Origin of the sequence: Roseibium denhamense, from assembly GCF_009711415.1 — a bacterium.
Classification (GTDB): Bacteria; Pseudomonadota; Alphaproteobacteria; order Rhizobiales; family Stappiaceae; genus Roseibium; species Roseibium denhamense.
The window spans coordinates 127543-184560 of record NZ_SMLZ01000115.1 but is presented as its reverse complement, the minus strand read 5'-3'; the positions used below and the strand labels follow the sequence as shown (position 1 = coordinate 184560).

The following is a 57018-nucleotide window of genomic DNA, read 5'->3' as shown; positions in this document are numbered from 1 at the left end:
GATGCTGGCCGATCCGAAGAAAGAGGCCGTGGTGAACCATCTTGTGCATTTGGCCCGCTCGCTGGACATCAAAATCGTGTGTGAGGGCGTGGAAACCGATGCGCAGTACCAGCGCCTGCGCATGATGGGCGATTTCTCCATCCAGGGCTATCTCATTGCCCGGCCAATGCCGTTCGAGCAAATGAACGACTGGTTCTGCTCAACCACGCAGGATGTCCATTTCGTCGTCTAGTACCAACCTCAATAAATAAGACCCGATCTGACCGTCGGCACGTCACTCTGCCACCGCCAATTGACTTGGCAGGCGCATCAGCCTACCCCACATTTGCCGGGCCGATACGGAGCATCGGGCGCTTTGCCAGAAACACGCAAAGTCGCACGATCACTCGATATTCGATCAGCGAGCGCAAGGACAAGGCGGTGATGACAGTGACAAGCAACGCACCAAGGATCGGATTGGCACTTGGCGGCGGCGGCGCCCGCGGCTTGGCTCATATCCCCGTCCTTGAAGCGCTCGACGATCTCGGCATCAAGCCCGTGAAGATCGCGGGCACTTCGATCGGTGCGATCCTGGGCGCGGCCTATGCCAGTGGCCTGAGCGGGGAAGCCATTCGCGACATCGCCCTGGAGACATTTGCCGACCGCAACAGCGTGCTCTCCAGACTATGGCAGTTGCGGCCGCGGAAATTCGCCGACGTGTTCAAACCCGGTCCGGTCCAATTCGACCCGGAGCGTGTTCTTGAAGTATTCGTCGGAGCACATCTTCCAGACCGGTTTGAAGATCTGGATATTGCCCTTCGTGTGCTGGCCACCGACTTTTATGGCTGCCAAGAGGTCGACTTCGAAGCGGGTCCCCTGCTTCCGGCGGTCGCGGCCTCCGTAGCGATTCCGGCGGTTTTTAAACCCGTGCGCCATGACGGCCGTCTTCTGGTGGATGGCGGCGCGGTCAACCCGCTGCCTTTCGACGGGCTGCAGGACACGTGCGATATCGTGATCGCAGTTGATGTCGTCGGCGCCCCGGTCCCGCGTGCGGACAAGGACGATATCAGCATGCTCGATTCGCTTTTCGGCTCGGCGCAGATCCTGATGCAGACCGTCACGGCGGAAAAACTCAAACGAGTTCAACCAGATATCCTTATCCGGCCGCCCCATGACACGACCCGTGTTCTTGATTTCATGAAAGCGGATAAAATTCTGGCAGCTTCTGAAATCTTGCGTAAAGAGACAAAAGAAAAGCTGTTAGCATTGACAGAAAAGACAATGACACTGTCCTTTTAAACTACGTTTTATTTACCAGACGCCCAATTATTATTCGGCCTATTCATCCAGTTAACAATTGATTCATCTAACTCCGAAATAATTTTAATCAAACCTTTTGGAGTTGGATCATGCAAAAGCGGTCGGGATCTGCTGATTTGGAAATATGTCCTGTGCCGGACATGTTCTTGAAACGGCTGGTGGACGCTGGCGCTGCCGCCGTCAGAGAGATTGGAGACCAATTGCCTGAACGGCAGCGGGCGGCCCTCGCGGTCTACTGTTTCCGCAGGGCGCACTGGCGCACCATCGGATTGTCGATCGCGGCCGATTGCAGCCGGAGCCTTCTTGTCGATGAAGCCGGATATGCCGGCGAACAAATCTATCAGCTATCGCGTCAAGGCGCGACGAACGAGCAGGATATGAAGCAGCGGCCACGGGGCACACGCCCGCCGGTCAGTCTGCACGTCGTTTGAAAAGTCATTCCCGGGGCTGGTCCTTCCTCCCACCTGCCCCCACCTGGCAACCGCCATAGCAGTACGCTGCATATGCCGGTTGCCTTTTCTTTGGCCTGTTCCCCAGTTCTTTAGCCTGTTCCCTAGTCTCCCCCAGCGCATAGATAGCAGGCAACCGGTCTTTAAACCTTGCCCTTGGCGCAGTGCCGCCTACCCTTCAGAAAAGGCGAAGTTCGACCGGGGAAGCGATATGGGAAATTCTGCTGGATGGATAAGGAAAGCGGTCACCTGCTTTCAGAGAAAACGTTTGTGGATCCTGAACGCAGCATTTGCGGCAGGTCTCTTGGTGGCTCAACCGGCTCTGGCCATCTGCCAATTGGTCGCCGAAGCGCCTTTCGCACCGGTTATGCCCGGCGAAGCGCGTGTCTGGCAGGCATCGCTTCAGCCAGATGAAGTTCAGGTCCGCTACATCGGACATTCCACATTTGAATTACAGACGCCGCAGGGTGTGCGGATCGCGACCGACTACAACGACACATACCGGCCGATGCAGACGCCCACGATCGCGACCATGAACGGCGCGCACAGCACGCACTACACGTTCAATCCCGACCCCAACATCGAGCATCTTCTGTATGGCTGGAACCCGCAAGGCGGGCCGATGGACCACGATATCACAGTGGAAGATGTCAGGGTCCGCAACATCCAGACCAACATCCGGGGCTGGGACGGTGAAACCCGGCGGCTGGGCAATTCGATCTTCATTTTTGAGGTTGCAGATCTTTGCATCGCCCATCTCGGGCACTTGCATCACCGGTTGACGCAGGACGACCTGACCCGGCTTGGCCAAATCGATGTTGTGTTCGCCGCCATCGACAATTCGTCGACACTGCGCCTGGACAGCCTGATGCATGTTCTGGACAGCATCGGGCCAGCCTTGATCATCCCGATGCATTTTCACTTTGCCGGGGCGTTGCAGGCGTTTGTCAGCCGCGCCAGCGAGGCCGGATATGTCGTGACACGCGCTGAAGGTCCGCAACGGCTTATCAGCCGGTCCACGCTGCCCACCCAGACAACCGTTTATGTCATGCTGCCAGGCGGGCCTTGACGGTTAAGTCAGGTGCCGGGCTGGTATCTGGCGAAAAGAACCTGACTGTCGCCGGCCTGCCGCCGGTCCAGTTCCGCAAATCCTTCCGGCAAATCAATGCGCGCCGTGGCCCGTTCTTCCAGGACACAGACCGCGTCAGGCTTCAGCCAACCGCCCTGTGCGGCTGAGGCCAATGCCTTCTCGCCCAGCGCCTTGTCATAAGGCGGGTCGGCGAACACCAGATCAAACGGCTCAATGTTTCCGGCCGACCCCAGCCTTGTCGCATCGCGGCGGAAAATCTTCGACACCCCGTTCAGGCCAAAGGCTTCCATGTTGCGACGGATAATGCCGCGCGCTTCCGTGCCCTCTTCGATGAAGGTGGCATGCCTGGCGCCCCGGCTCATGGCCTCAAAACCAAGCGCGCCGGTTCCAGCAAACAGGTCCAGCACCCGCAGCCCTTCCAGATCCACATCTAGACCATGGGCCAGGATGTTGAAGACTGTTTCCCGAAGCCGGTCGCTAGTGGGCCGGGTCGCCTGGGATTTTGGAGCTGCCAGGGCCTGGCCCTTGAACCGCCCGGCGACAATCCTCAAGACCGCCCTCCGCCGCGCGGCCCGCGATCTCCGCGCTGAGGCCCGCGGCCACCGCTGCGGTCACCCCGGTCATCACGCTTGTCACGGCTGGTGCGCCGTTCCTGCTGTTTATCCTCCACCAGGCCGTCATCGCTCCAGATCCGTCTCTGCGGCGGCGTGAATTCGCGCTGCTCGCGGTCACGGCGCGGTTTCGGCTCCGATGTCATGCGGAAACGCGACCTGGGGGAGACGGTTTCCTGGCGCGGCCCTGCGTTCTTGCGTTTGGTCTGCTTTTGCTGGCTCCGGTCGGCCTTGGCCGCCTTGCGCCGGTCCGTCTCGCTCTTGCCTTCGCGCGCGGTCAGCCACTTGCCCTCAGACTGCGGCTCCTGCCGGTTGCCGCCCCGGTCCGGGCCGCTGCGCCCACCGCTGCGTTTGGGGGCGCTTTTGCGCTCGTTTTCTTGTTTGGGCTGATGGAAGATCGGCGCATCGAAATCGGCGCCCGCCTCCTCTGCCAGCTTTTCACCAAGCTGGTCCCGCAAGACTTTGCCGCGGATTTCCCGGACGACGCCATCTGGAAGATCCATCAGCTGGAACGGACCATAGGAAATACGGATCAACCGGTTCACGGCCAGCCCCAGATGCTCCAGAACCCGTTTGACTTCGCGGTTTTTGCCCTCGCGCAGGCCAACGGTAATCCAGACGTTTCCGCCCTGTTCCTTGTCCAGAACCGCCTCGATCGCACCATAAAGAACGCCATCAATGGCAACGCCATCCTTCAGGCCATCCAGATCCGCTTGCGTCACCTTGCCAAAGGCCCGAACGCGGTAGCGCCGCAACCAGCCGGTTGCAGGCAGCTCCAGAACACGGGCCAGACCGCCATCGTTGGTCAACAGCAACAAGCCTTCCGTATTGATATCCAGACGCCCCACGGTCAGAACGCGCGGCAGATCGTCCGGCAGCCGGTCGAAGACGGTCGGACGGCCTTCCGGATCCTTGTTGGTCGTCACAAGGCCCTTTGGCTTATGATAGAGCCAGAGCCGGGTCCGCTCCCGCAGCGGCAACGGTTTGCCATCGACTAGCACTGTGTCCTTGCTGGACACCGTTACGGCTGGCGTTGTCAGCGCCTTGCCGTTCAGCTCCACCCGGCCGTTTTCGATCCAGGTCTCCGCTTCGCGGCGCGAACACAGGCCCGCGCGCGCCATCACCTTGGCAATGCGCTCACCGCGATCCGCAGCCTCGTCCGCAAGGCGTGCGGGCGCTGGCGCTTCGTTTGTCTTTTTCACGCGGTCCGGCTTCCGGTTTTGCGGTTTGGACCGGGCACCGGAAGAGGCAGACCCGCCGCGCCCGCGGCCACCCGACGGGCCGGGACGGTTCTGGGAGAATTTTCTTGTTGTCATGGATGCGTCATAGCAGAGCGGACGGCTTTCGGGAATCGGTTGTTTTCATCATTCAGCGCACGGTGGCTGCGCGGATTGCGCATAGCTGCCAATGGAGAGGCTGACGAAGAGCCAAAATGGCTGACGGCGCGCGCAATTCGCGGTACATGCGGAGAATGAGCGATGACCAATCCCCCTCTTTTGGCCCGGCACCCCAAAGCTTCATGGACCTTGCCCTTGAAGAGGCCGAGAAGGCGGCGCGACGCGGCGAAGTCCCGGTCGGGGCGGTGCTGGTGCAGGACGGTGTGGTTCTGGCAAGGGACGGCAACCGCACATTGGAGCTCAATGACCCGACCGCTCATGCCGAAGTGCTTGTCATCCGGCAGGCCTGTGATCTCTTGAAGTCGCAACGTTTGCCGGGCTGCGACCTTTACGTGACCCTTGAGCCCTGTGCCATGTGTGCCGGTGCGATTTCCTTCGCCCGTATCCGGCGGCTTTACTTTGGCGCTGGCGATGAAAAAGGCGGCGCAGTGGAACACGGAACGCGTTTTTTTTGCGCGCCCACCTGCCATCACAGCCCGGACGTTTATTCCGGTATTGGCGAACACCGGGCAAGCACGATTCTGAGAACCTTCTTCAGCCAGAAGCGCTAAACAGCGCTGCGTTGCACAAAAACCACAGCTCGCCCCAAAAACTCTCGCTAGGTAAGATCAGCTGCTTTCTTCGTGAAGGTGTCACGATTGGAGCGCCACATAGTCTGTATGTTTCTGTTTTCTCGGAGCAATGCCATGAAACACCTATCCGCACTCTGCGCTGCCACATGCGTTGCAACGGCCGCCCTTCCCGCAAACGCGGCCGATCTTCCTATCGCACCAGAACCGGTCGATTACGTCCGCGTGTGCGACGCCTACGGGAAACGCTTTTTCTATATCCCCGGAACCGAGACATGCCTGCGTATTCGCGGACGGGTCCGCACGGAAATTCGGATTCGCAATTTTGGAGAGGCGGAAAACGCCTGGGGCGACCGTGATACGGACGGCTACCAGTGGCGGACCCGCGGTTACATTTATCTGGATGCGCGCACCGAAACCGAATTCGGCACGCTTCGTGCCTACACTGAGCTCTACCAGCAAGCGAACAACGGAACCGAAAGCGACAGCCTCGAAAAAGCCTACATCCAATGGGGTGGTTTGCTGGCCGGCTACAACAGCTCCAACTTCGACTTCTTCACCGGCTACGCCATGGATGCGCAGATCGAGAGCTATTCCGACCAGACAATCAACCAGCTTGCCTACACGCTCACCTTCGGACATGGGCTTAGTGCGACCGTTGCGCTTGAAGACCGCAGTAGCCGCGAAACCAATATCGGTCTTAACGGCGCAACTCTGGCCTATGGGGGCACACGCGCCCCTGATGTTGTTGCCGCCCTGGGAATCAATCAGAGTTGGGGTCAGGCTCAAATCATGGGCGCCCTCCATCAAGTCTACCCGAACGCGCAATTCAATGCCTCGACAGGCTCCGATGAAGACAAACTCGGCTGGGCCGTCGGCGCCGGTGCGGAGTTTGATTTCGATGCGCTGGGCGGCGGCACCAGCGTGGCTGTTCAGGTTGTCTACACGGATGGTGCCAGCGGGTACGGTTCAACAGGCTGGGTAGGTCAGATCACCGACGCGGTTTGGGACGGCAACAGCACGGAAACCACAAAAACGTTCAACATCTTCGGTGGCGTCAGTCAGACCATCAACGATTTCACGCTGGCGGTGGAAGGCGGGTATCACGATGTAGATGCTGGCACTGACGCGTTCGACTTCACACAGTGGAGTATCACAGGTAACGCCATGTGGGAGCCGGTTGACGGCTTTGAAATGGGACCAGAGGTTCAATACCGGGACATTGACTACAACACAGCGTCCGGCCTGGACGATACCTATGAGGTCTACGGCACATTCCGGATCCAGCGCTCCTTCTGACCGCGGTTTTCCGTATTGAATCGCCGTCTCGGCACCCAAATAGACCCTCATTTCCGGGCGCGCCTTTGCCGGCGCGCTTTTTTGTTTGCACCCATCCGGGTTCAAGGGCACATGAACGCAAATTGCTGCGGCTCTGCCTACCGGTCTTGCCGCCGGTTTGTTTACCTGGTTCTGCTAACAGGGTTTACGTCGGCAACAACTAGACCGGTAAAAACGCTTGGGCCGGATGCCGGTACAGAGTTTGATCAACATTTGCGGAAGAGTTTCTGGTGCCTTCAATGCGGCCAAGTGGATTAGCTGGTGGACTTGCCCTTGCGATCGCTGGTTCTACGGCATCAATTGCCGCAGACATTCGGCAATCGCCTGAACCGGTTGATTATGTTCGCGTGTGCGATGCCTACGGATCCAGGTTTTTCTACCTTCCAGGCACAACAACATGCCTGCGCGTCCACGCTAAAGCGCGCTCTGAGGTCCGGTTTTACAATTTCGGCCAGAACGAAAACGCCTGGGGCGACCGCGACTCCGATGGCGCGGAGTGGCGGACAAGTGCCTATCTTCATTTCGATGCCCGGACTGAAACGGAATTCGGGACTTTGCGGACCTATGTGGAACTGTCTCAAAAGATCGCAAACGGCGACGAATCCACTTCGATCGAAAAGAACTACATCCATTGGGGCGGCCTGCTGGCGGGATATCACCGTTCCCGGTTTGATTTTTTCAGAGGCTATGCCTCGGATGCCCAGATCTCCAGCGTTTCGGACCTGACAACCAACATGCTGTCCTATACCGCAAGCTTTGCGGAGGGCTTGAGCGCGACACTGGCAGCGGAGCAACGGACGGAGCGGGAAACCAGTCTCGGTCTGGATGGCGGCACGGAAAGTTTTGGCGGCACCCGGGTGCCGGATGCCGTGGTGCGGTTGCGCTCGACCCAGGATTGGGGCAAGGCCCAAATCATGGGGGCGCTCCATCAGGTTTATCCGGGAACCGACTACACGTCGGCAACCGGTTCCAATGACACGCTTCTGGGCTGGGCTGCCGGGGCCGGCGTAAAACTTGACTTCACCGCCTTTGGTGGCAAGACACTCGCCGCCCTGCAAGTGGTCTATACACACGGGGCCAGCGGCTATGGGTCCACCGACTGGACCGATTTGATAACCGATGCGGTTTGGGACGGGCGCCGGACAAAAGCAACCAAGACCCTGAACCTCACCAGCGGTCTCTGGCACAAATTCGACGATTTCACGCTGGCGCTGGAAGCGGGGTATCACAAGGTCGATGCGGGCACGGATGATTTTGATTTCACGCAGTGGAGCACAACCGCTAATCTTCTCTGGGAGCCGGTCAAGGGCCTGAAAATGGGGCCGGAACTGCAGTACCGCGATCTTAACTATAAGAATGCAGCCGGACTGGATGACACTTACGAAGTGTTTGGAACCTTGAGATTTCAAAGGTCCTTCTGACCACCCGGCCACCTGCTGCAGCCTTGTGCGCGCATACTGAAAACGCCCAAAGCTGATCCTAACGGGCGGTTTCAAGCCCGGCATAGGTCTCGCTGACCTTCTCCCAAAGGCCAAGCGTCCAAAGATCACCATGTTGCCCGCCGTCAAAGATGACGATCTCCTTCGGGTCGGGAGCTGCATCAAACAAGCGCTGGCCATGCGCCACCGGAATGATCCGGTCCTCCGTGCCATGGAAAATCAGGACCGGCGCTGTAACATCCTTGATCCGGTCGCGTGTCGGCATCGGGTCCTTCATCAAGAGGCGCACCGGCAGCCACGGATATTGTTCGGTGGCGATATCCACCAGCGCCGTGTAGGGCGCTTCTAGAACCAGAAGATCAACATCCGGGCGCACTGCCGCAACCGCAGTCGCAAGGCCAGTGCCAAGGCTTTCACCATGGAGGATCACCGGCCCGTCCTGCAGGTCCTTCAAACGGTCGTAATGGGCCAGCGCATCGGCAATTAGGGCCTCTTCCGATGGGCTGCCCTCGCTTCCCGGATAGCCGCGATAGGTTGGAACATAAAGCCCATACCCGCTGTCGAGGATCATCTTGAAGCGTTTCCAACGGGTGGACACTGGTTGGGCATTGCCCTGAAAATACAAAAGTGTCGGCAGACCGGGGCTGGCCGGAGGAGCGGACCAAACCGTAACGTTTGTCCCATCCGCCATCGCAATCCGGTCAACTGCAACGCCCGACAGGCCCTTGGCCTCGGGCGTTTCCAGAACGCCGGACCCGGGAAACACCATGCTCCGCTGCGCGACATACATGTACCCTGCAACAATCGCGTAGGCGATCAGACCTGCAAACAGGATTTTCCGCAGAACGCGCAGCGAACGGGCGCCCAAACTGGCTTTTGGCGCCGTGTCCTCAAGGGATGATCCGCGTGCTTGCCCGGTTTCATGTTTCGTCATTCAGCGTCTCCGTGCCGTTGCAAGAGATTACGGCGCAAAGGCCGGGGCCGATCAAGCCTGATGTGCCAAGCTAGGCAACGGGACGCTGCCCGTCCCAAGAGGCTCTGCTATTTCCGGCCAAACAGTTTCTCGATATCGCCGAGCTTGAGCTCCACCCAGGTCGGGCGGCCATGATTGCATTGGCCGGACAACGGCGTTGCCTCCATGTCGCGCAAAAGGGCGTCCATTTCTTCCGGCCGCATACGCCGTCCGGCCCGCACGGAGCCATGACAAGCCATCGTGGCGGCGACATGGTCCAGCTTCTCCTTCAAGCTGTCGGCCGTATCCCACTCAGCAAGTTCATCGGCGAGGGTCCTCACCATGCCCTGAATGTCCATGTCCCCCAAAATGGCCGGGGTTTCGCGCACGGCAATCGCACCCGGCCCAAAGGCTTCAAGCGCCAAACCGACCTTCTCCAGGTCCTCCGCCCGTTCAGCGAGGCGGGCTGCATCTTCTTCGGGAAGATCAACAACTTCCGGGATCAGCAGGATCTGGCGGGCAACGTCCTTTTTGGCCAGCGCTTCCTTGAGCCGCTCGTAGACCAATCGTTCATGGGCGGCATGCTGGTCCACGATGACGACGCCATCTTCGGTCTGCGCGATAATGTATGTTTCATGCACCTGCGCCCGGGCCGCGCCGAGCGGCAAACCGGTCTTTTCTGGCTCGACCGCAACATCGTGCGCCCTTGCATCGGCGGAGGGAATGGCGAGGCCGCTGAGCCCCGACTGCCCGGCAAAACCCGCCTGTGCGCCTTCGGCAAAGCCCGGCGCGGATCCCGCTCTGCCGCCTGCGGGTTCCAAAGGACGGAACGCGTCCGCTGCCCAGCGCTCAGACGGTGATGCCGGCCCTTGGCCATAGACCGGAGCGGTTTGGCCGGAGGCAGCGGCGCCATTGGCCGGATGACCGGCATCATGCACCGCTGCGCCCGCCGATCCATAACCTGTGCCATTCGCCCGCAAGGCATCCAGCGCCACAGCCGCATTCGAGGTGGAAGCCCGGTGGCCGGACTGAACCAGGGCGTGCTTGATGGCACCGACGAGAAGCCCGCGCACCAACTGCGCATCGCGAAACCGCACATCGGCCTTGGCGGGATGAACATTGACGTCCACCAGCGCCGGATCCAGATCGATGAACAGCACGACTACCGGGTGACGGTCGCGGGCGAGCACATCCGCATAGGCACCGCGCAGACCGGACAAAAGCAGCTTGTCCTTCACCGGGCGGCCATTGACGAAAAAGAACTGGTGCTGCGCATTGCCCCTGTGATGGGTTGGCAACCCGGCAAATCCTGTCAGCCGGACCCCTTCCCGTTCCGCATCGAGTTCCATGGCATTTACAACAAAGTCCGCCCCAAGGATCTGCGCGATCCGGGCAATATGCGGCGTTTCACCTCTTGCTGCCGGCCAGGTCTGGGCCTGCCGGTCCGTGCCGGAGAGCGAAAATCCCGTTTCCGGATAGGCAAGCGCAATGCGTTTGACGATCTCGGTGATGGCGGCCGCCTCGGCCCGGTCGGATTTCAGAAACTTCAACCGCGCCGGCGTTGCAAAGAACAGGTCCCGGACCTCAACCTGCGTGCCCTTGGCGCGGGCCGCAGGAACAGGCGCGCTTTCCTTACCGCCTTCAACGGCAATAGCCCAGGCGTGGTCTTCTTGCGCGTGTCGGGTCTGAATGGCTAGGCGCGTCACCGACCCGATGGACGGCAGCGCCTCGCCGCGGAAGCCCAAAGTGCGGATATCGAAGAGATCGTCCTCGGAAATCTTGGATGTGCAATGCCGCCGGACGGCGAGCTGCAAATCGTCCCGTGTCATGCCCGCACCATCGTCGGTGACCCGCATGAGTGTCTTGCCGCCCGCCGCGGTGACGATATCCACCTGGCGTGCTCCCGCATCAACGGCGTTTTCGACCAGCTCCTTGATCACGCTGGCCGGGCGTTCGATCACTTCTCCGGCGGCGATCTGGTTGATCACGCGCTCGCCGAGCTGTCTGACTGCCATGAAAGTCCCTTTGGCCGGTTTCACACTGTGCCCGGTTCCTATATTGTCCGCGCCGAGTTTGCCTCGATTCTTTTCTAATCCTATCAGATCTCAACCGGCCCGAGTGATCCACCATGACAGTTTCTGCACCGCTTCTTGTTGACGGGCTCAAGGCCCTGGCCCCGTCCTACAAGGGGATCCTCAGCGACGTGTGGGGCGTCTTGCACAATGGTGTCGCCGCCTTTGAAGCAGCTCACCAGGCCCTGCAGACCTATCGCGAGGAGACCGGTGGTCCGGTGGTTCTGATCACAAACGCCCCGCGTCCGGCCAGCGCTGTTGAAGACATGCTGACCGGGCTGGGCGTGCCGCGCGCAGCCTATGACAGCATCATCTCATCAGGCGATGTCACGCGGGGGCTTCTGGTCGCCCAAGGCAGCAACACGCTGCTTCATATCGGCCCCAACCGGGACCAGCCGCTTTATCACGGCCTTGAGGCAACCTTCACCGACAAGGATGACGAGGCGGTCGCGATCAGCTGCACGGGGCTTGCTGATGATGAGACAGAAACCCCCGATGACTACCGAGAGCGCCTGGAAAAGCTCGCCAAACGCGGCCTTCCCATGATCTGCGCCAATCCGGATATCGTGGTGGAACGGGGCGACAAGCTGGTCTGGTGTGCCGGGGCGCTGGCCCGGCTTTATGAGGATCTGGGCGGCGAAGTCGCCATTTTGGGCAAGCCGCACGCGCCAATTTATGAAGCGGCCCTTGCCCGTCTTGGCGAACATGCCGGCCACGCCATTGCCAAGCAGGATGTCCTGGCAATCGGCGACGGGCTACCAACCGATATCCGGGGGGCGGTTTCCCAGGATATCGATGTTCTTTTCATCACCGCGGGCATTCATGCCTCCGATTTCGGCCCGTCGGAAGCGCCGGAAGAACAGCTCATCCGCAAGCGCCTGGTCGAAGAGGGCCTGCGCGCCCGCGCCGCCCTGCCCCGGCTTTGGTGGTAGCTCTCTTAATTGAATGAGCTGCGGCATACAATTGGCCAAACCTGACCGGCAGCCTTCAGCTTTTAATCGACGCTGTGTTAAGCAGGCGGAAGTCGTCCTTCACCGGCAAAACACCCGCACATTGAAGTAATCAAAGCCGAAACCGGTTTGTGAAGGAAGCACTTTTTGTTTTCAAAAAAGGTGCCGTGGGTATCCTGTGCGTGATTGCTTTGGCTGACCGCTCTTTGACGAAATTGATTCCGCTGAGAATGAGCGCCATAGACGTGATGCCCACTTGGGTTGACGTCGTTGGAGCTCGTCAAGCAGGATGGAACCGTCCACATAATTAGTTCAGGGTACCTCAAAAAACGCGGGGCCTTCATGACTGCAATACTGAAGTTTGCATCAGGACTTGTGTTCCTGTTCTTTTTTAGCGCCGTTCACGCTAGCGAACCATGGACTGTCAAGAGCGTCCCGGATCAAGCGGGCCTTTATCCGGGCGAGGAGATGCTTCTAACCAATGGGATCGAGACCTTGAATTATTTCAAGGCTGGAGATCCGGAAAAACCCCTGGTTATCTTCGTACCAGGCGGTTTTCACCTGGCGAGAGTTGCGTACGGATATCCGGGTGGGAACGAGCGGGACTTTTTGGCTCACTGGCTTGGCGAGCGAGGATATTCCTTCCTCGGATCTTCCTATCCAACAGGCAACAAGGTCTATTCAAAGGCCTATCCTGCCTTTTCTATCCGGGATTGGGGCAAACAGGTTGCGGCGGTTGCCAAACACTATATCGACCAGCATAAGTTATCAGGAAAGGTAATTGTTCTGGGCTGGAGTGCCGGTGGCCAGATTGCGCAATCGGTCTACGAGGCGTCGCAAGCCGCAGGTCTTGATATGAGCCTTTATGTCTCGATTGCCTCCACGCCGCCAATCCCTCTTCTCCTGGCGGCGCCAGGTGCGATTTCGAAGGCCTCAAACGGATTGTCGAGAGCGCCGCAATTCTATGACTTGTTTAAGAAATATGTGGTCGCGCAGGATCAATTGAACGGTCATGAAATCATGCCCTGGCCAACGTTCGAAGCGGATGTTTTGGGCGATATTCCAGTGGCACTCAACGCAATCATGATCGCCTCGCGCTATGAGAACGGTGAGTTTGTCGAAGACCTTAATTGGTCATTGGCCGATACGGGCGGTTTGAAGGTCACGGATTTCCCATTTGTAGTCACGATTTCCGGCAACAAGGTGCTGGACAACGATCATGCTTTGACCGACCGCGGCAACTGGGGGCTCTATCAGGTTCAACATCTTTATCGAAACCTGGTTTTACCTGTGCTTTCCAAATCCGAAGACATTAGTCCCGCAGCATGGCAAAGCCTTATGGATCGCATATCTTATGCCACGTCAGGAGCCCTAAACGCACGGGTCCCCGGGAACCATTTTTTCTGGTACGGCGAAGTCGGTGCGCGCGAGACTGTCCAGCAAATGGATATACTCATCCTACGGGCAAACAACCTTCGAAGCGATATTCGGGAATCACTCAGCAGCGTCTCGAAAGACTAGGCAAATTCTTGGTCGCGGGCGCATCTCACAACACACGGTCAGGAAACCGGTTACGCTGGCGGGCCTCTCAGGCGTTCACGGGCCGTCTAAGCACCGCATGACACAGAAACATGAGCCTTTCGACGGTTTTTGTTGAAAGACATCTTTCGTTCACATGCCGATCCCGATTTGAGTGCAAAGTGAAAGGCCTTGGCGGTTTCTTTCACAAACAACCGGTTTGCAAGGCTGCAAATCCAAGTATGCTATCAGTGAAAGTCGTGAAAGTGACGCAGGTGTATTTGTCAGTAAGATCTTGGATGACCTGAATCGGGAGATGAATATGACATCAAAGCGGGCCGCATGGCGCGTCGTGGCGGCGGTGGCTGCCGTATTCATGGCAACACCGGCCGTGGCCGCGACATGCATCACCAGCAAGGGGCAGTTCAACGCCTATAAACAGCAGCTGGCGCAGCAGGCGGCCTCCTATGGCGTGGGGCAGCGCGGCATGCAGGCGCTGCAGCAAGCGCGGCTCTCCGGCATTACCTGGCGGTTTGAATCCAACCCGGCCTCCCAGTCCAGCATGCGCTACCGCAGTCCCGAACAGTTCTTGAAGAGCCGGTTTTCGAGTGTCAATTCCTTTGTCTCCAGCGCTAAACGCCGGCTTCAGCAAAACGCCAGGCTGTTCCAAGCAATCGAACAGCGCTATGGCGTGCCGGGCTCCCTTCTGGTAGCGATCTGGGGCTATGAGACGAGCTGGGGCGGCTATACAGGCGATACCCCGATCGTGAACGGCGCCGTGACCCTTGCGTCCTACTGCCGCCGCCATCCGCGCTTTGAAGATGACGCGATTGCAGCGCTGCAGCTTGTCGACCGGGGCCTGATCACCAGCAACAGCCGGGGCGGCCCCTCCGGCGAACTGGGACACATGCAGTTTCTTGCGGGCAACTGGGTCCGGTTTGCCCAGGATGGCAATGGCGATGGCCGCGCGGATCCCAATAATGCAGCCGACGCGCTGGCAACGGCTGCCAACATGCTGCGCCAGAATGGCTGGCGCGGCGGACGGCCCTTCGCGGACGGGTCCGCCAATTTCCGGGTCTTGTCGTCCTGGAATGACAGCGGCAACTATCAGCGCGCCATTGCCTATGCCGCCGGTCTGATTGATCAATAGGCGGCGCGGCGGCGAAGCCGGGTCACCAAGCCAAAACAGAAATGGCCGCCTGACAAGGCAGCCATTTTTGTTGCCAAATTGTTCGGATGGTTAGTCGAATAACTTGTCGATGTCGGCCTGTCCGCCACCCATCATCGCATCGATATCATCTTGCGATACACCTTCGCCGGCCATTTGCGGTCCATGCAGGATCAGTTCGCGGGCCCGCTTTTCCTTCTCGCTCTCCTCCAGGACAGCGTCCAGATCTTCGGGAATGCGCAACCGTTCGATGAAAGACGCCACACGCTCATCAATGAAGCGCAAGGTCTCAACAACCTTTGAAATCCGCTGGCCGGTAATGTCCTGGAACGTGCAGGCCTCAAAAATGCCGATCATCTTGTTGGAGACCAGCTCCTGATAGGCTTCCGGGTCGCTTGTGTCAGCGCCCATGATCTCCTCGGCCGCTTCCATGATCGTGTTGGTGGCATCTTCCGTTGCCTCGACGATTGCATCGAGCTCCCGGCCGGCATCCGGAATCTTGTGCCCCGTCATGTCGTTGGCGCGGAGATTGGAAATCTCATCTTTCATGCGCGTGATTTCCCGCGCAATCATGGTCAGTTCTTCCGTCACAGCCGGCTGAACCGTGGACAGGAAGTCGAACATCGACCCCGACATGACCTCAGCGAGATGCATGACGTCGGTCAGGGAGACTTCGCCATCCTTGCTTTTGTTCTCTTCGAGAAAATCGATGACCCGAGCGACATTTTCTTGTTTCATATGGGCCATCAGATCTAGCCTTTCCATGCGTTCCGCATCCTCCGAAGGGCGGAACACCACAAGCATTCCGCTAAAACTCTCCGGACAGCCCCGCGCGCGCCCGGCTGCCTGCCTTGCCCGCCAAAAACGCTTCGGTTCGTCCTACCGGTGCCGGCGGAAGCGCTCAAAATGTGCCCCCGCCTGGTACGCGTTCTTAATCGGAGAAGACGGCTTCGATCTTGCCTTTCAACGTCTGGGCGTTGAACGGCTTCACGATGTAGTTGTTCACCCCGGCCTTCTTGGCCGCGATCACGTTTTCAGTCTTGGATTCTGCCGTCACCATGATGAATGGTGTCTTGCTCAGGGAGCCGTCCGCACGAACCTGCTTCAGCAGCTCGTAGCCGGTCATCGGTTCCATGTTCCAGTCGGAAATCACAAGGCCGTAGCGGCGCTGCTTCATTTTTTCCAAAGCTTCGGTGCCGTCCGCAGCATCGTCAATATCTTCGAAACCGAGCTGTTTCAGCAGATTGCGAATGATGCGAATCATCGTCTTGTAGTCATCGACCACGAGGACCGGCATCTGAAGATCAAGGGCCATTGTCTACTCCATACTGTCAATTTGCGCGGCCCCTGGCCGTGGGCCGTTGGAACGCGTTATGACTTTGAAGGAGAGCGACACATAACTTGTGTCCTCACCTCCCCACACTCAAACCACTTTACCGTCAGGCCCTGAAAAGACCGTTAATTTCAGACGCTTTTTTCTTGGTCCAAAGCCCAATTGCCTGAAGAGCGCGGGCCGCCTAGCGTCTGCGCTGCTTTTGCAGCACCGGACGGGGTAGAAATTTCAATGCTTGAGTTACAGACACTTTATTTCGAAGATCTTAAAGTCGGGATGAGCGAAGTCTTGACGAAACATGTCAGCTCTTCGGATGTCGTAGGTTTTGCGGAAGTCTCCGGAGATCGCAATCCGATCCACTTGTCCGAACACTTCGCAGCCCGCACGCCGTTCAAGACGCGAATCGCCCACGGCCTCTACACGGCCAGCCTCATTTCGGCAGTCCTGGGGACCCGCCTTCCCGGCCCTGGCGCGATTTATCTCTCGCAGACGCTGAATTTCAAGGCACCGGTCAAGATTGGCGATGATGTCATCGTAAGGGTTACCGTGGAGGAACTCATGGAACGCGGGAAACGCGCCCGTCTGTCCTGTGCCTGCGAAGTGGACGGCACAATCGTTCTGGACGGTGAAGCCCTGGTCAAGGTCCCGGGCCGGGCTGATGGGCCGCCCACCGAACGGCTTTGAGTGAACCGGCCCTGTTGAAGCCGGGCACGGTGCGGCACAAACGCATCCTTGACCTTTTCAGCGCATGACGGCAGGGTCCACGCCAATTGGACGGCCCCCCCGTGTGGTCCGCCCCCTTTTTTGTGTGTCCTGCTGCCGGGTGATCATTCCCGCCCGGCGTCTTGCGCAAAGGTTCCATTATATGCTCCCGGCTGATTCGACTGATTTTCTGATCGCAGAAACACTCGAAACATTTCCAAGTTCCCTCAAAGGCGGTGTTGTTGCCATCGGCAATTTCGATGGTGTCCATCGCGGCCATCGCGCCGTTCTGGATGCTGCCTTGGGGCTGGGCCACGGAACGCATCACCCGGTTTTTGCCATGACGTTTGAGCCGCATCCGCGCACTGTTTTTAATCCATCCCGCCCGGTGTTCCGTCTGACGCCGCCGGTTCAAAAGACTGACATGCTGAAAGCGTGCGGGCTGGACGGCGCGCTGGTGCTGCCGTTCAACAAGGATTTCGCCGGCATGGAAGCGGACGCTTTCGTGCAAGACATTCTCATCGGGACGCTCGGCATTTCCCATGCAGTCACCGGATATGATTTTCATTTTGGCCGCGCCCGGCAAGGCACCCCGGATTATTTGCGGGCGGCCGGTGCCAGCAACGGTTTCGGGGTGACCATCGTCCAGCGCGCGGAAGACGAAGGCGCGGAGGTCATTTCCTCCACCCGTATCCGGGACAGCCTCGGCGCAGGTGATATTGCGCAGGCGAATGCGCTTTTGGGCTACCGTTGGTTTTTTGATGCCAAGGTCCAGCATGGTGACAAGAGAGGCCGGGATCTCGGATACCCGACAGCCAACCTTCCCATGGCCCCGGACAGCCCGCTGCTTCACGGGATATATGCGGTCAAGGTGAAGACTGAGGACGGCTGGCATGACGGTGTTGCAAGCTATGGACGCCGCCCGACGTTTGACAACGGGGCTGTTCTGTTTGAAGTGCACCTCTTCGATTATTCCGGCGACCTTTACGGTCAGACGTTGCGGGTGCACCTGATTTCCTATCTCAGGGGCGAAGCAAAATTCGAAAGTGCCGAGGCCCTCGTGGCGCAGATGGATCTGGACAGCGCGGAAGCGAAAGCCGCGATCGCATCCATCACTCCCCTGTCCGGACTTGATCTGAAGCTTTTGGAACTGGACCGGTGAGCAGCGCTCCGCGCAAGGAGTTTGCCGCCGAGGAACCCATGCTGGCCATAGCCTTGATGAGCAGCGCGATGCTGATCGTGCCAGTGATGGATATCATCGCAAAATATCTGTCAGCGTATTTGCCGCCGCCTCAAATCACATTCGGCCGGTTTTTCTTCCAATTTCTGATCTGCCTGGTCCTAGCAGTTGGAACCGGGCGCCTCCTGAAGATGCGCGGACATCAGCCACTGCTCAATTACGCGCGCGGCCTGCTTTTGGCCACCGCGTCGCTCAGCTTTTTCATTGCGGTCAAATACATGTCGGTCGCGACGGCGATTTCCATCTTTTTTGTCGAACCGATGATCCTGACGATCATGGCCGCGGTGATCCTGAAGGAACCGGTAGGAGTGCGCCGGATCAGCGCGATTGTTGTCGGGCTGGCAGGGGCATTGATCATCCTGCGTCCGAACCTTGCCGAGCTGGGCCTTGTCAGCCTGTTGCCCGTGTTCACGGCCTTTGTCTTCGCCTGCTACCTGATCATCAACCGGATCGTGCCGGCCCAGGACGATCTGCTGACGATCCAGTTCAGCGCGGGTCTTGCCGGCACTGTCTATCTGGGTACGGGGCTTTTGATCGGCACTCTTGCCGGATTTGGCGAAGCAGCGTTCGTCATGCCGACGCTTTCTCAAACCGGATTGCTTTTGATCATCGGTGCAATTTCGTTCCTGGCGCACGGCCTGGTGGTGGCCGCATTCCAGCGCGGCAGTGCAAGTCTACTGGCTCCGCTTCAATATCTTGAAATCGTGAGCGCCACGCTGTTTGGGTATCTGGTGTTTGCCGACTTTCCGGATGCGATGACCTGGCTCGGAATCGCGCTTATCATCGGTAGCGGACTTTACATCACCCACCGGGAACGCCTGCGTAGGCAGGAGATTTGACGGATGCACCGCCCAAACCGCGGCGCATGCCCATCCAGACCATCAGCGCCGGCAGAAGCGGAGCAATAGGAACGCCCGACAGGATCGCGATCGAGGCGGTGGATGCGGCAAGTCCGATGACGATGGCCAATCCGGCCTTTTCATAGTCCAAGAACCCTTTGGCCGTTCCGGTCACGATCAGAAAGGCGCAAGGGACAACCAGAACCAGGACGTCGTAAGAATGGGCATAAGGCGTGGAGAGCAATGTGCCCGCTGCCAAGACGGCGGTCCGCGCGAAGGTGTCGGCGGACCTGGACCAGACGAGCCAGACGCAGACAAGCATCGCAATGCCCGTTAAGGCCTGCACCCCCATGGCGGCGGAATGGCCGACACCGAGTTGCCGGACACTGCTATAAACCGAAACCATCTTGGCCCAGTCTATATTGCCAGCATTCATGATATCCGTTGCCAGCGGCGCCTGGGTCCAGAACAAGACCCAGACATTGCTGCCCAGCACCAGTACACTCAGCCCGGCCAGCACGAGCGCGGTCGCCGAAGCGCCTGCAAATGCCCGCCAGTTCCAGCATGCGATCAGTGCAAAGGGCGCCAGAATTCCGAGTTGCGGCTTGATCGTCAAAAGCCCAAGCGCGATCCCCGCCCACCAGTATTTGCCTCGATCAATTCCAAGGGCAAAAAGCCCGAACAGCGCTGCCGTTAGGGCTGCATTCTGGCCATGAAACACATTGTTGAAGCTTGCCGGAATAAGGATGAGGCAAATGGCCCAAACCCAGTTTCCGGTTATCAGGCGGCACACAAAGGCCAGAAAAACGGTTGTCGTTGCAGCAAATACCACGAAGGCGGCCTTGTAAGGCAACAGCGCAAACGGCATCAGCATCATCTGGAAGGGCGGCGGATAAAAGAAGGTCAGGAAATCCTCAGTCCCGGACATTGTCCGTTGCATCTCCAGAAACACGAAAGTGTCGTAGACAACGCCCGGAGTGCCGTTCAGGGCTTGCTGGCCCGCCAGCCAGTAAGCCAGGTAATCCATGATCAGGAGGCCGGTCGGCGACGTTTGTGCGTTCGGCAACAGCAGCAGATAAGCAAGGCCAAGCACCATGCCGATGGCCGAGAAGACGCAAGCAATGCGGATCCGGTCCCAGGTCAGCCATTCGGCCCTGCGAACGGCACGGTCCCACAGACCGGAACGGCCGTGCGATGGCTCAATTTGTCCCGTTTCCTGAATGTCGGTGTTCAAGCAATCCCCCGTCCGCTTTGCATGAACCCTTGCCCGTTAGTCGTCACTATTTGGTTACCCAACCGCAAGTTCCCGCTCTTTTAGGCGGCCAGACCCGGCAATTCGGGAGAATTCAAGGGAAGTGCTTTATTCACGCGAAAAGTGCTGCTATGTCCCTGCCATGCGAAACTGGATCTCAATATCCATCCGCCCGGCAGTCATTGCTGTGACGCGAATTAGTTGCCCGGCCCTCGGCTGACGCAAAATGTGCGGCGCCAGGGACCGGGATATCACTCGTTTTTACCGCCGCCTGAAAACCGGGCAGCGGCCTTTTCTGACAATTTGACAGCGGGACCGCCCGCACGACCGGATCGACCAGAACGATGACCGAGACAACCAAACGCGACTATTCCGAAACGCTCAACCTGCCGCAAACAGATTTTCCAATGCGCGCCGGGCTCCCAAAGAAAGAGCCGGAAATCCTGGCACGCTGGGAAAAGCTCGATATCTACAAAAAGCTTCGTGCGCAGAGCGTGGGGCGGGACAAATTCACCCTTCACGACGGCCCCCCTTACGCCAATGGCAACATCCATATCGGCCACGCGCTCAACAAGACGCTGAAGGACATCGTGACACGCTCCATGCAGATGTCAGGGTTCGACAGCAACTACGTTCCGGGCTGGGATTGTCACGGCCTGCCGATCGAATGGAAGATCGAGGAACAGTACCGGGCCAAGGGCAAGAACAAGGACGAAGTTCCGGTCAACGAATTCCGGAAGGAATGCCGGGATTTCGCTGAGCACTGGATCGATGTTCAGCGCAAGGAATTCAAACGCCTCGGCATTGAGGGCGATTGGGACAATCCTTACCTGACCATGCGCTTTGAGAGCGAGGCGATCATTGCCAAGGAACTCATGAAGTTTGCAATGAGCGGCCAGCTTTACCGCGGCTCCAAACCCGTCATGTGGTCTGTTGTCGAAAAGACAGCCCTTGCGGAAGCGGAAATCGAATATCACGACTATCAGTCCGACCAGATCTGGGTCCGGTTCCCTGTTGTTGAGGCCGGAAGCACCGATGAGGCTGCCGCAGAACAGCTTCTGGACGCGTCTGTCGTCATTTGGACCACGACCCCCTGGACAATCCCGGGCAACCGGGCTGTTTGCTTCTCGTCACGGATCTCCTATGGCCTTTACGAGGTGACTCAGGAAGGCCTACCGGATGACAACTGGGTTCAAAAGGGTGACCTTCTGATCCTCGCCGAGGCTCTTGCAGGCGATGTTTTCAAGAATGCCCGCATCGAGGACTTCAGGCTGGTCCGCGCTGTTTCTGCCGATGAACTCGGCGCCATCACCTTGGCGCACCCCTACCGGGACATGGATCTGGGCGGTTACCAGTTCGACGTTCCGCTTCTGGACGGTGATCACGTGACCGACGACGCCGGCACGGGTTTTGTTCATACCGCGCCCGGGCACGGTGCCGATGACTTTGAGATCTGGATGGCGAGCGCCAAGGATCTGGAACAGCGCGGTATCGACACTGCCATCCCGTTCACCGTGGCAGATGACGGATACTATACCAAGGACGCGCCGGGCCTTGAGGGCAACCAGGTCATCACCCATAAGGGTGAAAAGGGCAAGGCGAACAAGGCAAACATCGAATATCTCAAGGAAGCTGGCGCGCTGATCGGCCTGGGTCGGATGAAACACCAGTATCCGCACTCCTGGCGGTCGAAAAAGCCGATCATCTTCCGCAACACGCCGCAGTGGTTCGTCTATATGGACCGGAATATCGGCGGGGAAGGCGATACCCTGCGGACCCGCGCGCTCAACGCCATCGACGAGACCCGCTTTGTGCCGGGAGCCGGGCAAAACCGTCTGCGCTCCATGATCGAAAACCGCCCGGATTGGGTTCTGTCGCGCCAGCGGGCCTGGGGCGTGCCGATCACGGTGTTCATTCACAAGGACACGTCCGCGGTTCTGAAGGACGAGACGGTCAACGCGCGCATCTATGAGGCGTTTGTTGCCGAAGGCGCCGATGCCTGGTTCGCCGAAGGTGCCAAAGAACGGTTCCTTGGCAACGACTACGACGCCGGCGATTGGCACATGGTGATGGACATCCTTGATGTCTGGTTCGATTCCGGCTCGACCCACGCATTCGTTTTGGACGAACGTGCTGACCTTTCCCCGAAGCGCAAGGCGGATGGCGGCAAGGACTATGTTCTTTATCTTGAAGGTTCGGACCAGCATCGCGGCTGGTTCCACTCCTCGCTTCTGGAAAGCTGCGGCACGCGGGGCCATGCCCCTTATGATGCGGTCCTGACCCACGGCTTCACCATGGCCGAGGACGGACGCAAAATGTCCAAGTCCCTCGGCAACCAGATGTTCCCACAGGACATCATCAAGCAATACGGAGCGGATATCCTGCGGCTGTGGGTGGCTTCCTGCGATTATTGGGAAGACCAGCGGCTCGGCAATGAAATCATCAAGACGTCGGTCGACAGCTACCGCAAACTGCGCAACACCCTGCGCTGGATGCTCGGATCGCTCGCGCATGCCAAAGGCGAGGAGGTCGCCTTTGCCGACATGCCGGAACTGGAACGTCTGATGCTGCACCGGCTTGCCGAACTGGATGAGATGGTCCGCAAGGGCTATTGGGAATTCGACTACAAGAAGATCTTCCATCAGCTCTTCACCTTCATGACGGTCGAGCTGTCTGCGTTCTACTTCGACATCCGTAAGGATGCGCTCTACTGCGATGCCCCTTCTTCCACTCGCCGGAAAGCCTCGCTTTTCGTGATCGGCAAGATATTCGACTGCCTGACCACGTGGCTGGCCCCAATGCTGCCGTTCACGATGGACGAAACCTGGACAGCGCGGTACGGCGAAGACGGGTCGGTGCATCTTCAGCAATTCCCGGAAGTTCCGTCCGAATGGCGTGATGACCAGCTTTCGGCCAAATGGACAAAGATCAAGACGGTCCGCCGTGTCGTGACTGGCGCGCTGGAGATCGAGCGCCGCGAAAAACGGATCGGCTCCTCGCTGGAGGCTCATCCGGTTGTCCACGTGACCGATCCGGATCTGATGGCAGCCCTGGAAGGCCGGGACATGGCCGATATTGCGATCACGAGCCAGCTGACCCTGACGTCAGACCCTGCCCCGGAAGGTGCCTTCACCCTGGACGACACCAAGGGCGTCGCAGTGGTTCCCGCGCTTGCGGAAGGCACAAAATGTGCAAGATCCTGGAAAATCCTGCCGGAAGTCGGAACCGATCCGGATTATCCGGATGTGAGCCTGCGCGATGCCGAGGCGTTGCGTGAATGGGATGCGGCCCGCGCCGCCTGATCGATGCACGAAACAGAAACGTCCCAACAATTGTTCAAGCGGCCCTTCTTATGGGGCCGCTTCAGCCGTTTTGTACTGATTATCGCCTTGATCGGGGTGGTGCTCGATCAGGCGGCCAAAGTCTGGCTTGTTCATGTATTCGATTTGCGGCTCAACGGCCCTGTCGAACTCCTGCCGGTGCTCGACTTAGTTCTCGTGTGGAACTACGGGATTTCCTATGGGCTGTTCCAGCAAGACAGCGATCTTGGCCGCTGGTTGCTAGCGGGCTTCACAGTGGCCGCCACAATCGCGCTCTGGATCTGGTCGACCCGCGCAACTTCCCGCATTCTCGCCCTGGCGCTGGCGCTGGTGATCGGGGGGGCAATCGGCAACGGGATCGATCGGATTGTCTACGGCGCGGTGGTTGATTTTGTCCATTTCCACGTGGGAACGTTTTCCTGGTACGTCTTCAACTTGGCGGATGTGTGGATCGTTGCAGGAGTGATTGGTCTCCTGTATGACAGCTTCACGGAAGGTCCTAATTCAGCCGCAAAGTAGCTGTTAATAGGCCAAAGTCAGAAATTCTGCCGGAAACCAGCGTAACCGGCGTCAAGAACTTAAGGACATTGCAGTGGCGCAGCCAATCAGAAAATGGGCAACACGAGCACTTGCAATCGCCGGAATCGCGGCTCTCGCGTCCTGCCAAGCGGCTGACGGAACTTATGTCGCACCAGACACCGCCCTGGTGAACAATCTGATGTCCGGCCTTGGAGCTGTCGACCCGAACGCGAAGCCGATCGAATACAAGCCGCGGGCGCCTCTTGCGATGCCGGCCGAAAAGTCGAACCTGCCCGAGCCGGAAACCAACGTTGCTGGAGCGAATTCGGAAGACTGGCCTGAGCAGAACGACAATTCAGAGTTCCGCCAGCTTCAAGCGATCTATGCCGAACAGCCAAGGGGCGTAAACCCGGCATCGGACCGGGCAGCTACCATGGCTCTGACACCAGATCAGGTTCGTGGGTTCAGAATTACTGGTGTCACTGGTCAAACCAAGCGTGACCCGGTCGCAGAAAAACGCGCTGAAGAGATCAACGAAGGGTCTCCGCTGACACGCGAAGAGTTGCAGGTGGGATCCAACCGGCTCAAAGAACTTCAAGACCAGCAGGCCGAGCTGGCCGAAACCAATCAGCTGACGAGAAAGTATCTGACCGAGCCGCCGACAGCGTATAGCACACCTTCAGACAAGGCGCCGATGCCGGATATAGGTGATGTTTCTGCTGTGAAGAGCAGAGCAAACAAAACCGGGCTCGTGAACGGGCGCCCCGTCGACGAACGGTGCAGACAAGGCGATGACCAGTTCTGCTATTAATCCTCACGACCGAATGTGAGCGTCATAAAGATAACTAATTTGTAATGAGACCTCCGGGCACCTGCTCCCTATATGGGACCAAGTGTCCGGAGTTTTTCTTTTCAGGAGCCGGTTTTGATCAAGACATCACGTGCACCGCGTCCGTTGCCGTTTTCGGGTTCTATAAGCACATTGCGCCGGTTGCGGCGCATAATGCTTGCACTTCCCGTAACACTCGCCATTGCAGCCTCCACAGGTCTAACGGGCACCGCAAACGCCTCTGAACCACTGCAAGATGACCTGATCATTGCGCAAAATCTCAATCACTTTACCTTGGACAATGGTCTGGAAGTTGTTGTGATCCCCGATCGGCGGGCCCCCGTCGTGACCCACATGATCTGGTACAAGGCCGGATCAGCGGACGAACCGGAAGGCCAGTCCGGCGTCGCGCATTTTCTTGAACACCTGATGTTCAAGGGAACGGCATCTCACCCGGACGGCGCCTTTTCACATATGATCGCAGAGCGCGGCGGGCGCGAGAATGCCTTCACCAGTTTCGATTACACAGCCTATTTCCAACGGGTCGCCAAGGAACATCTCCCCTTAATGATGGAGCTTGAGGCCGACCGCATGGAAAACCTTGTTCTGAGCGACGAGGTTGTGACGCCGGAACGCGATGTGGTTCTTGAAGAGCGCAGGCTCCGGGTCGACAGCGAACCCGGCTCGCGGCTGCGCGAAGCCGTCAATGCCGTGACTTTCGTCAATCACCCCTACGGATCACCGATTATCGGCTGGCAGCACGAAATCGAGGCACTGGACAAAGAGGCTGCCATTGCCTTTTACGACCGGTTCTACACCCCAAACAACGCTGTTCTGGTTGTTGCGGGCGATGTTGACGTTGCAGATGTCCGAGCGCTTGCCGAGGCAACCTACGGGAAAGTGCAACGGCGGGCCGAACCGGGAGAGCGCGTTAGATCGGCTGAGCCACCGTTGTCCGGGGAACGCAGGGTGAGCGTCATTGATCCACTTGTCCGGCAGGAATCGGTTTCTCAGACATGGATTGTCCCGAGCCAGACCACTGGCACGGGCCGGGAACCTGAAGCGCTGGATGTCTTGTCCTACATTCTCGGGAACGGTCCGAACAGCCGCCTGCGCAAGGCTTTGGTCCTTGATGCAGAGGCCGCCATCAGCGCCGGCGCCTATTATCAAAGCGGAGCACTTGATGACGGCCGGTTCGGCGTTTACGCATCGCCGCGCCCCGGCTTCACGCTCGATGATATGGAAACCCTCATTGCCGCCGAGCTGGAAAAACTGCTCGACGAAGGTGTCAGCGATGAGGAAGTGCAGCGCGCAAAATACAGCATGATCGCAAGCGCCATTTACGCGCAGGATAGCCAAACGGGATTGGCCCGGCTGTTCGGGTCCGCCTTGACGACCGGACAGACTGTCGAAGACGTCCAGACCTGGCCGGCCCAGATCGATGCTGTCACCCGTCAGGATGTTCTGGAGGCGGCGCGCGCCTACCTGACGGCAGATCCAGTGGTTGGCACACTGCGCATGCCCGCTGCTGAAGAACCTGAAGCTGCCGCCAACACCCAAGCCACGCCACAAGACAAGTCCTGATCATGCTGCGTTCGAACAAGTTCATTAAATCCATCTGTGCTGCTGCAATTGCCGCAGTTGTGTCTCATGCCGCAATCAGTCCGGCACATGCCGTTGAAGTCCAGCGGGTGATCAGTCCGGACGGGATCGAGGCCTGGCTTGTGGAAGACCACACCGTGCCAATCATTGCCGTCAATTTTGCATTTGAAGGCGGGGCGGCACAGGATCCTGAAGGCAAGGCCGGGCTGACCCGTTTGCTTGCGGCGACGATGGACGAAGGCGCAGGAGATCTCGATTCCGAAGCTTTCCAAAGCCGTCTGGAAGACCTCGCCGTCAGCATCTCCTTCAACACCAATAAGGACCGTTTCTTCGGCAGCATGAGAACATTGACCCCAACGCTTGACGAAGCGAGCGGGCTGCTGGCGCTTGCCCTCACCGATCCGCGGTTTGACGCGGCGCCGGTCGAGCGCATGAAAACCAGCCTGATCACAAGCGCCAAACGCAATGAAACAGATCCGAACGGCATTGCCGGGCGGGCGCTGTCTGATGCCATGTTTGCCGGCCATGTCTATAACCGTCCCACAGGCGGAACGCCTGAGAGCCTTGCGGACCTTAGCGCCGAAGACTTGCGCGCCCAGCACGCGAAGATCATATCACGGTCCAGTGTGACCATCGGAGTGGTTGGCGCAATCACGGCCGATCAGTTGTCGGCGATGCTTGATGAGGTGTTCTCTCCTCTCCCCGAGACGTCGGACCTCCAGCCCGTTGAGGACTTTGTCCCGAGCACCGGTGCGAGCATTTCAAAGGAGCTCGATATCCCCCAGACAACCGTTCTGGTCGGGCTGCCGGGTCTGAAACGGGATGATCCCGACTACCAGGCCGCCTTCGTGATGAACCATATCCTAGGTGGCGGGACCTTTACCTCCTGGATGTTTCGGGAGGTGCGCGAAAAACGCGGGCTGTCCTACGGGGCAAGCACATATCTCTCGCCCTATCAGCATACAGGATTGTTGATCGGTTCCGCGGCAACCCGTGCCGACCGTGCAGACGAAACGGTCACCGTGATGCTTGAACAGCTGACGCGGATGGCAACCGACGGTCCGAGCGAAGACGAGCTGCAAGCGGCCAAGCAGTTTCTGACCGGTTCCTACCCGCTGCGGTTCGACAGCTCCGGCAAGATTGCCCGCCAGCTTGTCGCGCTTCAAACGACCGGACTTGGGATCGACTATTTTGACCGCCGCAATGCCGAAATCGAGGCGGTCACACTGGAAGATGTTCAAAGGGTGGCCCGCAGGCTCCTGCAGGATGTCGAGCCGACCGTGATCCGTGTCGGACCGGTCCAGGGATAAACCTGCCGCCCTTTTGAGGCCGCCAGGCTGGTTCTTCTGATCACGATAAGCGGGTTTGTTAACACGCGGCGGATTTACGGGCGCCGGGAGCTGGCGTGCCCTGAAGCACCTCGGCGCGCACCGGGCGCGGCGGAGAGAACAGGTTTCCTTGGGCCAGCTTGACGTCATAGTCGAGGAGCTCAAGCACCTGTGATTCCGTCTCCACGTGGTCGGGGATCAGCTCCATCCCGTAGCGGTGCAACAGATCGCCAAAGTCCGACGGATGAATGTGGCCATGATCGGCCTCACGCCGCCCGATGAGGTAGTCGGCGTGGAGCTTCGCATATTTGAAGCCACGCCCCGCGAGTGCCTTGAAGTCCATTTTCATGTCTTCGATCTGGTCAACCGAGAAGCGGAAGCCGAGCTCATAAAGAGCACTCAGGCTCTCGAACTCCATCGCCCCCATCTCGGCAACGTCAGCCTGAGTGAATTCGAACACCAGCACATCAGCGTAGTTCTGATTGGCTTTCACGAATTCCAGGAAGCCGGGAAAGAACGTGTCGTCGACCAGGGACAGAGATGCGATATTGCAGAAAAGCACCGCATTACGATTGCGGGATGTCAGACGCTTGATGACCTGGACTGACCGGAACAGAAGCAGGTTATCGATCCGGGCGATTTGTCCCGAGCGGATTGCCTCCGGCAAAAAAGCCGACGCACTCACGGTCTCGCCATTTGAGCCGCGCAGCTTCGTGAACGCTTCATAATACTTCACCTGGCGCTGCGGCAGGGTAACGATCGGCTGCAAATGCAGTTCAACCCGGTTGGCGTTGAGCGCGGACCCGATCAGCTCCTGCATCGCCATATTTGGCTGCGGGGTTGAAGGCGCCTGAGCAGGGCGGCGATCTGAACGGGCATCACCCGCGCTCAAGCGCCCATCGTCATAAGAAGGTTGCTCGCTGCGCAAAGGGACGGTATTTGACGGCTGTTCAGCCGGAGCTGGCGGGCGCTGGGTGTGAACACCATAACGGCGGTCAAGTTCTTCCATATCTCTATGGGTGGGCGCAATTCCCTCGCCGTACCGGTGCGGCTGCTCCGCAGCAGGGTGGTGTTGCTGATCATATCCGTGCGGTGCGTGATACGGATCTTGCAGAGGCTGCGGTGCGGGCGGATGGCCTTGCCCGTAATGCGGCAACCCTTGCCGCTGCGGCGGCGGGGCTAGGGCCTGCTGATCTTCAACCTTGGTCTCCAGGTCGGACATGGCTTCGGCCATCTGCTTGACCAGCGTGCCTAGGACTTCCACTTCCGCAAACAGGGGATCTATTTCGGCACGCGTCCGGCGGGGCATGGAATGCTCCATACCGGTCAACCGGCCTTCCAGATTACCGACATCCTCATCAAGATCCGCCATGCGCTCTTCAAGCCTGTCGACGGCTTCCCCAACCGCACTGCGGTCACGTGCACGGCCGATCAAAAGATGGATCAGAATCATCGTGCACATCAGCGCCAACGAGAGCGAAACTGCCTCGCCAAAAGGACGGCCAAACTGAAAAATCAGCACGATCGCGGAAGAGAGCGCGATCACGGCCATGCAGATTGCGACGAATATGGTCCCTGTGCGGCCCATGGTGTGTGTGAAGTCCGATCCGAATCAATAATGTCCGGTTAATCATGCCTTAAGAGAGGCCATCGTCCGAATCCGCAATATACTTTCCAACGTGGAATCCGTGACTTGTCCCCGACTATACGTCAATCTCGCAAGAGGGTTTGGACAACCTGCATCATGCGTCAAATCACCTTTTGGCACGTCTTGCGGTGGTTTTCCTGGTTTCATCACAATCCGGTGCATGCCCAAACTTGCTGGTTGCACCAAAATGAAACTAAGATACCCTTACGTCATCATGAATGAAAAATAAAAGGTGGTGCAGCGGTACAGGGGGAGGGAAAACAATGCGTGCAGCTGGGCGGAAGGATGATCGCCCCGTAAGAATTGTTTCGACGGTTGAGCAGCCAGCTTCGGACCGCAGCTCTGCCCGTAGACATGCAAGCCCTTCGCACGCGGACGCGCCTGATCCTCCATCTCCCCCTGACCCGGGGCTTGTTTTGAAAGCTCTCGTCAAGACTCTCAAGAGCAACGAATTCCAATCTGCCCCGCAGCTGCAGGCATTTCTCTCCTTTGTTGTTCATGCCGCCCTCGACAAACGCATGGAACAGATCAAGGGTTACACAATTGCCGTCGAAGCGCTTGGGCGAAGCCCTGACTTCAACCCGGTCACCGACCCAATCGTCCGGGTAGAAGCTGCACGCCTGAGACGCCGGCTTGACCGGTACTACGCCGGTACGGGCGTGAATGATCAGGTCCGGATCTACATTCCAAAGGGCAGTTATGCGCCGGTGTTCAACTGGGCCTGTGAAAAAGACCTCGCGCGCAGCCGTCCTGCAAAACCGTTGCGTCTACCGGTCAGTGACCCAGAGCCGGAACAATCCCCGCAGCAAGACTCCCAAGGCAGCAGCGCCTTTGAAACATCGCGCTCCGGTCCGGCAATTCTGGAAACGGCGGCCGATGCAACCGCCCGGTCACATCGTGAAGAGACATCCGCCTTGCCGGCTTCAGATGCTGGTCCCGATGATCTTGGCCAGCGTATTCCCTTGGTTCCCGCGGCCTTCATCGGGGTGACCTGCTTCCTGGCCGGTTACCTTGCTGCTTTGATCTGAGCGGGATTATCCTTGCAAAAAATGCAAATTGCAGTCTGTGACAACTCTTTGTTTACCGTGTTCGGAGAATTATCGGGTTGACGAATCTTTTGATTTCCGAGTGACCCAGACCGAAACGATGGGAGTTGCCCTGCAATGGGGACGAATGAGGGCCAAGCCTTGCCCGTGATAGTAAGAGTACTTGACGCCTCGGCGTCTGAAGCCGCGCGAACCTCAGCCGTTTGCGCAAAAGTGTCCTCCGCTTGCAGCGATCCAATTCTCTACACCGATCCCGCTTCCTGCCTTCAGGATCTGGCCGACAAATCAACCCATATCCTGATCATCGACCTGGAAACGATTGGCGGCGAAGATGGTCTGGAAGCGTATGCGGTGCGGTGCCCGAAGGCGGTCATCATTGCCGTGTCGGCGATGGGGTCCGTCTCCAGGGCGGTCAATGCGATGCGCGCCGGCGCTCACGATTTCCTGACCAAACCGTTCTCGCTCGATGCCCTTGCCGCCAAGATTTCGTTTCAGCTTGATCAGCGCAAACCGTCCCAGCCGGTTGCGGAACCAGCCCCGGAGCCTGTCCGGCCGCCGGTTCCCCAACCGGTTGTCACGGTGATCGATGCTGCGTCTGAGCCGTCAACAGCGCTTGGCCTTGAGCGGATGATCGGCAGTTCCCGGCAGATGCGGGACATTCACGACCAGATCATGCGCATGGCGCCCAGCCAGGCACCCGTCTTCATTACGGGCGAATCTGGAACGGGCAAGGAACTTTGCGCGAATGCGATCCATGACCTGTCAGCCCGGCAGCCGAACCGGTTCGTGACGCTGAACTGTGCCGCAATACCGCGTGACCTGATCGAAAGCGAGATATTCGGATATGTGCGCGGGGCCTTTACAGGCGCTGCGGACAACCGTGCCGGTGCTGCCGAACAGGCGGATGGCGGAACCTTGTTCTTGGACGAGATCGGCGAAATGGACCTGATGCTCCAGTCCAAATTGCTGAGATTCCTGCAGACGGGCACGTTCCAGCGGCTTGGTGACACCCAGTCGAGGAAAGTGGATGCGCGCATCATCTGCGCGACCAACCGCGACCCGCTGGCAGACATTACCGCCGGCCGGTTCCGGGAAGATCTTTACTACCGGCTTCATGTGCTCCCGATCCATTTGCCGCCATTGCGTGAGCGCCGGGAGGACATTCTTCCGTTGGCACAGAAGTTTCTGACCCGCTTCACCGCCGAAGAACGGCGGAACTTCCATGGATTCGATGCGGACGCGGAAGCTGTCATCATGACCTATGCCTGGCCCGGCAATGTTCGTCAGCTGGAAAACACGATCCGCCAGATTGTCGTCATGAATGACGGCGCGGCGGTGACGTTCGACATGCTGCCGATGATCATCCGCGACCAGTCGGCCCGCTCACCCGCGGTCATCGACCTGTCGCGTGAACGTCTGCGCGCAAATGTTGCCCCCAGCCGGCCTTTCGGGTCCATCGAGCCCCTTTGGGCCCAGGAGCGCCGGATCATCGAGGATGCGCTAGACGCCTTTGACGGCAATATTGCCATGGCAGCGGCCGCGCTTGAGATCAGTCCGTCCACCATCTACCGGAAACGCCAATCCTGGACCGCCCGCAGCCTCTAGAGTATCCGTACCCGACTGACCGCCCAAAGCTGATCGAATATAAAGTTATCGAGGATCTTTGGGCGTCTTGGCAGAAGCGTCCAAGTCTGGGGCCCTTGTTGGAGGCCGTCAGCGCCGGGCGCATTTTGCGGCTCCCGCCCGTTGCATCCGGACGTTATGTTTACTGCATCGCACACATTTTCTTGTGAAATCAAACAAGCCGGTCTATATCGGCGCAAACGCTTAAAAAAGACAAGATGATCGGGCGTGTGGGGATAAATGACCAACCGGACTGGCAAATTTTCTTACGGGCGGATGCTTAATTCCGTCCTGATCTCAACTTTCATCGCGGCCGGTACGGCGGCGGCTCAGGCACAAACAGCTTCAGTTGCCGAGCCCGCAGCAGCTTTTTCGAGCGCACGGTCAGCTTATGTGGAGGCCTGGGAGTCTTCCGGACTTGCTTTTGCCAAGGCCCTTCTGACCGAAACAAAAAGCAATGGTTTTGGTCAGTACTCGCCGCGCGCGGATGCAGACTTTGCCGCCGGTGACCCGCTGTATGTTTATGCTGAGCCAGTGGGCTACGCGTTCGCACAGACCGGAACCGGTCAGTCCTATCAGCTGACGGCCAGCTACAAGCTGTTGAACGGGTCTGGTCAGGTGCTTGCCGAACAACAGAATTTTGCCGAGTTTTCGGGTTCCGGCCGATCTCTCCAGCTTCAGCTCTCTGCCGGCCTCAGCTTCGAGTTCAGCGGCCTTCCCGGCGGGGAATACCAGCTTGAGACCATGTTCACCGACACGGTAGGACAACAATCGGCATCCTTCACCTTGCCGTTCACCGTGACAGGCACCAACTAAGCCTCGACGGCCCGGCCGCGTATCTTGCGAACGCGGCCCTATTCCCGTTGCGGCAGGCTCTCCGGTGCGCAACGCTCAGACAGAGCAATTTTTCGGTGCCGATCCCTCCCCTACACCATTGACAACAAGGGCCATGATACATAAATCGTGGGGCGCTGTTAGCACTCGCCTTTGAGGAGTGCTAACTAGTGGCGGGAGGTGCAATGCCTTCCGTGGAAATCAACCTGAAAATCATGTCTCGCGCGCTGCCTATTGCGTGGGGCGCGCTCATGAGAGGAAACAGTCTTATGGCATTTCGTCCACTTCACGACCGTGTCGTAGTACGCCGCGTCGACTCCGAAGAGAAGACCGCTGGTGGCATCATCATCCCGGACACCGCTAAGGAAAAGCCGCAAGAAGGCGAAATCGTTGCAGTTGGTAACGGCGCACGCGACGACAGCGGTAACGTTGTTGCGCTCGACGTCAAAGCTGGCGATCGCGTTCTGTTCGGCAAGTGGTCCGGCACCGAAGTCAAAATCGACGGTGAAGACCTCCTGATCATGAAGGAATCCGACATCATGGGCGTGATCGCTTAATCCAGCGAACCGCTTTTTGATATCAATCGAAAATTCCAGAATAAGTGAGACGACTACATGTCTGCTAAAGAAGTAAAATTCTCGTCTGACGCACGTGAGAAAATGCTCCGTGGCGTCGACACTCTCGCAAACGCCGTTAAGGTAACCCTCGGCCCGAAAGGCCGTAACGTCGTTCTCGACAAAGCCTTTGGCGCACCGCGCATCACCAAAGACGGTGTTTCCGTTGCCAAGGAAATCGAACTGGAAGACAAGTTCGAAAACATGGGCGCCCAGATGGTGCGCGAAGTGGCTTCCAAAACCAACGATATCGCTGGTGACGGCACGACCACTGCAACCGTTCTGGCCCAGGCCATCGTCAAGGAAGGCGCAAAAGCTGTTGCTGCCGGCATGAACCCGATGGACCTGAAGCGCGGTGTTGATCTTGCTGCTGCGGAAGCTGTCAAAGCTCTGGAAGCTGCTTCCAAGCCGATCACGACGTCTGAAGAAGTTGCTCAGGTCGGCACCATTTCCGCAAACGGTGACGAGCAGGTCGGTAAAGACATTGCCGAAGCCATGCAGAAAGTCGGCAACGAAGGTGTTATCACCGTCGAAGAAGCCAAGTCTCTGGAAACCGAGCTGGAAGTCGTTGAAGGCATGCAGTTCGACCGCGGCTACCTGTCTCCGTACTTCGTCACCAACGCTGACAAGATGCTGGCTGACCTGGAAAAGCCGTACATCCTGCTGCACGAGAAAAAACTCTCCAACCTGCAGGCCATGCTGCCGATCCTAGAAGCTGTTGTTCAGTCTTCCCGTCCGCTGCTCATCATCGCAGAAGACGTTGAAGGCGAAGCGCTTGCAACTCTCGTTGTCAACAAGTTGCGCGGCGGCCTGAAGATTGCAGCCGTCAAGGCACCTGGCTTCGGCGACCGCCGCAAGGCCATGCTGGAAGACATCGCGATCCTGACCGGCGGCACCGTGATCTCCGAAGATCTCGGCATCAAACTGGAAAACGTGACCCTCGACATGCTCGGCACTGCCGACAAAGTGTCGATCACCAAGGAAAACACCACCATCGTCGATGGTGCTGGCTCCACGGAAGACATCCAGGGCCGTGTTTCCCAGATCAAAGCTCAGATCGAAGAAACCACTTCCGACTACGACCGTGAAAAACTGCAAGAGCGTCTGGCGAAACTCGCTGGCGGTGTTGCCGTGATCCGCGTTGGCGGTGCGACCGAAATCGAAGTAAAAGAGAAAAAAGACCGCGTTGATGATGCGCTGAACGCAACCCGCGCTGCGGTTGAAGAAGGCATCGTCGCTGGTGGTGGTACAGCTCTGCTGCGTGCGAAGAAAGCTGTTGAAGCTCTGTCGAACGACAACGCTGACATTGCAGCCGGCATCAAGATTGTTCTGCGCGCTCTGGAAGCTCCGATCCGTCAGATCGCTGAAAACGCTGGTGTCGAAGGCTCCATCGTCGTCGGCAAGATCCAGGAAAACGACGACCAGACCTTCGGCTTCAACGCTCAGACCGAAGAATTCGTCAACATGATCGAAGCTGGTATCATTGACCCGACCAAAGTTGTCCGCACTGCTCTGCAGGACGCAGCTTCTGTTGCCGGTCTCCTGATCACCACCGAAGCCATGGTTGCCGAGCTGCCGAAGAAAGACGCAGCACCTGCAATGCCTGACATGGGCGGCATGGGCGGCATGGGCGGCATGATGTAATCAGCCGCAGCATCCGCTGTGAGAATTTGAAAGGGCGGCTCTCGGGCCGCCCTTTTTGCGTTTGTCGCCGCCCATCATTGTGGATTTGTGCCGCGGCGCGGCAAAGGGGACGTCAGGTACTCTTAAGAAGCCCAAGCTCATGACCTTAATGAAGAGGGCGGTCTGCTGGCCGCCCTCAGACTGCCCACAAACTCTCAATTCGTCATCCCGGACGCAGCATCGCTGCGATCCGGGATCGGTGGACCTCGGAGGATTGGAATAATGCTGACAGCATTCATTGTTTGGTAGCTCTCCGATCCCGGCTCGCGCTGCGCTTGGCCGGGATGACCGTCGTTGTTTGGAGCTTTGTCATCAAGCTCAGGCCGGCTCTCGGGCCGCCCTTTTTGTGTTTGCCGGGAACTTTTTCAGACGGAGGCCGCCAGAGATGCCAAGGGGATTGCAAAAAATCCAATCTTTACCCAAATCATGCTATAGAAACTTTAGACAGCGCGGTCCGCACCGGACCACGCCCACAGGGTGTAAGACTGTTGAAATACACTCGATCATGGATTACCTTGGCGCTTGTGCGAAGGAAGTGACTGGATGATGAAGACGAAATCCTGGACGCCGATTCCTGAGCTGGATGAGAAGACAATCCGCCCGGATCTGGCAAGATCGCTGTTGATCAACACGCTTGTACAGAACAAAGGCAGCCTCCAGCTCAATGGACTGCAAAACAGCATGCCGGGCAAAATTTCATCTAAAGGTCTCGCACAAACGGTTCGCGACGCCGCACTCGACGGGCTTGTGCGTGTCGACAAGACCGGTTTGACGTTGACGTCTTTGGGCCGGAAGGTGGCTGAAAACAGCTAACATCGGGCCCTTCGTTCGCGGGGGCCACGCATGTTCTGGCAGTATCTGATCGTCGCATTACTTGGAATGTTGCTGGGCAGCGCGGAACTCACATCGCGCTACCGGGATGAGCCGCAAGCGCTCCTGAAGATGCCCGCCAGCTACCTCTATATTTTTTTCAATGCCCTTATCGGAGTGGCCGCGCTTTATCTGCTTCAGGTCTTTCCTGTCGTCACGGCCGGCACCAACGGATCCGGGCCGGACGCCGCCCAAATCGCCATCTATAATGTTCTGATTGCCGGCCTGGGCGGCGCGGCATTCTTCAGATCGTCCATCGCGCGCACGAAAGTCTCGGGCACTGAAATCGGGGTGGGTCCGTCCTTCGTGATCGACACCTTCCTGAGCGCGACCGACCGGGCAATCGACCGGCAACGGGCCTTGCACCGGACCAAGAGCATACCGGACCTGATGCGCCCGATCCCGGTCGCCTTTGCAGCAGAATCGCTTGCCGAATATTGCGTTGGCGCCATGCAGAACTTTTCCGCCGATGAAGAAAAGGTTCTCAACGCGCGTATTGCGACGATCCTGAATGCCAAGCTGCCATCGCCAAGCATCAGTTCCATGCTGATCGGCATGACGCTGGCCGAATATGTTGGTGAAGACGTCTTGAACCAGGCGATTGCAAAGCTCGATAAGGAAATCAAGGAAGCGCAGGCTGCCCAGGCGGAACTCGCCTCCATGCTGGATACGGACGCCTTGGAGGCGGCAATTTCGGGTCAAGGCGGACAGGATCTACCGGATCTGGAACAAGAGGAGGCAGATGCGAGCGCGGATGCCGACGCCGATGCGCCCGATCAGGCTCCGGCGGACAATCCGGAGGACAGTGAAGACACCAGCGGGGATAGCGACACGTCCGCATTCCCTGAACAAAGGCCACAGGGCGGGCAGAGCTGACGCCAGATCAGCGTGCGGTCAATCGAACCTGTTTTACACCGCCCAAAGCTGATCGAATGCATAGAGGCCAAGCACCTTTGGGCGTTTCAAAAAACGGCCGATGCTCTCGCCCTCACCGGGCTTAAACGTTCACAAAACCGGACACCATATTGGCGACTGCGGACGTCTGCAGGGCGGTTGCAGCATCGGACGTCAGGCGCTGGCGGTAGGGATAGGAACGTTTGAACATGTCCCGCTCATAATACTCATTTCCGGGAACAATTTCCGTGCGCTGCGCGCTGAGAGCGTTGTTGGACGCCAACGCAATATATTGGCGGTAATTCCCCAGCCGCTGGAAGTTGTTCCAAACCGTCGCCCCGGCAATTGTCGCCCCGCCCCCTGCTCCGTCCGGATAGGCCTGCGCGGCATAGTAAGCGGCAAGGTTTGCAGGGTCGATAATCGAGTGCCCGTGATGCACTTGCCGCCGTGAAGTTGGAATCAGCTGCAAGCTTTCGCCGTAACGGCCGCTCGATAACCTCGCCGTGGCTGCATCACCGGGCGCAATCGGGAAATCCATCAGGGACATCGGTCTGTACAGCTTGTTGACATCGGATGAGAAGATCGAGAACTCCCACCCTGAATTCTTGTGCGCCCAAAAGGTTCCCTGCAGGGCCCCGGCATTGATATAGACGATACCCGTGGGACCGGTGACGTTCTTTCCGGCATTGGCGGCGATCAGCTGCGCCGTGGACATATTGGCTGCCTGGTTGCGCATTGAGGTCAGCGCGGCCTGAAAATCGGTGTAGTTGATGCCGAGCTTCACGAACACATAGTATTTGCTCTTGTAGACATCGCCACCGACCTGTTCGAGATTGGTGGTCAGCGCGTTGCGCGGGTTCTCCATCTGCAATCCGGCAACAGCAAAATACAGCCTGAAATTTCCGATCACAGAGAGGAAGCCATGTTCATGCAGCGGCCTGAACCGGCTCGACATGTCGCTCAGCCCGCTGTTTTCCGCATAGTAAACACTCGGCATCTGCAAGGGTTTGAGACCCAGATTGTATCTGAAATCGCTGGTATAGGCCGCATCCAGCAACCGGACGGTTCCAAAACCGGCATTGTTGGGATTGATCAATTGCAAGGTTGGATCGGTTTGTACAGGCACCGCTTTGCTCCGTGACATTTATCGGCCGTCAAGGAGGGGACGCGCGGCGCCACGAGTATGTGAAGCAAAGGCGGGGGCAAAGGTTTCCCTGCCCAAATGCCGTTCGTGCATCGAGCGTTTTGCCGGTTCCGTCTTTTGCGTCCTGACCTTGAGGATTTCAACGCAAAAGACGAAACACTATGTAATTGGTTAAACGCGGCCCGCTTTAGGACGGATCGGGAATGCTGACCGCTTTCAAGCTGGCCGGTCTGTTCGCGCACACGTCAAGCCACCGCAGCACGTTCTGATAATCATTGACGGCCAGCACGTCCGAGGCGTCGTAGAAGCCGGTCAGGGCCCGTGCCCAAGGCCAGGACGCAATGTCCGCGACCGTGTACGCCTCGCCCATGATGAAGTCACGCCCGTCCAGGCGCTTGTCCAGAACGCCAAGCAAGCGTTTCACCTCATCCCGGTAACGCTCGAAGGGGCGGCGGTCCTCGTATTCCTTACCGGCAAACTTGTGAAAGAAGCCGAGTTGGCCGGACATGGGACCAAACCCGCCCATCTGCCACATCAGCCACTGGATCGTTTCATGCTTTTCGGCCGGATCTGCGCTGAGGAGCTTGCCGGATTTTTCGCCGAGATAAATCAGGATCGCACCCGATTCCCAAAGCGCCAGCGGTGCCCCGCCCGGTCCATCCGGATCAATGATCGCCGGGATCTTATTGTTCGGATTAAGAGACAGGAACTCGGGCGTCATCTGCTCGTTTTCCCGGAATTTTACAAGATGCGGCTCATAGGCCAGCCCCGTCTCCTCAAGCATGGCAGACACCTTGATCCCGTTCGGCGTCGGGAAAGAGTAGAGCTGGATACGGTCCGGATGCTGAGCGGGCCACTTGCGGGTGATTTCGAAATCGGAAAGGGATGGCATGTCAAACTCTCTTTCAAGGAAACTGGATATGGAAGTTCCGAGGGTCCACCATCATATGGAGTGTTGAACCAATCAATTCATCGGCGAATAACGATTAGTTCATTGTGCTCCGGCAACTGGCGGCCTATACCGCTGAAAATTCTAGTGTTTGCGCATGTTTCGCACTCAGTTCAGGACCAGATTGATGCCCAGCAACCTCGACGACCGCCTCGAAAAACTTGAAATCGATCTGTCCCATGCCAATCACACGATTGATGAGCTGAACACCGTGGTGATCGACCAGGGCCGGGAAATCGAACGCTTGAAACGGCTGATTGCCAGCATGACCGATCAGGTGGAAGAGCTAATGGAGAGCCTGCCGGGCCACCAGGTGGACAAACCGCCCCATTATTGAGAAACGGGACGTGACCGGCCAAGGATAATACTGTCTTCAGGCTGTGGCAGGAGTTGCAGGCCGGTCCTGGCTAAGCGCCAGCACGATCAGGACGGTGACCGGCACAATCAGTGACCAAAACCCAATCACGGCCATGAGGAAACTGGCGAGCAATCCGCCGGCCGCGAATGCCGAAATCACCTGTACCTGATGGCTGATCCGGTGCCGGGCTTCCTCGCGGGCCTCCGGATGATCAAAATAGTCTGCAATTCCGATAACCAACCGCAGGGTATTGCCGGTCATGAATGTGGTCGGAACATGCCGCTTCAGCATGGTCAGCATGATCATGTTCTGGACCGCCATGGCTGCTGTGGCGAACCCGATCGCAACAAAAGTCACCGGATGGGACGGGCCAAGCCCCCGCGGGTCCAGCAAGCCTGCAACAACCATGAACACCGCCAGCAGAAAAGACTCCAGCGCAAACAAATATCCAACAGGCATGTGGCCCTTGCGCAAAAGCACCGTCATGACCCGGTACATGCAGAAGGTCGACAGGAAGAAAACACACAGCACGAACACCTTCAGCAAAACGTGTTCGGCCCGGTGAAAAACCTCGACAAACAAAATGACCAGCGTGCCGGTGATGAAAGCGCTAAAGGTCTGGAACAGTCCAATAAGGCATATGACGTCAACAAAACAGGCACAAAAGGCAAGAAAAACCGGGGCATACAGACGTTCATGGTGCAGAAGGGAGCTCAAGCTCCGATGTAGTCCAGCCATTCACCACCTTCGTTTTCACACAGCGCGTTTTATTCGCCGGGCGCAGATCTGACATGCGCGGACGTTCTTGCCAAGGGGCGAAAGTCATGGCATACACCCCTCATCATCAAGAGAAGGGCTGGCGCCCTCGCCAACCTGCCGAACCGGGCAAGGTGGTTTCCGCATCAGGGATGTGGCTGGAGAACCCGAATGGGCGACCGGCAACTAAGCGGTTTCATCCAATGCGCCAGTCCTCCTCGGGAGACCGATGGAGGATTTTTTGTACTGTACAACCCTTGCTGGAGAGGCAGCTAAATTGATCAGTGTGCTTGGGGTATCGCGGCCCGAAATCGCGAATCCGGTTGTTTGGCAACAAGCAGCGGAAGACTGTGTTCTGGCGCGGATGAAATCCCTGCGCTTGATCGGCGGGCTGCCACGGCACAAGGCCCCGCTTTCAAAAGATGAACGGATCGACCGGCTGCATATGTTGCTTCAGCTCTGGTCAGATGGCTGCACGTGCGCCGTCGATGAAGATCTGTTCGCCGATATCTTGAATCGTCGCAAGATGAATTCATCAACGGCCCCTGCCACCTAAAGCTCGTTTAGTATTCCAAAGACTGTTGGCGCCGCTTGAAATCCGGAGTTTCAGCGCGACGGGTGGGCTATTGTGTCTTGACCACGCTGCATCACGCCAGGTTTTCGAGGCATGGCCGGTTCAATCCGGCACCTGTGGGCGTGTTGCATCTAGAGCAAATCGCATTTGTCTTTCGCTGCCTGAAATCAATGATTTCAACGCGAAAGCCAAAGCACTTCGCAACCAGTTTAATGCGACACGCTCTTGGATCGGACCTGATGTCCCACTGTTTAGATCGGTGCGTGCGCGCAATCCTGCGCGCACCGGACGAAGCAGAACCATGACCGGGCGATGACTTCCAAAGTCCCGCCGCGCACAGCTCTGCCAAACCATGTCCTATTTTCAGAAGGTTAGTGCGCCTTTGGCACGGGACGCGGTTTGCCGTTTTCATCGACCGCAACCATCGTGAAGATCGCCTCGGTCACCTTCTCGCGGTGGCCAAACCGGTGCCGGAGGGCCCAGGCCTCCAGTTTGATCTCCATGGACGACGTGCCAATCCGGCCAATTTCTGTGTATATGCAAAGGACGTCCCCGACATGCACCGGCTGGATGAACTTCATCTTGTCGACAGCAATGGTGACGACACGGCCTTCGGCCCGCTGGCCCGCGGAAATTCCGCCCGCCAAATCCATTTGGCTGAGCACCCACCCCCCGAAAATGTCGCCGGACGCATTGGTGTCGGCCGGCATGGCCATAGTCCTGAGTGTCAGGTCGCCTTGAGGCAGCTCGTCGCTCATTAAGATCCTCCCGCTTCAATCGGGCAAGACTATCGGCAGGCGGCGAAATTACAAAGCGGCATCAGCCATAGATCCGGATCAGGCCTCCCATGATCCACAGGGGCATGGGGGCAGCGACCCAGATCAGGAAGATCGGCAGGCCGCGATTGATCAGTGTGTGTTTAGACATCAGCAGCTCCTTAGCCTGCAATACCTGGCAGTTCCAAAAAAGTCAGCACAAAAAGGGCAAGCATCCCCGTCACAAACGCGAGCTTCGCGCTGCCGATCAGGGTGCGGGCGGCGAGATCGAGGCGCGGCACCGGCATGGACCGGGACTCCAGGTACATGGACATGATCATCGTCATGAATCCGGCGAACCAAAGGACAACCAGCCCCTCGGCGATCAAAACGATTGCGGGCAACATGTCTTTTTTCCTCTCAGGATCTGGATGATAGGCTGGCGGGCGCAGCGGCCCCGGCTGTCCCGAAACAGGCGTACCAAAGGCTCTGAGCGATACGTTCCGCCACTGAGATGATTTCTTCGGCTTTCTCCGGAACGAAAAGCGCATTGGCAATAGGGCGGAAAACATCCAGCCATTCGCCGTAGTCTGCGCTGACCAGTTCCTTCTGTTTCAAGTGCACGGGCACAGGCCGGCCTTTATAGGCACCGTTTTTCAAAAGAACCGACTGCCAAAAGCTTTCCATTTTCGCCAGGTGCGCGGGCCATTGCCCCTCAAGACGCCGTTCAAAAATCTCGCCGAGTCGCGGATGCTGCCGGACACAGCCGTAAAATGTATGCACCAGAACATGGACCGCTTCCGGTGTGATCTCTTCGAACCGGGTCAGCCTGTCTGAGTAAGCTGAAAGCTGCTCCTGCAGTCCAGTGCGCGCTTCCTGTCTTGATTGCCGGGCGTCCATGAGCCCCTCCATAACATTCATTTCATATGCATCTTTTAATTCGCACAAAGCTCCTCTAAAATCAACATCTGAGATGAATGTTTTTTGAGGCCCTGCCATGCGCATCAGTCAGGCCAGCGATTTTGCCTTGAGAATCTTGATGGCCACAGGCCAGGCACGCGCTCCGCAAACCGTCGACAAGTTGACGAAGCAGCTCGGTCTGGCCAAATCACATGTTATGAAAATCGTGGCGGAGCTCGCCAAGGGCGGCTACCTGGAAACAACCCGGGGCCGCGGCGGCGGTATCAGGCTTGCAACCGCACCTGACAAGATTGCGCTTGGCGAGGTTGTCCGGCTGATCGAGCCGGACCTTGGGGTCGTGGCCTGCCTGAAGGCAGAACCGGCGGGTTGCGCGTTTCTGCCCCGATGCGCCCTCAAGGGCGCCATGGCGAGAGCGGCCGAAAGCTTCCTAGAAAGCCTGAACAGCCAAACCCTTGAAGACATCCTGGCGGAAACACAGGTGCTTCCGCCATTGCCGGAACCGGGAGCTGATTAAAGCGTTGAGGCTTGCTCCAGAAACTCGATCTGCTCCAGGCAATAATAGCCTGAAATACGGCTGATCGTGCCGGAGCGTTTCCAGTCATTCAAAACCCGGCTGACATTCTCGCGGGCAGCCCCCGCCATGTTTGCAATGTCGGCCTGGCTGAGCTTGTAGTGGATGAGCATCCGCCCATCATCCAGCTGTTTGCCGAAGGTTTCCGACAGCTGCAGCAGGGTTTGTGCGACCCGGCCGGGAAGCGGAAGAAACGAGCGGGCCGCCAGAACATCATTGGCGTGACGCAGCCGCTTTCCGACGATGCAAAGCATGTGACGGTAGACCGCCGGGTTTTCATCGGCATAGCGCTGGAAGGCCGCCTTGTCGATAAAGGCCAGCTGCGCCTCTTTCAAAGCACTGACGGTCGCCGACCGCGGACGGCCATCCAGAAGCGCCAGTTCGCCCACCAGATCCCCCGGCCCCAAAACGGCCAGCAACTGCTCATCTCCCTCCACTGACAGGAGGGAGACCTTCAGCGAGCCCTCAAGGACAGCGTAACATCCGTTTCCCGGATCTCCGTTCTCGAACAGGATACTGCCGGCATTGATCTTCATGGGGCGCGCCAGTCTGGACAGCCCGACGGCCAGATCCGGGTCCAGCCCTTCCAGAGAAAAGCTGTTCTTCAAAAAATCCTTGATTTCCGCCACTGGTTCCCCCTGCCGCCACCGGATCAGACATTAATCAACCCGAGAGGGTCGAGAGGCCCGTTCTGACCGGTTCCACGATACTTGCTGGTGCACATTCAACGTTTTCCCATGAAGAGAAAACTTGTGATGCCCATCACGTGCACTTTGTCAAACTAACCCTATATCTAAAAACATGGAAGCGGGGCCGCCCCTCCCCCTCTTCCGTGACCTCCACGAAAAACGGCTCTGTTCCCCGCAGGGCCGTTTTTTCGTTCATCCATCAATTCAGGAAAACGTACTTCTTATCAAGAGTATGAAAGAAGCGATCACTGGACAGCACTTCATACTGACACTCCCTGACGGCGATCTTCGCACGGCTTTCATCCCGCCGGAGCCGGTCATCCGCGCGGCCGGGGATCGCGGCAACGAATGCCATGTCGCTCATGCCGTCGAAATGGTTGTGCAAGAGCCGGTGCAGCTCCTCGGGCTTGTCGGTCTCCGGCAACGGGTCCGCCTTTGGGAGCATCTTGAGACCGTGCGCTGCCGCCATGCGGGACAAGCGCAGTGTCTTCAGGCCAGAGCGCACCGGTGAAATGATCAGCGGCGGGCGTTCGAAATCCGCCTGTTCGATGGCTTGAAACACGATTTTCGCCAGCGCGGTGCGGGCCAGAATTCCTTCCCGCACGGCCACGAAATCCGGCTGCCGCTTCATGAGTACCGCATAGCGGGCCATTTGGGCACCGGCCTCTTCCAGCAGCAGATCCTTCGGCAGCATCCTCATGAAGGCCCGCCTTTGAAGCTCCTCGCGGGTAAACAACCGGTCGCCCCGAACATCTTGCAAGCGCGCACTGACCGGAGACACCCGGTCTCCGCTAAAGGCAAGGGTAAGGCCGAACATTGCCCGGCTGCCAACGCGTTCAACGGTTTCCTGAAGCGGGCGGAATTCGCGCGGCCAAAGATCGGTCGCAACAATGGCCCCGACAGCGCTCAACCGGCCGTTTTCGACAAGTTCCCGAAGCGCGCGGTCTACGCCAAAGGCGACACCATAATCCAGTGCTCCCAGAGTAATACGCTTCATTCCGGTCCAATAAAAAGGTCAAGAGATAAAGAATGCCCTATCCCTGCGGCATTTAACCCGTCTTTGCAAGCAGCTTGGCCTTGCAACTGACCTATCCGGACACGCTTACCGGAAGCTGATGTCTTCCAGGACGGCGCGTTTCTTTCCGCTGATCCTGTAAACCCGCATTTCCTCAAGGGGAACACCCTTGACGGACCGGGTGAGCGTCGCGACCGGTGTGACCGTTTCAAATGTCTGCGCCAAACGGTCCGAACGGTCCCGGCGCTTGATCGCGACATAAAGGCCGGTCTCGTCAAATAGCGCTACATCCGGATCAGGCACCATCAGATAGCGGATCCGCTCATTGAGCTGCACGACCGGCAGCCTGTCCTTCATCAGATAATCGATCTGACCGTTCAGGCCGTAGCTGGTGGTTGCGATGAACCCGGCGCCTTCTTCTTCGGCAAGAGCAGAGAGAGCGCCGCCGATTTCCGGCCAGCCACGCAGCTGGAACGTCGGATCCTTGCGCGCAAAAGCCCCGGTGATTGGAGACACGGCGTGGACCTGCACAAGGATGGACACCCCAACCCCAAGCACAACCGCAGCAACCGCAAAACGCTTCCAGAGTTTTGTCCGGAGGGCGGCGTCAGCGGCAAAGACAGCTGCCATGATGGCAAAGGCCGGAAAGAGCGGCGCCGGCCAGTTGCCCTGAACGCGCGAATGAAGCGAGTGATAAAGCAGATAGGCCAGAAACGGCACGCAGGTGAGGATCAAAAGGCTCGCAGCGCTGTTGCCTTGCCGCAGACCCTTGAAGAGCACGGCAGCTCCCAAAGCCGCCAAGACAGCAGTGATCGGATTGAGAAGGCCCAGCAGGGCGCCGATAAACTCGAAGATATACTTGGCTGTGTAGTCTGTTGCCCCGGCGCGGCCGAACTGTTTGTAAAAGCTCGCCCATTCGTGAAGGTGGTTCCAGTAGAGCACCGGCGAAAACAGCGCGATTGCAAGGAACCCGCCTGCCCAAAGCTGCCAGGCGCTTAACCAGCGGCGTGCCTCGGGCACCCATAACAGCCAGAGAACTATCCCCGCGCCAAGGAACAGGACGGAGTATTTTGACAAGAGGCCGCAGCCTGCAAACACACCGACCGCCAGCCACCAGTTTGCGTTTTTGGAAACCGACACTTCCGCAAGCGCCCACAAGCTGAGCCCCCAGAACAGAACCGATGGCGCGTCAGGTGTCGCCAGAATGCCGCCGATGCCGACAAGCAGGCTGGTGTTCATAAACAACACCGCCCAACCGGCAACGCGCTTGTCGAACAAAATTGCCGCCGTGCGCCAGAGCGCCAGCGATCCGATCACCCCGGATGCGATCACCATTGCTCTTGCCGCGAAGATCGTATCGCCGAAAAGCGCCTGGCCCGCAGCGATCCACCAGCCGACCATGGGCGGATGATCATAATAGCTGAGTGCCGGATAAAGGCCCCAGATCCGGTAATAGGCCTCGTCCTCGACAAAATGCGCATTCAGCGCGGCAAAGACCTTGAGGGCCGTCAGTGCGCCCACCAGCAGCACCAAGCCGGCAGGGCGCAAGAAAAACGGCAGTTCGTCCGCAATTGGCCTTTGAGATGTAGGTTCGTGTGCCACTGACTAGATATCCCGTTAGGATTTGCGCCAGGTCAGAGCGGAACTTGCGGCATAGTTCCAGACCGCGCCCATCACGGCACCGGCGGTCCCGGCCACCCACCAGTAGGCAGGATCGGCATAGATCAGATTGGCAACACCCACATTGGCCAGAACGCCCACCGAACAGACCGCATAGAATGTGAGCAGACCAACAAGCGCACCCAAGCCCGTCAGCCGCCGGTCGCGATAGGTCAGCTGGTTGTTCAGGAAGAAGTTGGAGGTCATCGCGACAAAGGATGCGGCTGTTTGAGCTCCATTGAAGGAAACATCGCTTAGCAAAAATGCCCGAAGCGCCACCAGATGCACCAACAAACCGCTCGCGCCCACAAGACCGAACATGAGGAAGCGGACGGAGACCACATCGCCGAAATATTTCGCCAGCAGCAACCCGAAATAGTCGAGAGTGACGAGCGTATCGAGTTTGCTTTCCCCGTGCTGGCGTTTGCGGAAGGTAAAGGGCAGTTCCTTGATGCGGAGACTTCCGGCAGCACTCGACACCAGATCCAGAAGGATCTTGAACCCTTGCGGCGACAGCTTCGGCGCAAGTTCTTCAGCCCGGTCCCGGCGTACCATGAAGAACCCGCTCATGGGGTCCTGAAGGGTCACATTAAGCAGGCGCTGCGCCAGCCCGTTGGCAATGTTTGACCCAAAGGTGCGGATGGAGGACAGGCCGGAGCCCATGTCACCGCCCTCGACCTTGCGGCTTGCGACAACCAGATCGAATGCCCCCGATTTCAGCTCGGCAAGCATTTTCGGCAGCATGGTTTCATCATGCTGCAGATCGGCATCCATGACAGCCACAAAAGGTGCGGAAGACGACAAAACCCCCTCGGTGCAAGCCCCCGACAGGCCCCGGCGGCCAATACGGCGAATGACGCGGACACGGGCATCCTTCAGCGCGATGTCACGCGCCACACCTGCCGTGCCGTCCGGCGAATTGTCATCCACCACGATCGCTTCCCAGGCAATGCCGGTCAACGTCTTGTCGAGCAGGCCGATCAGGATCGGGATGTTCTCGGCTTCATTGAAGCTGGGCAGGACAATGCTGAGCTCGGCGCTGTGGCGGTGCAGCCCGGCACCCGGCGCCGTTGTCGCAGCGTCTTCGTCTGCCATGTTCACCGCACTGTCCATTTTCTACCCTGCACTGGCACCCTGCCCTAGCCGGTCCGCCCTAGCCGGTTTACCTAGGCCGCCCGGTTGCGCCGAGCGTTGTGTGCCGTTTCCGGGGCGGACAATAGCCTGCTAGCGATTTATTACAAGAAACATGAGCCTCTTCATGGCTATCCGCGTTCCGGCCCGCCATGGGTTCGCCCGTTGCCGCCCTTTTAGCCGGAACTGTGATCCAAACAAGGCATTTGGCGCAAAAAGCGGAATTGCGGCCCGCTTCCCGCAGCGGACGTCCCGGTTCGGCCCGCACTCCCTTGCCCTGAAAGGCGGTTTCGTCTAGGACAACCGGCAATATCACCCGCGCCGGATCAAGGGTTCCGATACCCGCTCCCGGCCAGGACCCTCGCCAGGATTTAAACGACTTCATGGCCAAAAAACCAAACAAACTGAAGGCCCGCCTGCCGCGTGGCTTTGCGGACCGCTCGGCTGACGATATCCGCGCCACCGACGAGATGGTCTCCAAGATCCGTCAGGTGTATGAGCGCTACGGCTTCGATCCCGTCGAAACGCCCGCCTTCGAATACACCGACTGCCTGGGCAAGTTCCTGCCCGACACGGACCGGCCAAATGCAGGTGTCTTTTCCGTTCAGGACGATGACGAACAGTGGATGAGCTTGCGGTATGACCTAACCGCGCCCCTTGCCCGTCATGTGTCTGAAAACATCAACGAGATCCAGCTGCCCTATCGGACCTACCGCAATGGCTGGGTGTTCCGGAACGAAAAGCCCGGGCCGGGCCGGTTCCGCCAGTTCATGCAGTTCGATGCCGACACCGTTGGCGCGCCGGGCGTTCAGGCGGACGCTGAAATGTGCATGATGATGGCCGACACGATGGAGGCCCTCGGCATTCCGCGCGGCCAATACGTCATCCGCGTCAACAACCGCAAGGTTCTTGACGGGGTTCTTGAAGCCATTGGCCTTAGCGGCGACGAAAATGCAGACCGCCGCCTCACGGTTCTCAGGGCCATCGACAAGCTGGACAAGTTCGGCATTGAGGGCGTGCGTCTTCTTCTCGGCGAGGGCCGGAAAGACGAGAGCGGCGACTTCACGAAGGGCGCTGAACTGGCTTCAGATGCAATCGACACAATCATTGCCTTTGTAAGCGGCTCTGGGCAGCTGGAGAATGCAGGCATTGATGAACTCAAAACCATGGCGGAGATTTTCGCGGCCTGCGGTTATGGGTCTGACCAGATAAAGGTCGATACTTCCGTTGTACGCGGCCTCGAATATTACACCGGTATGGTCTACGAGGCTGAGCTGCTCTTCGACGTCACCAATGAAAAAGGCGAGGTCGTGCAATTCGGCTCCGTTGGCGGTGGTGGCCGTTATGACGGGCTGGTGAAGCGCTTCACCGGCCGCGATGTGCCGGCGACCGGCTTCTCCATCGGCGTTTCCCGCCTGATGACCGCGCTTAAAAACCTTGGCAAGCTGTCGGCCTCAGATGTTGTTGCCCCTGTTCTTGTGACTGTCATGGATGGCGACACCGAAGCCCTTGGCCGCTACCAGAAGATGGTTCAGGACCTGCGCACTGCCGGGATCCGGGCCGAGATGTATCAGGGCAACTGGAAGAAATTCGGCAACCAGCTGAAATATGCTGACCGGCGCGGTTGCCCTATCGCCATTATCCAGGGTTCGGATGAGCGCGAAGCGGGCGAACTGCAAATCAAGGACCTGATCGAAGGCACCTGGCTGGCCTCTGAATCAACAGATGTCGACAACGTCACCTGGCGGGAGAGCCGTCCGGCCCAAATCACGATCAAGGAAGCGGATCTGGTTGACACCGTGCGCGGCATTCTGGACGCGCAAGCCGAAGACCGGCAACGGGCGCAAGAGGGCCAATGACAATGACCGGCGCACAGCAAGGCGGACTTGATCCTGCAAAAATCGATGCGGTTCTGGCCCTGTTTCAGGCCGCCGGGCACCATCCGGTCACGCCTGCGATCCTGCAGCCGGCCGACGTATTCCTGGATCTGACCGGCGAGGATATCCGCCGCCGTTTGTTCCTGACAAACGGAACGGATGGTATCGATTTGTGCCTGCGCCCAGATTTCACCATTCCGGTGTGCCGCCACCATTTGGCCGACCCGGCAGCAAGCCTGCCCGCCGCCTACAGCTACCATGGCCCGGTGTTCCGCCAGCGGGCGGACGGGCTTGGCGAGATCCCGCAAATCGGCGCGGAAAGCCTTGGCCGGACCGATATTCCCGAAGCGGACGCCGATCTGCTTGCCCTGTCTGTCAACGCTCTGGACGCGTTTGGCTTGAGCGATATCTCGATCCGGATCGGTGATGAGACGCTGTTTGCCGCCGTTCTGGCGGGGCTCGACCTGCCCAATGTCTGGCGGCGGCGGCTGCGGGATCTTTTTGGCGAAACCGACAAGCTGACCAAGGCGCTGGAGCGCATGTCCGGCGGCAATGGCTCGGAAGATGACAACCGCGATGTCCGCCTGGGGTTCCTGTCTGCCCTGGAAGGTGCCGACCCGGAAGCCGCTCACGCGGTGGTGGAAGATCTTTTGTCCATTGCAGGCATTTCAGCTGTCGGCGGCCGCACCCCCAGCGAGATTGCCGAACGCTTCCTGGAACAGGCTGCCCTTGCAAACGGCGCCTCGGGGCACACACGGGCGGCGGAAACCTTGAGCACCTATCTGGCGCTCAGCGCCGACGGCAGCGGTGCCGCGGCGGCCCTGAAGACATTCGCCAAGGATTACGGTCTTGGGCTGGACGCGCCCTTGAGCGCGTTTGAACGGCGGCTCGAGGCACTGACCCAAAAAGGGATCGACCCGTCCAAGATCCGGTTCTCCGCCGATTTCGGGCGCCGCCTCGACTATTACTCCGGCTTTGTCTTTGAGATCCACAGCAAGGCCGCAGATGCTGCAGGGCCGCTGGTGGGCGGCGGGCGCTACGACAAGCTCGTCACCTTGCTGGGCTCGAGCGAGGACGTTCCGGCCATTGGCTTTTCCATGTGGCTCGACCGCATTGCCGGCGCGCAAAAGGACTGATCCATGAGCAAACTGATCATTGCCATTCCGTCCAAGGGCCGTTTGCAGGACAACACGCACGAGTTTTTCGGCCAGGCCGGGCTGAAAGTTCTGCAACCCGGTGGTGCGCGCAACTACCGGGGCGCGATCAAGGGGCTGGAGACGGTGGAAATCGCCTTCCTGTCGGCCTCCGAAATTGCCCGGGCACTGTCAAACGGAGAAGTGCATTTCGGCATTACCGGTCTCGATCTGGTCCATGAAAACATCACCGACCCGGAGAACACGGTCCATATCGTGACCCCGCTCGGCTTTGGCCCCGCCGATGTTGTGGTGGCTGTTCCGAAAGCCTGGATCGACGTGGAGACCATGGCGGACCTGTCGGATGTCGCCTCCGATTTCCGGGGGCGTCACGGCCGCCGCCTGCGGGTTGCCACCAAATATGTCAACCTGACCCGCGCCTTCTTCGCCCGTTACGGGATCGCGGACTACCGCATTGTCGAAAGCGCCGGGGCAACGGAAGGGGCCCCTGCCGCCGGGTCCGCCGAACTGATCGTCGATATCACCACCACCGGCTCCACCCTTCAGGCCAACAACCTGAAAATCTTGAGCGACGGCGTGATGCTGAAAAGCCAGGCCCATCTGGTTGCCTCGCTGAATGCCGACTGGTCGGAAACGGCGCTTTCAGGGGCCCGCTCTATCCTCGACCGGGTGGCTGCCGAGGAAACGGCTAGAGACGTCAAGCTGGTCAAGGCCATCGTGGACGACCGGACACAGGCCTTGCGGGCCGTCAGCCGTCTCGGTGCGGTCCAACGGTTTTCGGAAAGCGACGACAAGCGGCGGGTGAATGTCCTGTGCCCGAAGGATGCGATCGCCGATTGCGCGCAAATCCTGATTTCGGAAGGCGCTGATACCGTAACGGTCGAAGCCCTGGACTATGTCTTTTCAAAAGAAAACCGCCTGTTTGCGCCGCTGAAGGCCAAGGTTGCCGGATAACGGATACGGCGCTCAAAGCGCAGCAGGACCTTCACATTCCAAAAAAAGTCGGGCCGCAAGCGGCCCGTTGAGAGAAAGCGGATCATGCATTCTGGAGCCGAATACCGGGTGATTACGCCGGTGTGCTGATCCTGGATTAGCAGGGCCTGTAAAATTTTTGGCGCGCCTCCTCCACCGGCTCCCGGCAGCAGCAGCCTTCCAGATGATCGTTGACCATGCCCATGGATTGCATGAAGGCATAAACGGTGGTCGGACCCACAAAACTCCAGCCGCGTTTTTTCAGATCCTTCGACAGCGCTGTGCTTTCCGCCGTCTTTCCGAGCGTCTTGGCCGTTTCGAAATCGATTGTCTTGGGACGGTTTTCAGGCTTTGGCTCGTGAGACCAGAAATAGGCCGCCAATGAGCCAAACTCGGCCTTCAGCTCCAAGGCGCGCCGTGCATTGTTGATGGTCGATTCGATCTTCTTGCGGTGGCGCACGATCCCGGCGTCCTGCAGACACCGTTCCACGTCCGCGTCCGTGAACTCTGCCACTTTTTCACATTCGAAATTGGCAAAGGCTGCCCGGAAGGCATCGCGCTTGCGCAGGATCGTCAGCCAGGACAATCCGGACTGGAACCCTTCGAGGCAGATCTTTTCAAAAAGGCGCCGGTCATCATCCACCGGCCAGCCCCATTCGGTATCATGATAGCGTTCATAATCGGCAAGACCGCCCGGCCACCAGCAGCGGAGTTTGCCGTCCGCTCCCGCCAGCAGCCCCGTTACCGGATCACGGACAGGCTTTTCAGCCGTCTGGTTGGTCTTGGCGGTCATGGCACCCTCAAATGTTCCTGTTTTGTACCTCTATGTACAAAAGGCAACCGGTCCAGGCAAGCCCTCAGAACCGATTGCTGTCGAGGTTTGCGGCGATCAGGCCCGCTGGACGATTAAATATCAGCCCAATAGCGCGGCCCATACCGGGGATGATGGATCTGAAACAAAAACAAGCTCAATGACAAAGCTCCAAACAACCACGGTCATCCCGGTCAAGCGCAGCGCGAACCGGGATCGGAGAGCCATAAAACTCTAAATTCTGTGAGCTTATTCTGATCCTCAGGGGCCCGCCGATCCCGGATCGCAGCGATGCCGCGTCCGGGATGACGAAACGAGAGTTTGTCAGCAGTCTGCAACCTGGCCGGTGCCGGGTTCTTCGAAAGATGATTTAACGCAATTAAGCAAACAGGGCGTCGATATCGTCCTGGGAAGCCACATCGACATCGCTTTCCAAAGATGGACCGTTGAGAAGCGCAGCATCGCCTTCCTTGACTTCCGGCGCATCGACTTCGATGTCCTTGAAGCTCTCGATCCCGCCCCAGATATCCATCATCTGCATGATACGGTCTTCCACAAACCGAAGGGTGCCGACCACCTTGGTGATCCGCTGGCCGGTCAAATCCTGGAAGTTACAGGCCTCGAATATCTCGACCACTTTTTCCTGAATGTCCCCGGCCAGATCGGCATCCTGACCGTTCAAGCGCGCAGACAAGGTGTTGGCGGTCTCGTCAATGAACTCGGCCGCGCTCAGGATAGACTCTGTTGCCCCTTCCGTGCCGCTGACGACCGCATCAAGCTCGTTGGTCACGCGATGCATGTCCTCGCTTTCAGAGCCCGTTTTCTGGTGCAGCGTGGCGATCTCTTTCTTTGTCTGGGCAATCGCCTCGTAGATCGCGTCCAGCTCGACTTTAAGCTTGGCGGCCTCAGACATCTCCTTCCGGAATTCTGCCAGGAACTTCTGGCTCATCTCATCCGGATCCAGCGCAGTCTGCTGCACCGCTGCTCCACTTTGGATCAGGCTCTTCAAACTGGAAATTTCGGCCATGACTTCCTGGTGGCGGCGCATTTCGGCAAATGCCGGGTCTTCATTGACCCCAGAATTCATGCGTATCAAGCTTTCCGCTCGAAAGGATCTTTTTACGGCGGCCATGCCTACTCCCGTCCCTTGCCCCTGCAGGCGTCATTCGAACCTGTTGGCGGGGGTTATAACAAGCGAAGTTTAAGGAATTGTTTTTTCAAGACTTGAAGGGCTGCAGCAACCCGTTCGGTCTTTGGTAACGGTTTCGCATCTTTCGGCCAGCCTGTCCCTTGGTTCTTGTGCGATTGGTAAAAACATGCCTACTTCAATAGGCAAGTTGGAAACCTTGGCCCAAGTCGCGACGGTCACGCCTACCGTGCGGTTGGATTAGATCTGGGCGCCTATTAAAAATCGGCCTATATGCAGTCCATGCGCTTCGTTTGTTACACGCTTTTCCTCGCCAGCATTCTCATGGCCGCCCCGGCGAAAGGGGCAAGCAATACGTTCTCGACCGAAGAGCTGCTGGACGGGTTTGAAAAGACGGTGTTCGGCCTGGAATACCGCAGCTGGAGCTGGCGGCCCTATCTGGTGAAAAAATTTACCAAGCCCGTGCGGTTCTACGTCTACAACATGTCCCGCCGCGACCGCAGCAAGGTCGTCCGGTCTTTCATCCGGGACATCGGACGGCGCGTGTCCGGCCTTCAAACCGAAATTGTGTCCTTACCTGCTGCGGCAAATTTCGATGTCTACGTCGTGGACCGGGGCCAATATGAAACAGTCGTGCGCCGGGACATCTACAAGAACCCCCGCGCCAAGGTCCCGGGGCGCTGCCTTGTTCGCGTTGTCTCCGGCCGGAACGGGATTAAACGATCATCGGCCGTGATTGTTTCAGATGAAGGAGAATTTCTGTTCCAGCGCTGCCTGGTGGAAGAAATCCTGCAAGGGCTCGGCCCCATGAACGACAATGAGAAACTGACCCATTCGGTGTTTAACGATTCCTCCCGGCACAGCCGCTTTACCGTCTTCGATCAGATCCTTTTGAACATGCTTTACGACCCGCGCATCAAACCGGGCATGTCCAGAAAGCAGACGGAGAGCATCTTGCCGCTGGTGGTGCGCGATGCCCGGCACCGGGTGCGTTAACCAAGCTTTTTCGAAAACCGCTTTCTTTACAACAGTGATTTCCGGTGGTCTGCCGCAGCGGAAGACGGCTTAACGGTTGATTCAGGCTCTTTTTCAACCAAGCGCTAACCATATGGAAAATTTGATCTATTTCCGCGCTGCCGATTCATCTTTGGCACAGCCCCGCCTCCTATCATGATTGCCAATCGGTTAACCGGGTTTCAGAAACTTCCCCTGAACGCGGTCGACACTGACGTCTGATATCGTGCCTGAGAGGACCACCATGTTCCCCATGCCCAAAATGGCTTTGACCGCCCTGATGGTCGCCGCCACCGCCGCTGTTCCCATGATGGTCCAGCCGGCAACCGCCGGCCAGGTTGCTCCGCCGCCACTGGTCTTGAGCCCCAATCTGACAGAGCCGTGGGTTCTGCAGCTTCAACCCCGTGCGGCAACGCGCAACACACAGCGTGTCCAGCGCCAGCGGGTACAGCCTCAGCGGGCTCAACCGGTCAATTGGTGGTCGCGCCAGCGCCAGCCCGTCCAGCAGCGGCCGGCACCGCAAACACGCACACGCCAGGTCGCGCCGCAGTTCCTGCCAACGATCGTCACCTATGACGGCAAACACAAGCCGGGCACCATCGTGATCGACACGAACGCGCGGTATCTCTACCTCGTGCAGAGTGACGGCACCGCGCGGCGCTATGGCGTTGGTGTCGGCAAACCGGGTTTTGAATGGGCCGGGAGCCATAAAGTCACCCGCAAGGCCGAATGGCCGGACTGGCGCCCGCCGGCTGCCATGCGCAAGCGCCGCCCTGACCTGCCGGTATTCATGGCGGGCGGTCCCGACAATCCACTCGGGGCACGTGCCCTTTACCTCGGGTCCACCTTGTACCGGATCCATGGGTCCAACCAGCCCTGGACCATTGGCCATGCCGTGTCGTCCGGCTGTATCCGGATGCGCAATGAAGATGTCATTGATCTTTACGAGCGCGTGGGCGTCGGCACCACGGTTCATGTGATCTGATTTGCGATTGGCCATAACGGCCATTGCTCGTGATCGCTCGACAGATGCGCGGAGTCTTCCGCGCATTTTGTTTTAAGACGAGTTTCCTTGCGTTCCCGGCCCGTCTCTGCACGGTATAAATGAGCGGGTTCGAATCTCCGGCCATTTCATCACAGACTGAGGTCTGAATGTCTTTACGTGAAGCCACCTTCTCCGGCTCAGATGCGGCCTATTTCCTCAAGGCTGCAGTTGTCGGCATTCTGGTTGGCGGCCTGGCAACCGGTTTTCACTCCGGGCTGGAATTTCTGTTCTCGTCTTATGCCTCCCTCAGATCTTCGCTGGATGGCGGGCTTGCAATTGCGGTTTCAGCCTGCCTGTCCGCTGCCGCTGTGACAGCCGCATTTCTTCTTGTTCAACGGGTAGCCCCGGAAGCTGCCGGCAGTGGCATTCAGGAAATCGAAGGCGCCATGGAAGACAAGCGCCCGCTCAATTGGGCGCGTGTGCTTGTGGCCAAGTTTTTCGGCGGATTGCTTGCGCTCGGCTCCGGCCTTGTCCTTGGGCGGGAGGGCCCGACCATTCACATGGGGGCGATGGCGGCAGAGGCCATTTCACGCTCCAGCGCCGTTCAGGGTGCTGATCACAAAGGCCTGCTTGCAGCCGGTGCGGCCGCCGGATTGGCGGCGGCCTTCAACGCACCCTTGGCCGCGATCTTGTTCATCGTGGAGGAAACGCGGCGCCAGTTCCCGTTCAGTTACCGGACTTACATGGCCGTCATTGTTGCCTCGATCCTGAGCGCAGCCGTCACGGAACAACTGACCCATATCGGGCCGGTCCTGCTGATCGACGTGAAATATATTCCAGTCTGGAGCTTTTTGCTCCTGGCACTCATGGGCGTTGGGCTGGGGGCGCTCGGGGTGTTCTTTAACTGGGCCCTGATCAGTGTGATGGACCTGTTTGCCCGGATCCCGAAAGGACTGCGCTGGATACCTGCGCTTGTGATCGGCGGCGTCACCGGTGTTCTCCTGAATGTGTTTCCAGCAGCAACGGGCGGCGGTGAGGATCTAGTGCAGGGCCTTGTGACCGATAGTTACGGTATCTGGGCGCTGATCCTGTTGACTGTCCTGCGATTTGGCGGAGTTTTGTTTTCCTATGCCTCCGGCGTTCCCGGCGGGATCTTTGCGCCGATGCTGTCCATCGCAACCTGTGCCGGACTTGCCTTTGGCGTTGCATCGGTGAGCATGCTGCCTCTGGAAGATGAATTCCGCGCGGCCTGTGCAGTAGCTGCCATGGGCGGTTTTTTTGCGGCCTCCGTCCGGGCCCCGCTCGTTGGCGTGGTTTTGGTGATGGAACTGACGGGCGCCTACGCCCTGATCATGCCGGTTCTGGTGACCTGTTCAACGGCCTCCCTCACGGCTCATCATCTGGGCGGGCGCCCCATCTACGAACAACTTCTGGAAAGGACCCTGCGCTTATCCGGTCAGGCTCCAGACAGTGAGCCGGACAAGACTCCTGTGCAACTTGGAACCCGG

Annotated in this window: 54 protein-coding genes and 1 riboswitch (1 of these 55 only partly in view); of the genes, 34 read left to right on the top strand and 20 right to left on the bottom strand. The window is 58.4% G+C overall.

Features of this window, described 5'->3' with window-relative positions; all coding sequences use genetic code 11:
- From E1180_RS19545 to E1180_RS19530, 4 genes are all read left to right on the top strand, one after another.
- Nucleotides 1–232 carry the final stretch of a putative bifunctional diguanylate cyclase/phosphodiesterase gene (locus tag E1180_RS19545; RefSeq protein WP_196220649.1) on the top strand. 2888 nt of this gene lie to the left of the window's left edge, so the window shows 232 of its 3120 coding nt (coding positions 2889–3120); its start codon lies off the left edge, out of view; its stop codon occupies nt 230–232.
- A gap of 191 nt (nt 233–423) precedes the next feature.
- Nucleotides 424–1278 (top strand): patatin-like phospholipase family protein, encoded by an 855-nt coding sequence (locus E1180_RS19540; protein ID WP_155193915.1) that lies wholly within the window; start codon nt 424–426, stop codon nt 1276–1278.
- A 110-nt stretch (nt 1279–1388) separates the two neighbouring features.
- A complete protein-coding gene (locus E1180_RS19535) occupies nt 1389–1730 on the top strand; it encodes a hypothetical protein (protein ID WP_155193913.1) in 342 nt (113 codons plus the stop codon).
- Nucleotides 1731–2055: 325 nt separating this feature from the next.
- Complete coding sequence (locus tag E1180_RS19530) at nt 2056–2817, top strand: MBL fold metallo-hydrolase (RefSeq protein ID WP_208997261.1); 762 nt, start codon at nt 2056–2058, stop codon at nt 2815–2817.
- A gap of 8 nt (nt 2818–2825) precedes the next feature.
- Here the strand turns inward: E1180_RS19530 and rsmD are convergent, their stop codons facing one another.
- Both rsmD and E1180_RS19520 read right to left on the bottom strand, forming a co-directional pair.
- Nucleotides 2826–3389, bottom strand: a complete 564-nt coding sequence (gene rsmD, locus E1180_RS19525; protein WP_155193908.1) for a 16S rRNA (guanine(966)-N(2))-methyltransferase RsmD — start codon at nt 3387–3389, stop codon at nt 2826–2828.
- On the bottom strand, nt 3386–4765 hold the full coding sequence (locus E1180_RS19520) for a pseudouridine synthase (protein ID WP_155193906.1): 1380 nt from the start codon (nt 4763–4765) through the stop codon (nt 3386–3388). Before E1180_RS19520 ends, rsmD begins: the two co-directional genes overlap by 4 nt.
- Before the next feature lie 203 nt (nt 4766–4968).
- Between E1180_RS19520 and E1180_RS19515 the strand changes: the two genes are divergently transcribed.
- The 3 genes from E1180_RS19515 (at nt 4969) to E1180_RS19505 (ending at nt 8174) form a co-directional block, all read left to right on the top strand.
- Nucleotides 4969–5397 (top strand): nucleoside deaminase, encoded by a 429-nt coding sequence (locus tag E1180_RS19515; protein WP_155194102.1) that lies wholly within the window; start codon nt 4969–4971, stop codon nt 5395–5397.
- Between the two features lie 135 nt (nt 5398–5532).
- Entirely contained in the window at nt 5533–6714 is a 1182-nt protein-coding gene (locus tag E1180_RS19510) for a porin (protein WP_155193904.1), read from the top strand.
- A gap of 278 nt (nt 6715–6992) precedes the next feature.
- Entirely contained in the window at nt 6993–8174 is a 1182-nt protein-coding gene (locus tag E1180_RS19505) for a porin (protein WP_155193902.1), read from the top strand.
- A gap of 58 nt (nt 8175–8232) precedes the next feature.
- Here the strand turns inward: E1180_RS19505 and E1180_RS19500 are convergent, their stop codons facing one another.
- Nucleotides 8233–9126: an alpha/beta hydrolase gene (locus E1180_RS19500; protein ID WP_155193899.1), complete on the bottom strand. Its 894-nt coding sequence runs from the start codon at nt 9124–9126 to the stop codon at nt 8233–8235.
- 107 nt (nt 9127–9233) lie between these two features.
- The gene (mutL, locus tag E1180_RS19495) at nt 9234–11159 is read right to left on the bottom strand and encodes a DNA mismatch repair endonuclease MutL (RefSeq protein ID WP_155193897.1); all 1926 of its coding nucleotides are present in this window, start codon (nt 11157–11159) and stop codon (nt 9234–9236) included.
- A gap of 113 nt (nt 11160–11272) precedes the next feature.
- On the opposite strand from mutL, the gene E1180_RS19490 reads away from it, so the two are divergent.
- The 3 genes from E1180_RS19490 (at nt 11273) to E1180_RS19480 (ending at nt 14834) form a co-directional block, all read left to right on the top strand.
- A complete protein-coding gene (locus E1180_RS19490) occupies nt 11273–12148 on the top strand; it encodes a TIGR01459 family HAD-type hydrolase (RefSeq protein WP_155193895.1) in 876 nt (291 codons plus the stop codon).
- 360 nt (nt 12149–12508) lie between these two features.
- Nucleotides 12509–13687: an alpha/beta hydrolase family protein gene (locus E1180_RS19485; RefSeq protein ID WP_155193893.1), complete on the top strand. Its 1179-nt coding sequence runs from the start codon at nt 12509–12511 to the stop codon at nt 13685–13687.
- Nucleotides 13688–14006: 319 nt separating this feature from the next.
- Nucleotides 14007–14834, top strand: coding sequence for a lytic murein transglycosylase (locus E1180_RS19480; protein WP_208997260.1), 828 nt, complete (start codon nt 14007–14009; stop codon nt 14832–14834).
- 90 nt (nt 14835–14924) lie between these two features.
- Here E1180_RS19480 and E1180_RS19475 read toward each other — a convergent pair whose 3' ends face one another.
- Nucleotides 14925–15656, bottom strand: a complete 732-nt coding sequence (locus tag E1180_RS19475; protein ID WP_208997259.1) for a protein phosphatase CheZ — start codon at nt 15654–15656, stop codon at nt 14925–14927.
- A gap of 127 nt (nt 15657–15783) precedes the next feature.
- Nucleotides 15784–16167 carry a response regulator gene (locus E1180_RS19470; protein WP_006935666.1) on the bottom strand — a complete coding sequence of 128 codons (384 nt, stop codon included), beginning with the start codon at nt 16165–16167 and terminating at the stop codon, nt 15784–15786.
- 249 nt (nt 16168–16416) lie between these two features.
- Here E1180_RS19470 and E1180_RS19465 point away from each other — a divergent pair, with 249 nt between their 5' ends.
- The 3 genes from E1180_RS19465 (at nt 16417) to E1180_RS19455 (ending at nt 18966) form a co-directional block, all read left to right on the top strand.
- On the top strand, nt 16417–16869 hold the full coding sequence (locus E1180_RS19465; RefSeq protein ID WP_155193888.1) for a MaoC family dehydratase: 453 nt from the start codon (nt 16417–16419) through the stop codon (nt 16867–16869).
- 181 nt (nt 16870–17050) lie between these two features.
- On the top strand, nt 17051–18049 hold the full coding sequence (locus tag E1180_RS19460; protein ID WP_155193886.1) for a bifunctional riboflavin kinase/FAD synthetase: 999 nt from the start codon (nt 17051–17053) through the stop codon (nt 18047–18049).
- Nucleotides 18046–18966 carry a DMT family transporter gene (locus E1180_RS19455; protein ID WP_208997258.1) on the top strand — a complete coding sequence of 307 codons (921 nt, stop codon included), beginning with the start codon at nt 18046–18048 and terminating at the stop codon, nt 18964–18966. Before E1180_RS19460 ends, E1180_RS19455 begins: the two co-directional genes overlap by 4 nt.
- Here E1180_RS19455 and E1180_RS19450 read toward each other — a convergent pair.
- The gene (locus tag E1180_RS19450; RefSeq protein ID WP_155193883.1) at nt 18929–20200 is read right to left on the bottom strand and encodes a glycosyltransferase family 87 protein; all 1272 of its coding nucleotides are present in this window, start codon (nt 20198–20200) and stop codon (nt 18929–18931) included. The two genes, E1180_RS19455 and E1180_RS19450, sit on opposite strands and share 38 nt — an antisense overlap.
- Before the next feature lie 362 nt (nt 20201–20562).
- Between E1180_RS19450 and ileS the strand changes: the two genes are divergently transcribed.
- The 5 genes from ileS (at nt 20563) to E1180_RS19425 (ending at nt 27798) form a co-directional block, all read left to right on the top strand.
- The gene (gene ileS / locus E1180_RS19445) at nt 20563–23520 is read left to right on the top strand and encodes an isoleucine--tRNA ligase (RefSeq protein ID WP_155193880.1); all 2958 of its coding nucleotides are present in this window, start codon (nt 20563–20565) and stop codon (nt 23518–23520) included.
- A 3-nt stretch (nt 23521–23523) separates the two neighbouring features.
- Entirely contained in the window at nt 23524–24057 is a 534-nt protein-coding gene (lspA, locus tag E1180_RS19440; protein WP_155193878.1) for a signal peptidase II, read from the top strand.
- 73 nt (nt 24058–24130) lie between these two features.
- A complete protein-coding gene (locus tag E1180_RS19435) occupies nt 24131–24868 on the top strand; it encodes a hypothetical protein (RefSeq protein ID WP_155193876.1) in 738 nt (245 codons plus the stop codon).
- Between the two features lie 192 nt (nt 24869–25060).
- Entirely contained in the window at nt 25061–26470 is a 1410-nt protein-coding gene (locus E1180_RS19430; protein WP_155193873.1) for a M16 family metallopeptidase, read from the top strand.
- A 2-nt stretch (nt 26471–26472) separates the two neighbouring features.
- Nucleotides 26473–27798, top strand: a complete 1326-nt coding sequence (locus E1180_RS19425; RefSeq protein WP_155193871.1) for a M16 family metallopeptidase — start codon at nt 26473–26475, stop codon at nt 27796–27798.
- A gap of 58 nt (nt 27799–27856) precedes the next feature.
- On the opposite strand, the gene E1180_RS19420 is transcribed toward E1180_RS19425, so the two are convergent.
- Nucleotides 27857–29404 (bottom strand): EAL domain-containing protein, encoded by a 1548-nt coding sequence (locus E1180_RS19420; RefSeq protein WP_208997257.1) that lies wholly within the window; start codon nt 29402–29404, stop codon nt 27857–27859.
- Nucleotides 29405–29880: 476 nt separating this feature from the next.
- Here E1180_RS19420 and E1180_RS19415 point away from each other — a divergent pair, with 476 nt between their 5' ends.
- From E1180_RS19415 to E1180_RS19385, 7 genes are all read left to right on the top strand, one after another.
- A complete protein-coding gene (locus tag E1180_RS19415; protein WP_155193869.1) occupies nt 29881–30492 on the top strand; it encodes a hypothetical protein in 612 nt (203 codons plus the stop codon).
- Between the two features lie 135 nt (nt 30493–30627).
- Entirely contained in the window at nt 30628–32115 is a 1488-nt protein-coding gene (locus E1180_RS19410) for a sigma-54 dependent transcriptional regulator (RefSeq protein ID WP_155193867.1), read from the top strand.
- A 258-nt stretch (nt 32116–32373) separates the two neighbouring features.
- Nucleotides 32374–32949: a hypothetical protein gene (locus E1180_RS19405; protein WP_155193865.1), complete on the top strand. Its 576-nt coding sequence runs from the start codon at nt 32374–32376 to the stop codon at nt 32947–32949.
- Nucleotides 32950–33236: 287 nt separating this feature from the next.
- Entirely contained in the window at nt 33237–33524 is a 288-nt protein-coding gene (gene groES, locus E1180_RS19400) for a co-chaperone GroES (protein ID WP_008195263.1), read from the top strand.
- 57 nt (nt 33525–33581) lie between these two features.
- Nucleotides 33582–35225 carry a chaperonin GroEL gene (gene groL / locus E1180_RS19395; RefSeq protein ID WP_155193863.1) on the top strand — a complete coding sequence of 548 codons (1644 nt, stop codon included), beginning with the start codon at nt 33582–33584 and terminating at the stop codon, nt 35223–35225.
- A 582-nt stretch (nt 35226–35807) separates the two neighbouring features.
- A complete protein-coding gene (locus E1180_RS19390) occupies nt 35808–36077 on the top strand; it encodes a hypothetical protein (protein ID WP_155193861.1) in 270 nt (89 codons plus the stop codon).
- A 30-nt stretch (nt 36078–36107) separates the two neighbouring features.
- Complete coding sequence (locus E1180_RS19385; RefSeq protein WP_155193859.1) at nt 36108–37010, top strand: zinc-binding metallopeptidase family protein; 903 nt, start codon at nt 36108–36110, stop codon at nt 37008–37010.
- Between the two features lie 121 nt (nt 37011–37131).
- Here E1180_RS19385 and E1180_RS19380 read toward each other — a convergent pair whose 3' ends face one another.
- Both E1180_RS19380 and E1180_RS19375 read right to left on the bottom strand, forming a co-directional pair.
- On the bottom strand, nt 37132–38154 hold the full coding sequence (locus E1180_RS19380) for a hypothetical protein (protein WP_155193858.1): 1023 nt from the start codon (nt 38152–38154) through the stop codon (nt 37132–37134).
- A 205-nt stretch (nt 38155–38359) separates the two neighbouring features.
- Complete coding sequence (locus E1180_RS19375; protein WP_155193856.1) at nt 38360–39064, bottom strand: glutathione S-transferase N-terminal domain-containing protein; 705 nt, start codon at nt 39062–39064, stop codon at nt 38360–38362.
- Between the two features lie 184 nt (nt 39065–39248).
- Between E1180_RS19375 and E1180_RS19370 the strand changes: the two genes are divergently transcribed.
- The gene (locus E1180_RS19370) at nt 39249–39458 is read left to right on the top strand and encodes a SlyX family protein (protein ID WP_155193854.1); all 210 of its coding nucleotides are present in this window, start codon (nt 39249–39251) and stop codon (nt 39456–39458) included.
- A 36-nt stretch (nt 39459–39494) separates the two neighbouring features.
- Here the strand turns inward: E1180_RS19370 and E1180_RS19365 are convergent, their stop codons facing one another.
- The gene (locus E1180_RS19365) at nt 39495–40217 is read right to left on the bottom strand and encodes a YoaK family protein (RefSeq protein WP_155193852.1); all 723 of its coding nucleotides are present in this window, start codon (nt 40215–40217) and stop codon (nt 39495–39497) included.
- Nucleotides 40218–40315: 98 nt separating this feature from the next.
- A riboswitch (SAM-I-IV-variant riboswitch) is annotated at nt 40316–40435 on the top strand.
- A gap of 29 nt (nt 40436–40464) precedes the next feature.
- Between E1180_RS19365 and E1180_RS19360 the strand changes: the two genes are divergently transcribed.
- Nucleotides 40465–40791: a hypothetical protein gene (locus E1180_RS19360; protein WP_155193850.1), complete on the top strand. Its 327-nt coding sequence runs from the start codon at nt 40465–40467 to the stop codon at nt 40789–40791.
- Nucleotides 40792–41180: 389 nt separating this feature from the next.
- On the opposite strand, the gene E1180_RS19355 is transcribed toward E1180_RS19360, so the two are convergent.
- From E1180_RS19355 to E1180_RS19345, 3 genes are all read right to left on the bottom strand, one after another.
- Nucleotides 41181–41567, bottom strand: coding sequence for an acyl-CoA thioesterase (locus E1180_RS19355; RefSeq protein ID WP_155193848.1), 387 nt, complete (start codon nt 41565–41567; stop codon nt 41181–41183).
- 179 nt (nt 41568–41746) lie between these two features.
- The gene (locus E1180_RS19350) at nt 41747–41971 is read right to left on the bottom strand and encodes a hypothetical protein (protein WP_155193847.1); all 225 of its coding nucleotides are present in this window, start codon (nt 41969–41971) and stop codon (nt 41747–41749) included.
- 13 nt (nt 41972–41984) lie between these two features.
- Nucleotides 41985–42464 (bottom strand): group III truncated hemoglobin, encoded by a 480-nt coding sequence (locus tag E1180_RS19345; RefSeq protein ID WP_208997256.1) that lies wholly within the window; start codon nt 42462–42464, stop codon nt 41985–41987.
- Between the two features lie 97 nt (nt 42465–42561).
- Here E1180_RS19345 and E1180_RS19340 point away from each other — a divergent pair, with 97 nt between their 5' ends.
- Entirely contained in the window at nt 42562–42999 is a 438-nt protein-coding gene (locus tag E1180_RS19340) for an RrF2 family transcriptional regulator (RefSeq protein WP_155193845.1), read from the top strand.
- On the opposite strand, the gene E1180_RS19335 is transcribed toward E1180_RS19340, so the two are convergent.
- From E1180_RS19335 to E1180_RS19320, 4 genes are all read right to left on the bottom strand, one after another.
- Nucleotides 42996–43685 carry a Crp/Fnr family transcriptional regulator gene (locus tag E1180_RS19335; protein WP_283404512.1) on the bottom strand — a complete coding sequence of 230 codons (690 nt, stop codon included), beginning with the start codon at nt 43683–43685 and terminating at the stop codon, nt 42996–42998. The two genes, E1180_RS19340 and E1180_RS19335, sit on opposite strands and share 4 nt — an antisense overlap.
- 259 nt (nt 43686–43944) lie before the next feature.
- On the bottom strand, nt 43945–44742 hold the full coding sequence (locus tag E1180_RS19330) for a ChbG/HpnK family deacetylase (protein WP_155193841.1): 798 nt from the start codon (nt 44740–44742) through the stop codon (nt 43945–43947).
- A 105-nt stretch (nt 44743–44847) separates the two neighbouring features.
- Nucleotides 44848–46362 carry a glycosyltransferase family 39 protein gene (locus tag E1180_RS19325; protein WP_208997255.1) on the bottom strand — a complete coding sequence of 505 codons (1515 nt, stop codon included), beginning with the start codon at nt 46360–46362 and terminating at the stop codon, nt 44848–44850.
- Between the two features lie 15 nt (nt 46363–46377).
- Entirely contained in the window at nt 46378–47514 is a 1137-nt protein-coding gene (locus E1180_RS19320; RefSeq protein WP_155193838.1) for a glycosyltransferase, read from the bottom strand.
- 419 nt (nt 47515–47933) lie between these two features.
- Between E1180_RS19320 and hisS the strand changes: the two genes are divergently transcribed.
- From hisS to hisG, 3 genes are read left to right on the top strand one after another with little or no spacing between them, the layout of a single operon-like run.
- On the top strand, nt 47934–49409 hold the full coding sequence (gene hisS / locus E1180_RS19315) for a histidine--tRNA ligase (RefSeq protein ID WP_155193836.1): 1476 nt from the start codon (nt 47934–47936) through the stop codon (nt 49407–49409).
- Entirely contained in the window at nt 49406–50563 is a 1158-nt protein-coding gene (locus tag E1180_RS19310; protein WP_341873565.1) for an ATP phosphoribosyltransferase regulatory subunit, read from the top strand. Before hisS ends, E1180_RS19310 begins: the two co-directional genes overlap by 4 nt.
- A gap of 3 nt (nt 50564–50566) precedes the next feature.
- On the top strand, nt 50567–51535 hold the full coding sequence (gene hisG / locus E1180_RS19305) for an ATP phosphoribosyltransferase (protein WP_155193834.1): 969 nt from the start codon (nt 50567–50569) through the stop codon (nt 51533–51535).
- Between the two features lie 136 nt (nt 51536–51671).
- On the opposite strand, the gene E1180_RS19300 is transcribed toward hisG, so the two are convergent.
- Both E1180_RS19300 and E1180_RS19295 read right to left on the bottom strand, forming a co-directional pair.
- A complete protein-coding gene (locus E1180_RS19300) occupies nt 51672–52346 on the bottom strand; it encodes a DNA-3-methyladenine glycosylase I (RefSeq protein ID WP_155193832.1) in 675 nt (224 codons plus the stop codon).
- Nucleotides 52347–52743: 397 nt separating this feature from the next.
- Nucleotides 52744–53496, bottom strand: a complete 753-nt coding sequence (locus E1180_RS19295; RefSeq protein ID WP_155193831.1) for a protein phosphatase CheZ — start codon at nt 53494–53496, stop codon at nt 52744–52746.
- 297 nt (nt 53497–53793) lie between these two features.
- Here E1180_RS19295 and E1180_RS19290 point away from each other — a divergent pair, with 297 nt between their 5' ends.
- The 3 genes from E1180_RS19290 to clcA all read left to right on the top strand — a co-directional run.
- Nucleotides 53794–54507 (top strand): DUF2927 domain-containing protein, encoded by a 714-nt coding sequence (locus E1180_RS19290; protein WP_155193828.1) that lies wholly within the window; start codon nt 53794–53796, stop codon nt 54505–54507.
- Nucleotides 54508–54787: 280 nt separating this feature from the next.
- The gene (locus E1180_RS19285) at nt 54788–55510 is read left to right on the top strand and encodes a L,D-transpeptidase (protein WP_196220653.1); all 723 of its coding nucleotides are present in this window, start codon (nt 54788–54790) and stop codon (nt 55508–55510) included.
- A 167-nt stretch (nt 55511–55677) separates the two neighbouring features.
- Nucleotides 55678–57018: H(+)/Cl(-) exchange transporter ClcA (gene clcA, locus E1180_RS19280; protein ID WP_155194088.1), on the top strand; the 1341-nt coding region annotated here is incomplete at its 3' end.

What these genes read in the sequence shown, in the direction of transcription:
- E1180_RS19470 (WP_006935666.1), bottom strand. Translation starts at nt 16,167, where the DNA reads ATGGCCCTTGATCTTCAGATGCCGGTCCTCGTGGTCGATGACTACAAG.
- E1180_RS19350 (WP_155193847.1), bottom strand. Translation starts at nt 41,971, where the DNA reads ATGTTGCCCGCAATCGTTTTGATCGCCGAGGGGCTGGTTGTCCTTTGG.
- E1180_RS19460 (WP_155193886.1), top strand. Translation starts at nt 17,051, where the DNA reads ATGCTCCCGGCTGATTCGACTGATTTTCTGATCGCAGAAACACTCGAA.
- lspA (WP_155193878.1), top strand. Translation starts at nt 23,524, where the DNA reads ATGCACGAAACAGAAACGTCCCAACAATTGTTCAAGCGGCCCTTCTTA.
- E1180_RS19510 (WP_155193904.1), top strand. Translation starts at nt 5,533, where the DNA reads ATGAAACACCTATCCGCACTCTGCGCTGCCACATGCGTTGCAACGGCC.
- E1180_RS19540 (WP_155193915.1), top strand. Translation starts at nt 424, where the DNA reads ATGACAGTGACAAGCAACGCACCAAGGATCGGATTGGCACTTGGCGGC.
- E1180_RS19370 (WP_155193854.1), top strand. Translation starts at nt 39,249, where the DNA reads ATGCCCAGCAACCTCGACGACCGCCTCGAAAAACTTGAAATCGATCTG.
- E1180_RS19290 (WP_155193828.1), top strand. Translation starts at nt 53,794, where the DNA reads ATGCGCTTCGTTTGTTACACGCTTTTCCTCGCCAGCATTCTCATGGCC.
- E1180_RS19355 (WP_155193848.1), bottom strand. Translation starts at nt 41,567, where the DNA reads ATGAGCGACGAGCTGCCTCAAGGCGACCTGACACTCAGGACTATGGCC.
- E1180_RS19425 (WP_155193871.1), top strand. Translation starts at nt 26,473, where the DNA reads ATGCTGCGTTCGAACAAGTTCATTAAATCCATCTGTGCTGCTGCAATT.
- E1180_RS19310 (WP_341873565.1), top strand. Translation starts at nt 49,406, where the DNA reads ATGACAATGACCGGCGCACAGCAAGGCGGACTTGATCCTGCAAAAATC.
- E1180_RS19430 (WP_155193873.1), top strand. Translation starts at nt 25,061, where the DNA reads ATGCTTGCACTTCCCGTAACACTCGCCATTGCAGCCTCCACAGGTCTA.
- groL (WP_155193863.1), top strand. Translation starts at nt 33,582, where the DNA reads ATGTCTGCTAAAGAAGTAAAATTCTCGTCTGACGCACGTGAGAAAATG.
- groES (WP_008195263.1), top strand. Translation starts at nt 33,237, where the DNA reads ATGGCATTTCGTCCACTTCACGACCGTGTCGTAGTACGCCGCGTCGAC.
- E1180_RS19295 (WP_155193831.1), bottom strand. Translation starts at nt 53,496, where the DNA reads ATGGCCGCCGTAAAAAGATCCTTTCGAGCGGAAAGCTTGATACGCATG.
- E1180_RS19490 (WP_155193895.1), top strand. Translation starts at nt 11,273, where the DNA reads ATGACAGTTTCTGCACCGCTTCTTGTTGACGGGCTCAAGGCCCTGGCC.
- E1180_RS19535 (WP_155193913.1), top strand. Translation starts at nt 1,389, where the DNA reads ATGCAAAAGCGGTCGGGATCTGCTGATTTGGAAATATGTCCTGTGCCG.
- E1180_RS19420 (WP_208997257.1), bottom strand. Translation starts at nt 29,404, where the DNA reads ATGGGCCGCACAGGGACCATATTCGTCGCAATCTGCATGGCCGTGATC.
- ileS (WP_155193880.1), top strand. Translation starts at nt 20,563, where the DNA reads ATGACCGAGACAACCAAACGCGACTATTCCGAAACGCTCAACCTGCCG.
- E1180_RS19345 (WP_208997256.1), bottom strand. Translation starts at nt 42,464, where the DNA reads ATGGACGCCCGGCAATCAAGACAGGAAGCGCGCACTGGACTGCAGGAG.
- hisG (WP_155193834.1), top strand. Translation starts at nt 50,567, where the DNA reads ATGAGCAAACTGATCATTGCCATTCCGTCCAAGGGCCGTTTGCAGGAC.
- E1180_RS19465 (WP_155193888.1), top strand. Translation starts at nt 16,417, where the DNA reads ATGCTTGAGTTACAGACACTTTATTTCGAAGATCTTAAAGTCGGGATG.
- E1180_RS19320 (WP_155193838.1), bottom strand. Translation starts at nt 47,514, where the DNA reads ATGGCAGACGAAGACGCTGCGACAACGGCGCCGGGTGCCGGGCTGCAC.
- E1180_RS19410 (WP_155193867.1), top strand. Translation starts at nt 30,628, where the DNA reads ATGGGGACGAATGAGGGCCAAGCCTTGCCCGTGATAGTAAGAGTACTT.
- E1180_RS19405 (WP_155193865.1), top strand. Translation starts at nt 32,374, where the DNA reads ATGACCAACCGGACTGGCAAATTTTCTTACGGGCGGATGCTTAATTCC.
- mutL (WP_155193897.1), bottom strand. Translation starts at nt 11,159, where the DNA reads ATGGCAGTCAGACAGCTCGGCGAGCGCGTGATCAACCAGATCGCCGCC.
- E1180_RS19520 (WP_155193906.1), bottom strand. Translation starts at nt 4,765, where the DNA reads ATGACAACAAGAAAATTCTCCCAGAACCGTCCCGGCCCGTCGGGTGGC.
- E1180_RS19390 (WP_155193861.1), top strand. Translation starts at nt 35,808, where the DNA reads ATGATGAAGACGAAATCCTGGACGCCGATTCCTGAGCTGGATGAGAAG.
- E1180_RS19485 (WP_155193893.1), top strand. Translation starts at nt 12,509, where the DNA reads ATGACTGCAATACTGAAGTTTGCATCAGGACTTGTGTTCCTGTTCTTT.
- E1180_RS19505 (WP_155193902.1), top strand. Translation starts at nt 6,993, where the DNA reads ATGCGGCCAAGTGGATTAGCTGGTGGACTTGCCCTTGCGATCGCTGGT.
- E1180_RS19340 (WP_155193845.1), top strand. Translation starts at nt 42,562, where the DNA reads ATGCGCATCAGTCAGGCCAGCGATTTTGCCTTGAGAATCTTGATGGCC.
- E1180_RS19360 (WP_155193850.1), top strand. Translation starts at nt 40,465, where the DNA reads ATGGAGGATTTTTTGTACTGTACAACCCTTGCTGGAGAGGCAGCTAAA.
- E1180_RS19375 (WP_155193856.1), bottom strand. Translation starts at nt 39,064, where the DNA reads ATGCCATCCCTTTCCGATTTCGAAATCACCCGCAAGTGGCCCGCTCAG.
- E1180_RS19515 (WP_155194102.1), top strand. Translation starts at nt 4,969, where the DNA reads ATGGACCTTGCCCTTGAAGAGGCCGAGAAGGCGGCGCGACGCGGCGAA.
- E1180_RS19300 (WP_155193832.1), bottom strand. Translation starts at nt 52,346, where the DNA reads ATGACCGCCAAGACCAACCAGACGGCTGAAAAGCCTGTCCGTGATCCG.
- E1180_RS19285 (WP_196220653.1), top strand. Translation starts at nt 54,788, where the DNA reads ATGGCTTTGACCGCCCTGATGGTCGCCGCCACCGCCGCTGTTCCCATG.
- E1180_RS19480 (WP_208997260.1), top strand. Translation starts at nt 14,007, where the DNA reads ATGACATCAAAGCGGGCCGCATGGCGCGTCGTGGCGGCGGTGGCTGCC.
- hisS (WP_155193836.1), top strand. Translation starts at nt 47,934, where the DNA reads ATGGCCAAAAAACCAAACAAACTGAAGGCCCGCCTGCCGCGTGGCTTT.
- E1180_RS19500 (WP_155193899.1), bottom strand. Translation starts at nt 9,126, where the DNA reads ATGACGAAACATGAAACCGGGCAAGCACGCGGATCATCCCTTGAGGAC.
- E1180_RS19385 (WP_155193859.1), top strand. Translation starts at nt 36,108, where the DNA reads ATGTTCTGGCAGTATCTGATCGTCGCATTACTTGGAATGTTGCTGGGC.
- E1180_RS19365 (WP_155193852.1), bottom strand. Translation starts at nt 40,217, where the DNA reads ATGGCTGGACTACATCGGAGCTTGAGCTCCCTTCTGCACCATGAACGT.
- E1180_RS19475 (WP_208997259.1), bottom strand. Translation starts at nt 15,656, where the DNA reads ATGCTTGTGGTGTTCCGCCCTTCGGAGGATGCGGAACGCATGGAAAGG.
- E1180_RS19330 (WP_155193841.1), bottom strand. Translation starts at nt 44,742, where the DNA reads ATGAAGCGTATTACTCTGGGAGCACTGGATTATGGTGTCGCCTTTGGC.